Genomic DNA, 54,909 nt, shown 5'->3' with positions numbered 1-54,909 from the left:
TACGCCGCCAAACCGGGGATCTACGTACCGTCGCTGCGGAAGTCGCTGCATCGGCGGGTGGAGCGGATCGAACGCCGATACGGCCGTGAGCTGCGTATTTCGGGCTCGCGCGGGGTCGTCCTCGCGGCGGGCGGGTTCATCGCGAACCGGGAGATGGTGCGTGAGCACGCGCCCGCGTATCGCGGCGGCCTCGCGCTGGGGACCTCCGCCGACGACGGGTCCGGGATCCGGATGGGCGTCGAAGCGGGCGGGGCCACCGCGGAACTGGGGCGGATCTCCGCCTGGCGGTTCATCACCCCGCCGTCCGCGTTCCTCGGCGGCCTGCTGGTCGGCAAGGAAGGCGGCCGGATCATCGACGAATCCCGGTACGGCGCCGCCGTCGGCGAACGCATGATCACCGAGCACGGCGGGCGGGGCTGGCTGTTGGTCGACGACGCCATCGTGCGCGACGTGCGTCGTGACGCGCGGAAGCAAAGCCAGTGGTTCCAAGGACTTCAAGTGCGCTACCTGCTGCGGCAACGGGTCGTCGCCGGTTCGCTCGAAGACGTCGCGCGCAAGGCGGGCGTCGACCCCGGCGGCCTGGTCGCCAGCGTCGAGGCCTCGCGCTCGGGCGCGGATCCGACCGGCAAACCCGCCGAGTTCGCGCGCCCGCTGGATCGGGCGCCGTACTCGCTGATCGACGTCTCGATCCGGCCCAATCTCGGCTATCCGTGCCCGATGCTGACGCTGGGCGGCCTGGTCGTCGACGAGGAGACCGGCGCCGTGCGGGGCTCCTCCGGCACCCCGATTCGCGGGCTGTACGCGGCAGGCCGGACCGCGGTGGGAATCTGTTCTAGGTCCTATGTGAGCGGTCTGTCGCTGGCCGACTGCGTGTTTTCCGGGCGGCGTGCTGGAGCACACAGTGCGCTCGACCGGGGATCGGTCGACAAAAACGAGAACGTGTTCTAGTCTTGGATCCGGTTCACGGAGTACGGCGAGAGAGGGAACGCATATGAGCGAGCACGCCGCGCAGGACGTGATCGCGGGGATCCGGGAGCTGCTGCCGGTCCTGCGGGAACGGGCGCAGGAGGCGGAGGACGCCCGGCGCGTTCCCGAGGAGTCCGTCAAGTCCCTGCAGGAGACCGGGTTCTTCAAACTGCTGCAGCCGAAGACGTTCGGCGGTCTCGAAGCCGACCCGGTGAGCTTCTACACCGCCGTCAAACTCGTCGCGAGCGCGTGCGGGTCCACGGGCTGGGTCGCCTCCATCCTCGGCGTCCACCCGTGGCACCTCGGCCTGTTCGAGGCGCAGGCGCAGCAGGACGTCTGGGGCGACGACCACGACGTCCGGATCTCCTCTTCCTACGCGCCGATGGGCAAGGCGGACGTCGTCGACGGCGGCTACCGGCTCAGCGGGCGCTGGAGTTTCTCCTCCGGCTGCGACCACGCGACCTGGGTGCTGCTGGGCGGGCCGGTGTTCAAGGACGGCAAACCCGTCGACTTCTGCACCTACCTGGTGCCGATCGGCGACTACGCGATCGAAGACGTCTGGGACACCGTGGGCCTGCGCGGCACCGGGTCCAACGACATCATCGTGAACGACGTCTTCGTCCCGAAGCACCGCGCGCTCAGCTTCATCGCGACGTCGAAGTGCAAGACGCCCGGCCAGGAGCTCAACCCCGGGCCGCTGTACAAGCTCCCGTACGGTTCGGTGCATCCGAGCACGATCACCGCGCCCATCATCGGGATGGCGCAGGGTGCCTACGACGCGCACGTCGAGTACCAGGGCAAGCGGGTGCGCGCGGCGTACGCGGGTGAACAGTCCAAAGAGGACTCGTTCGCCAAGGTGCGGATCGCCGAGGCGGCGAGCGAGATCGACGCGGCCTGGCTCCAGTTGACGCACAACATCGACGAGCTCTACCAGCTGGCGTGCAAGGGGGAGAAGTTGCCGTTCCCCACGCGGTTGCGGGTCCGGCGTGACCAGGTCCGCGGCACGGAACGCGCGATCTTCGCGATCGACAGGCTTTTCGAGAACTCCGGCGGTCGCGCCTTGCAGGCCGGAACCCCGATCCAGCGGTTCTGGCGCGACGCCCACGCCGGCCGCGTGCACGCGGCGAACGACGCCGAGCGCGCCTACGTCATGTTCGGAACCGGCGCCTTCGGGCTGCCCGTCGAGAATGCGATGGTCTGATGACCGAAGGCAAGTACGCCACCGTCCAAGGTGGACTGAAGCTGCACTACCACGAAGCGGGCGTGGAGCATCCGGAGACGGTGATCCTCCTGCACGGCGGCGGCCCCGGCGCGTCGGCGTGGAGCAACTTCGGCCGCAACCTGCCGGTGTTCGCCAAGAACTACCGCACACTGGCGATCGACCAGCCCGGGTTCGGCCGGTCGGACAAGCCGACCGAGCATCCACAGTACTTCCGCCACAGCGCGGACGCCGTCGTCGGGCTGATGGACGAACTCGGCATCGAGCGGGCGCATTTCGTGGGCAACTCGCTCGGCGGAGGGGCTTCCGTCCGGCTCGCGCTGAACCATCCGCAACGCGCCGGACGGCTGGTGCTGATGGGGCCGGGCGGGCTGAGCCTCAACCTGTTCGCGCCCGATCCCACCGAGGGCATCAAGAACCTGGGCCGGTTCAGCGCCCCTCCAGGGCCCAGCCGGGAAAAGCTCGAAGCCTTCCTGCGGATCATGGTGCACGACCAGTCCTTGATCACCGACGAACTGATCGACGAGCGGTTCGCCGCCGCGAGCGCGCCGGAGTCCCTCGCGGCGATGAAGGCGATGGGCAAGTCGTTCGCCCAGCCCGACACCTACGAGGAAGGCATGCTGTGGCGTGAGGCGCACCGCCTCCGTCAGCGTGTGCTGCTCATCTGGGGCCGCGAAGACCGGGTCAATCCGCTCGACGGCGCCCTGCTCGCGCTCAAGACGATCCCGCGGGCCCAGCTGCACGTGTTCGGCGGCTGTGGTCACTGGGCGCAGCTGGAGAAGTTCGACGAGTTCAACCGGCTGGCACTCGACTTCCTGGGAGCCTCCTGATGGGTATCCGTTCGCTCGCCTACCTCCGCATCGAAGCCACCGACATGGCCGCGTGGCGTGAATACGGGCTGAAAGTCCTCGGCATGGTCGAGGGCTCCGGGACGAACCCGGAAGCGCTTTACCTGCGCATGGACGACTTCCCGGCTCGGCTGGTCATCTTCCCCGGCGAGCACGACAGGCTCGCCGTGGCGGGCTGGGAGGTCGCCACCGCCGGGGAGCTCGACGAGATCCGGGACTCGCTCGACGCGAACTCCGTGCCCTACGAGGAGGGCACCCCGGATCAGCTCACCGATCGCCGCGTCGACGGCCTGGTGTCCTTCGAGGACCCTTCCGGCAACACGCTGGAAGTCTTCCACGGCGTGGCGTTGCAGCATCGGCGCGTGGTGAGCCCGTACGGGCACAAGTTCGTGACCGGCGAGCAGGGGCTCGGGCACGTCGTACTGTCCACACACGACGACGAAGCCGCGCTGCGGTTCTACCGCGACGTCCTCGGATTCCGGTTGCGGGACTCGATGAAACTGCCGCCGCAGATGGTCGGCAGGCCGGCCGACGGCGCGCCCGCGTGGCTGCGGTTCTTCGGCTGCAACCCGCGTCACCACAGTCTCGCGTTCCTGCCGATGCCGACTCCGAGCGGCATCGTGCACCTCATGGTCGAAGTGGAGAACACCGACGACGTCGGCCTCTGCCTCGACCGGGCCATCCGTCGGAAGGTGCCGATGTCGGCCACCCTCGGGCGGCACGTCAACGATCTGATGCTCTCGTTCTACATGAAGACCCCCGGCGGATTCGACGTCGAATACGGCTGCGAGGGAAGACAAGTGGACGACGAGAGCTGGATCGCCCGAGAGAGTACGGCGGTTTCCTTGTGGGGACACGACTTTTCAGTCGGCGCCCGGCCTCCGGGTCAGTCGTGACCCGGGTGACGGACGTCGATCCCGAGATCGCCGCGGAGATCGAGCCTGCCCGGTTCCGGTCGGTGCTCGGGCATTTCTGCACCGGCGTCGCCGTGGTGACCGGGCACGACGGCCGGGCGCCGGTGGGGTTCGCGTGCCAGTCGTTCGCGGCGCTTTCCCTGGATCCGCCACTGGTCTTGTTCTGTCCCGCCAAGACTTCCCGGACCTGGGCGGTGCTGGCCGAGTCCGGGCGGTTCGCGGTCAACGTCCTCGCCGAGCACCAGCAGGACGTCAGCGCGGTGTTCGGGTCGCGGGGCGCGGACAAGTTCGCGTCGGTCGACTGGACCCCCGCACCGTCCGGATCTCCTTTGCTGACAGGGGCTTTGACGTGGATCGACTGCACGCTCGAAGCCGTGCACGAAGCGGGAGACCACTACGTCGTCGTCGGCAGGGTCACCGCGCTCGGGGAACCGTCCGATGACCGGCCACTGCTGTTCCACCGCGGCCGGTACACGGTTACGGAACCGGTGACCGACGCGCTCGCCGCGCTCATGCCGTGGCCGCGTCCCGACGATTGGTTGTAAAACGTATAACTGGATAACCGTATAAACGAAAAAATGTAAAGCTGTCCTTTCCTGTTGCTTCCGCTTAGCGTTTTCACCGGAAGCTCACCAAGGAATGGGGACAGCAACGTGAACGGGAATTCTCGCAGACTGGCCGGAATCGGCCTGGCCGCCGCCGTCGTCACGGTCTTGGCCGGGGTGACGCCGGCGCAGGCCGCCGAGGGCTCGATCGTCGGCGCCGGTGCGGAAGGCGCCATCGCCGACAGCTACATCGTCGTGCTCAAGGACGGCTCCACCGTCGACAAGCCTTCGCTGGCTGGCAAGTTCGGCGGGGCCATCGGACGGCAGTACACGCAGGGCATCAGCGGCTTCTCGGTGGCGCTGGGCGAGCGGCAGGCCAAGCGCCTCGCGGCCGACCCGGCGGTCGCCTTCGTCGAGCAGAACAAGGTGGTGCGCGCCGAGGCGACGCAGACGAATCCGCCGTCCTGGGGGCTCGACCGCATCGATCAGCGCAATCTCCCGCTGGACAACAAGTACAATTACTCGACGACCGCGTCGAATGTGAACGTCTACGTTCTCGACACAGGTATTCGCGCCAGTCACACCGATTTCGGCGGCCGGGTGAAGCAGGGCTACGATTTCGTCGACAATGACACGAACGCGGACGACGGTTACGGTCACGGCACACACGTCGCGGGCACGATCGCCGGCGCGAAATACGGTGTCGCCAAGGGTGCTTCGCTGTACCCGGTGCGGGTCCTCGGTTCCGACGGCAGCGGCACGACCGCGGGTGTGATCTCGGGCGTCAACTGGATCACCCAGAACGCCAAGAAGCCCGCCGTGGCCAACGCCAGCCTCGGCGGCGGCGCGTCGACCGCACTGGACACCGCGGTGCGGAACTCCATCAAGGCGGGGATCACCTGGGCGGTCGCCGCGGGTAATTCGAACGTCAACGCCGCCAACACCTCGCCCGCCAGGGTGACCGAAGCGCTCACGGTCGCCGCGGCGGACCGCACCGACCGCCGCGCTTCCTTCTCCAACTACGGTTCCGTGATCGACCTGTTCGCGCCGGGCGTCTCGATCACCTCGGCCTGGAAGGACAACGACACCGCGACCTACACCGGTAACGGCACCTCGTTCGCCGCTCCGCACGTGGCCGGTGCCGCGGCGCTGTACCTGTCTTCGCACACCGGGGCCACCGCGGCCCAGGTGGCCCAGGCGCTGATCAGCGCCTCGACTCCGGGGCTGGTGACCAACCCCGGTAGCGGTAGCCCGAACCGCACGCTCTACGTCGGGTAGGTTCCCTCGGTGGTGGTGGCTCGGTCCCGGCGTTGCGCCGGGACCGAGCTTTTTCGTCCCCGTGGCCGGGGCGGGCCGAGCAGCGAACGCAAAGCCAACGGCGGCAGGGCCAGAAGTTCTTCCAGTTCGGCGAGTGCCCGGAGGGATTCCGGGCGTTCCGGTCTGCGTCTGCCGGACTGCCAATGGCTCAGCGTCGGCACACTGATGGAGACGCCGCGGAGCTCCAGGCGGTGACGGATCCGGTCCAGCGGGAGCCCGCTGGCCGTGATCGCCGCGCGCAGGGCCGGCGGGAACGGTTCTGGATGCAGGGTGGCGCCGGGGAAGATCTGCGGGGGCGTCATGCACTGAAAGTAAGAAGCCGTATCTGGAGTGTCAACGGCGCCCGGCGGTCGTCTCAGCCGGTGAACCCTCCGAAAGTCGGATCGGCTCACCCGCTTCGTGCAGACTGCGCAACGCGAGCCGGTACGACTCGATCAGCCCCGTCTCGTGATACGGGACGCCGATTTCCGCGCAGTATCCTTGGACGATGGGCCGGGCGCGGCGAAGGTGCGGCGACGGCATACTCGGGAACAGATGGTGCTCGATCTGGTAGTTGAGCCCGCCGAGCGCGACGTCGACCACCCTGCCGCCGCGGACGTTGCGCGACGTGAGCACCTGCTTGCGAAGGAAGTCGAGTTCGGTGTCACCGGACAGGATCGGCATCCCCTTGTGGTTGGGCGCGAAGATCGATCCCATGTAGACACCCCACAGTGCTTTGTGGACGATGAAGAAGACGAGTGCCTTGCCGGGGGAGAGGACGACGAGCAGCGCGCTGAAGTAGAGCGCGAAATGCGCCAGCAGCAAGGCCGCTTCGATCCCGCGCCGCCGGATGCCCGGCTTCGACACCGCGCGGATACCGGAGAAGTGCAGGTTCAGGCCCTCGAGAGTGAGCAGCGGGAAGAACAGGAAAGCCTGGTAGCGGCCGATGAACCGCGGAAGTCCCTTGCTGGCCCTAGCTTGGTCCTTCGACCACACGAGGATGTCCGGATCGACGTCGGGGTCGAGGTCCTCGTGGTTCGGGTTCGCGTGGTGACGGGTGTGCTTGTCCATCCACCAGCCGTAACTCATGCCGACACCGAGATTCCCGGCGATCCGGCCGGCGATCTCACTCGGACGGCGGGTCCGGAACACCTGGCGGTGCGCGAGATCGTGCGACAGCAAGGCGATCTGGCCGAACATCACCGCCTGGAAGACGGCGATCCCCAGCTGCCACCAGGAGTCCCCGATCGCGAAGAAGGCGACCCAGCCGGCGACGAAGAGGGTGGCGACCAGGCCGATGCGGAAGACGTAGTAGCCGGGACGGCGGTCGAGGAGGCCCGCTTCGCTGACGCGGCGGGACAGGCGGGCGAAATCGCTGCCTGTGCGGAGGTTTGCGGTCACCGTTGTGAGTCTGGCCGAGAGTGGGGGCTGGGTGAATGTGGTGGGCCGGTGGGTCGGTGCGGGGGTTGGCCCTACCTTGGCGCGGTGTGGGCTCCTGTGGTTCACGGAGCTTGACCTTGACCGCGCTGGAGGTTCTACCGTCAACCGCATGACCCGCACGGAAGCACCCGGAGAGGACACGACATGACGACTCGGCAGATGTCCGACGTCGAGCTGGCCGGGCAGCCGGCCGCGTATTGGACCGGTGTCGCTTACGAAGCGCTCATCGCGTTCACCCGGGCTCGGCAGGCCGAAAAGGGCTATACCCAGCCCCAGTTCTGGCTGCTGCGCAATCTGTCGGCGAACGACATCTCATCCGACGGCCGGGGAATGACCTTGACCGAACTGCGAGAGGCGATGGTCTCCTATATTCGCCCCGAGGACGATCTGGCAGTGGAGGCCGAAGCGCTCCTGGAGCGTGGCTGGCTGACCTCGGACACCGAGAACCGGCTATGGCTCACCGAGGAGGGGGAGCAGGCCCGCGTCGATCTCGCGCGTAACGCTCCCGCTATCCGTGCCGCCCTTCATGAAGGTATCGAGGATGCGGACTATGTCACGACGGTGAAGGTGCTTCAACGGCTGATCCGCAATGCGGGTGGGGCGGGCTCGCTCCGTCTGGGTTCGTGACGGACATCGTTATGCCGCAGGCATTCTCACTCGTAGAGCCACGGGCTCAGATGGTCAGTGCACCGGCTGGGATAATGATCGTTCTGGGTAGCGAAGGGGTGTTCCGTGTCGCGTGGTGTTCCGTTGCGGTCGGTGGAGCGTGAATTGATCGCGTTCGGGTTGAGGTAGGGGAAGTCGTTTCGGGAGATCGGGGCCTGGATTGGACGGGATCATTCGGTGGTGTCCCGCGAGGTTGACCGCAACGGTGGACGGGAGGTGTATTCGCCGTTGGTTGCGCAGCGCCGGGCTGATCGACTACGGAAGCGTCCAAAGGAACGCAAGGTGCTGAAATCGCCGTTTCTGACTCGCGTGGTGCATGAGGGGTTGCGGAAAAAGTGGTCACCGATGCAGATCGCGTACAGGTTGCGGCTCGACCATCCGATGGATCATTCTCGCTGGGGGTCACATGAAGCGATTTACCAGGCGTTGTTCGTGCAGGCGAAGGGGACGTTGCGGGCAGAGGTGGCCGAGGCCGAGGACCGTGCCGTGCCGGGCTTCTGGGAAGGCGATCTGATCGTCGGCGCGAACAATCAATCGCAGATCGCGACCTTGGTCGAACGGCGCACTCGATTCGTCATGCTGGTGCGTATTCCTCAGGATCGCACGGCCGAGAACGTTGCCCCGCGGCTGGTCGCCAAGATGAACATTTTGCCTGACGTTTCAAGAACATCGTCACCTGGGATCAGGGTGGCGAGATGGGCGGCCACAGGAAGTTCGCCATGGCCACCGGCATGCCGGTGTATTTTTGTGATCCGCGCGCGCCCTGGCAACGCGGCAGCAACGAGAACACCAATGGGTTGCTGCGCCAGTACCTTCCCAAAGGAACCGACCTATCCGGATATTCACAGGACGAACTCGATGCCATCGCAGACGAACTCAACGACCGGCCGCGACAGACACTGGGTTGGCTTAAGCCGATCGAAGCGTTCAGCAAAGTGTGTTGCTAGACTAGAGGTGGCGCACTCACCAGTTGAAACCACCGCCCTCATTCGTGGCAATCGAACGCACGTTCGAGTATGATCATGGACATGACCACTACCCTTGTTTTCAACCCGAAAGCCGCTCGCCTTCTCGATTCCGCCTACGACGAAGAAGTCTCGCTTCGTCGGACGCAGGGTCGTCAGGTGCGGTTCATAGCGGAGTTCGCCGCTGCGGGTGGTTCGCGAAGATCGGTGACCGAGGAGGTCGCCCTGTGCTTCTCGGTCTCTCGCAATCAAGCCTCCCTGCTGGTCGAAACGTCCTGCTCTCTCGTGGCGCGCTTGCCGAACACGTTGGCGGCGCTGGAGAAAGGTGACATCGATCTGTACAAGGCGTCGAAGGTCAGTCAGTTGACCCGCGAAGTCTCGGACGAGATCGCCGCGCAGGTGGACGCGTTCATGGCCAACCGGCTCGCCGGGCGTGACCCCGGGGCGATCCGCAAATCGGTGAACGGCGCCGTGCAGAAGTTCGACCGGGCGGGCTATAAGGAACGGGCGGAAAAGAAACGCGCGCGACGACATGTCTCGCTGGACCACGAAGACGAGACCATGTCGACTCTCTCCGCTCTTCTGCCTTCCGAGGTGGCGAGTTCGATTTACGCGTCGATGAGCCGCGCCGCGCAGGCGCGCCGGGCGCGGGACAAGTCCCGGACCCTGGATCAGCATCGCGCGGACGTGTTCGCCGAGCGGCTTCTGGCCGAGGACGGGCACGGAAAGCCTCGCGCGCACATCCATGTCTACGTCGACTTCTTGACCCTGGCGGGCGCTCGCGAGGATCCCGCGACCCTGGCCGGTTACGGGCCCATCCCCGACTGGCTCGTGCGGGAGATCGCCTCCGATCCCGGCTCGACCTGGTCACGGCTGATCACCGACCCCGCCACCGGGCAACTCCTGGAGGCCGGTGCCGACAAGTACCGGTCACCGGCCTCGCTGGCCCGGTTGATCAAGGCGCGGGACCGGGAATGCACGCATCCCGGCTGCCACCGTCCGGCGGAGTTCTCCGAGATCGACCACATCATTCCCCGGGCGCGGAACGGCAGGACCGATCACCACAACTGCCGCGGAGCGTGCAAGATCCACAATCTCCTCAAGGAAGAACCCGGCTGGTCCGCGACGCCCACCGGCGACGGCGGCATGACCATCACCACCCCGTCCGGGCGCACCTACGACGCGACACCGGAACCACTCCACGACCCACGCCCCGAGCAGGAGGACGACACCCCGCCCTTCTGAGCGAGACGAACGTCCTCACAGCCGCCAGGAGGCGCGATGCCGGGCGGCTTGGAACCCGTGCGCCGGTGCGGGTCGTGAGCGGTGTGGACAGTTTCGCTCGCCGTGCCACCCGCCTGCCGGACCCCGCGTGATCATGGGCGGATCCCGCGAGAACCGAGTCCCGCCGCGGCCTGCACGCCTCCAGAACGCGCCAGGTCCCGATCCGCCGCCATACCCCGACGAAACCGCCCTCAACGGCCGCCCACCCATCACCCGCGTTCCCAACCTCTCAGATCACGACACCCAGTCGAGGACGCAGACTCTCCGGCCTACGCCCCGGCCACCGCCGCCCGCGCCGCATCGAAGGGCGCCCGGTCGAACACGATCCGCAGCTCCACGATCTTCCCCTCCCGCACGGTCACCAGCTCGGCCCCGGGCGCACTCGCCACCGGCAGCGTCGCGGTGTCGTACATCAGCAGCGCCGTCGTCTCGTCCCCGAACGCCGAAAGCAGGGTCGACCCGGTCAGGATCTCGGTGAACGGGCCCATGAACCCGCGAAACGCTTCCGCGCCGGTCAGTGGCCCGGCGGGCGTGTGGCAGACGATGTCGTCGGCGATGTAGGTCATCGCCTTCTCGAAGTCTTTCTCCAAGGCACTGCCGGTCCACGCCCGGTGGTAGGAGAGCGCGACGTCCAAAGCCGGACTGGTCATGATGGTTCCTCTCGTCGACCTTCACCCCGTCAGACACCACCCCCACCCGAAACGGAACGGTGCGCCGCGAAAAAGGTCGTGACAGGATCGCGCCCGTGAGGACAACGGACGACCAGGCGTTTCGCGAGCTCACCGACACCTATCGGCACGAGCTACACCTGCACTGTTACCGGATCCTCGGCTCTCTCACCGACGCCGAGGACGCGGTTCAGGAGACGCTGCTCGCCGCCTGGCGCGGCCTCGACGGGTTCGAGGGCCGTTCGTCGCTCCGCACCTGGCTGTACCGCATCGCCACCAACCGCTGTCTCAACGCCCTGCGGGACACGGGCCGCCGCCGTCTCCCTGAACCGGTGCCCCCGTTCGACCCGCCGGAGCCCAGCCGCCGCGGTGAGATGACCTGGCTGCAGCCGTACCCGGACGAACTCCTCGAGCGCGTCGCCGACAGCGAGCCCGGCCCCGAAGCGCGCTACAGCGCGAGGGAGGCGATCGAACTGGCCTTCGTCACCGGCCTCCAGCTCCTCCCGCCGAGACAGGCAGCCGCCCTCGTCCTGCGGGACGTCCTGTGTTTCCCCGCAGGCGAGGTCGCGAGCATGCTCGGCACCACCGAAACCGCGGTCAAGGGCATCCTCCAGCGCGCCCGTGCCTCAGTCGACAAGCATCGTGACGGCGCCGGGCACCGGCCGTCACCCCAGGAGCGCGAGCTGACCAGGCGGTTCGCCGACGCCTTCACCGCGGGCGATCTCGACGGCGTCCTCGGCCTGCTCACCGACGACGCGTGGCTCGCCATGCCGCCGGCGCCGCACGAGTACCACGGCCTCGACGCGATCGCCGGCTTCCTCCGCGTCACCATGGCCGTGCCGGTCCCGGAAGGCTTCACGATGACGCCGACCCGGGCGAACAACCAGCCTGCCTTCGATTGCCGACACGGAGACACACCGGCCGGGTTGATGGTCCTCACCCTCGACGGCGACCGCATTCGCGCCGTCACCCGGTTCCTGGCTCAGAAGTAGCTCGCCAAACGACCGCAGAGCGCCTCGATGTCCATGACCGGCGCACCCGTCCACGAGGGACTGTCCATCCACCCGATTTCAGTGGGCGTTCCCCGATGCCGCGCGAAAACGTGCTGATGGAAGTGAGCGACACTCCGTCCGGCGATGGCGGAGAACACGTGCTCCGGAGCCAGTTCCGCCCGCAGGCCGCGAGCCGCGCACCAGGCCGCCCGCGAGACCGCTGAGACCTCTTCCGAAGTCAGTTCGTCCAGTGCGGCCACGTGCCGCCGAGTCTCCACGAACAGATACCCGGGGAACCCACCCGGGCGATGTGAAACGACGAGTACGTCGTCCGCCCAGACGACCGGCCCCACGAGAGGCCCCTCGCCCCGGTGTTTGGCGCAGATCGCACAGTCCACCGGCTCACGATAACGGCGGCCGCACCCGCCCGAGGTGATCGCCGGGCGAACCGAAAAGGTGCGCCGCGCCGTGCGCCCGTTTGAAGTAGCGGTGCGCCGGATGCTCCCAGGTGATCGCGATCCCGCCGTGCAGCTGGATCATCTCGCCGGCCACCGTCGCCAGCGCCTCCGAGCAATGCACCTTCGCGACCGCGGCGAGCCTGCTCGACTCCGGAGCCGCGTAGGCCGCCGAACGCGCGGTCTCCACGAGGACGTGAAGGTCCGCCATCCGATGCTTCAACGCCTGGAACCCGCCGATCGGCCTGCCGAACTGGTGCCGCTGCTTGCTGTACTCCACTGTCAGCTCGAACGCCCGCGACGCGGCCCCGGCCTGTTCGGCGGCGAGCACCGCGCACGCGACGTCCCGGAGCGCGCCGACGTCGACCGGTCCGATCAGCCGGGCAGGGGTGCGGTCGAAGGTCACGCGAGCGAGCCGCCGGGACTCGTCCATCGCGGCGGTCCGCACCCGAGGGGCGTCGGTGACCTCGTACAGCGAGTCTCCTGCGAGCGCCAGCAGAATCTCGGCCTCGTCGCCATGGAGGACGTAGTGGGCCTCGCCGTCCACAGTGATTCCAGAAGCAGTGGTTCCAAAAGCAGTGCACGCCGCGGTGTCCCAACGGCCATCGGCATCCGTCCAGGCCACGGCTCCGACGACACCTTCGGCGAGGCGGGGGAGCAGGCGCTCACAAGTGTCGTCATCGCCGGTGGCGAGCAGCGCGTGCACGGCGAGCACGGCCGAACCGAGGAACGGGACGTCCGCGAGGACCCGGCCCAGTTCCTCGGCGACCACCTGCAGTTCCGCCGTCCCGGCACCGAGGCCGCCGAACCGCTCGGGAACGGCCAGCGCCGCCACACCGATCTGTTCGCACAGCTCCGGCCAGGGATCAGCCTCCCGGTCCAGCAGTTTCCGGACGCTGTCGCGCAGCGCGTCCTGTTCGGCGGTGAACGTCATGACAGCACCCGCTCCCGGTGGAACCGCGGTGTTCCCCAGGCGCCGACCAGCGCGCGGACCCTGGTCAGCCGCAGGCCGAGCGCGTGTTCGGCGGTGTAGCCGATCGCGCCGTGCACCTGCAGGCCGGTCCTGGCGGCGAGGTGCGCGGCGTCCCCGCACGCCACCTTGGCCGCGGAGACGTCTCGCCGGTCCAGGGTGACGGCTGCGCCGTAGAGCAGCGGTTCGGCCAGCGCGAGCCCGGTCGCGACGTCGGCGAGCAGGTGTTTGACCGCCTGGTACCCGCCGATCTCCCGCCCGTACTGCTTGCGTTGTGCGGCATACGCGACCGCCGTGTCGAGCAGCCACCGTCCGGCGCCGAGGAGGTGCGCGGCGGTGGCGAGGCAGCCCAGTTCGAACGCGCGGTCCGCGTCGAGCGCCGTGCCGAGGTCGTCCCCCGCCACCGGCGGGAACAGTCGCCGTGAACCGTCCACAGAGGACAAGAGTGCGCCGGGGGTGAACGCGCGCAGCCTGCCGGCCCCGACCGCGAGACGGGCGTCGGCGACGTCGGAGTCCAAGGCGTACGGCACGTGGGGCGCGAACGCCACCGACGCCAGCGTCTCGCCGGACGCGACCGAGGTCAACAGCTCGTCGTCCAGCAAGGATGGCAGTACGGCCACGGTGTCGGTCCACGGGCCCGGGACGCAGTGGTACCCGAGCCGTTCGAAGCCGACGACCAGATCGACCGGGGTGGCGCCGAGCCCGTCGTACCGTTCGGGGACCGCCAGCGCGGTCACCCCGAGGTCCGCCAGCCGTCGCCAGATCTTGAGACCGGGGCCGGGATCACCCGCCGCCCAGGACCGGTTGGCCGTGTCGGTGTCCAAACCGGAGAGAAGATCGTGCAGGCTGCGGGAGAACTGTTCTTGCTCACCGGAGAGCGCGAACCTCATCGAGCCCCCTTCGGCAGGCCGAGCAGTCGTTCGGCGACGATGGACCGCTGGATCTGGTCGGTCCCGCCGTAGATCGGGCCCGCCAGCGAGAACAGCCATCCGTCGCTCCACCGGCCGCGCAGTTCGGCGTCCGGGCCGAGGACGTCGAGCGCGGTTTCGTGCAGCGCGACGTCGAGGTGGGACCAGAACAGCTTGTTGACACTCGATTCCGGCCCGAGCTCCGCTCCGTCCGCGAGGCGGGTGACCGTGCCGAGCGTGTACAGCTGGTAGGCCCGCGCGCCGATCCACGCGTCGGCGACCCTGTCGGCGGTATGCGCGGGGCGTCCGGCGTCGTGCCAGAGCGAGACCAGCCTGTCGGCCGCGGTGAGGAACCGGCCGGGACTGCGCAGGGACAGACCGCGTTCGTTGTTCGCCGTCGTCATCGCGACCCGCCAGCCCTCGCCCGGCGTGCCGATCACGTCCTCGTCGGGGACGAAGACGTCGTCGAAGAAGATCTCCGCGAACCCCGGCTCGCCGTCCAGCTGGGGGATCGGCCGGACGGTGACCCCCTCGGCCCGAAGATCCACCATCAGATACGTGAGGCCCTTGTGCCGCGCCGAATCCGGATCGCTGCGGAACAGGCCGAAAGCCCGGTCGGCGAACGTCGCGCGGGAACTCCACGTCTTCTGCCCACTGACCCGCCATCCGCCGTCGCAGCGGGTCGCGGTGCTCCGGAGCGCGGCGATGTCACTGCCCGCTTCGGGTTCCGACCAAGCCTGCGCCCAGACCTCCTCCGAGCGCGCCATCTTCGGCAGGATGCGACTCTGTTGTTCCTCGGTGCCATGGGAGAACAGGGTGGGCGCGAGCATGAAGATGCCGTTCTGGTTGACCCTCAGCGGCGCGCCGGCCGCGTAGTACTCCTCCTCGAACAGCACCCACTCCAGGAGGCTCGCGTCCCGCCCGCCGTATTCGCGCGGCCAGGAGACGACCGACCATCGGGCGTCGGTCAGCTTCGCCTCCCACTCGCGGTGCTGGGCGAAGCCTTCGGCGGTATCGAACGACTTCAGTGGCTCGGCGGGGACGTTCGCGGCCAGCCAGGAGCGTGCTTCGTCGCGGAAGGCGAGCGTCCGCTCGTCCAGGTCGAGGTTCATCACGAACTCGCGTCCCGCATCGAGCGCGCGTCCTGCCCGCCCAAGGAATCGCCGCCGGACATTTCGGCGTTGTGCGCGTGCGCGAAATGATGCAGGCCGAACACGGAGTCCATTCCGGACCGCAGCCCCATCAGGTCCTCGGCCTGGTTGACGGCCTTCTTGGCGAGCGCGAGCCCCATTCGCGGCATCACCGCGATCTTCTCCGCCAGCGCCATCGTCTCGGTCTCGAGGTCGGCGCGGGGGACGACGCGGTTCAGCATGCCCCACTCCTTGGCCTGCTGCGCCGTGAAGCGCTCACCGGTGAACAGCACCTCCTTGGCCGCGCGCGGACCGAGGACCCAGGGATGCGCGAAGTACTCGACACCGGGAATCCCCATGCGTACCACGGGATCGGCGAAGAACGCGTCGTCGGAGGCGACGATCATGTCGCACACCCAGGCCAGCATGAGCGCGCCCGCGATGCACGCGCCCTGCACACTTGCGATGGTCGGCTTCGGGATCTCGCGCCACCGGCGGCACATACCGAGGTAGACCTCGGACTCGCGGGCGAACCGCTGATCACCGCCCTCGGCGCCGACGTGGTCCCACCACAGGACCGCCTTGCGCTCGAAGGAGACGTCCACGTCGCGTTCCGGGGTCCCGATGTCGTGCCCGGCGGAGAAATGCTTGCCCGCTCCGGCCAGCACGATCACCTTGACCCCGGGATCGTCGACGGCGCGGGTGAACGCGGCGTCGAGCGCGTAGGTCATCGCCGAGTTCTGCGCGTTCCGGTACTCCGGCCGGTTCATCGTGACGACGGCCACCGGCCCGCGTCGCTCGTACTCGACGGTCATCCGTTCTCCTCCCGCAACACGCGTTTCAGCACCTTCCCCGACAGGTTGCGCGGAAGTTCCGCCACGAAGTCGACAAATCGAGGAATCTTGTAGTTGGCCAATTCGCCCTCGCAATGCGCCAGGACGTCCTCTGTGGACAGTGCGGCGCCGGGCCGCGGGACGACGAACGCCTTGCCGACCTCGCCGAGCCGGTGGTCCGGCACGCCGACGACGGCGGACTCCGCGACACCGTCCAGCCTGCTGAGCACTTGTTCGATCTCGGCTGGATAGACGTTGAACCCGCCGCAGACGTACATGTCCTTGATCCGGTCGACGATCTTGAGATAGCCGCGTTCGTTCAGCACGCCGACGTCGCCGGTGTGCAACCAGCCGTCCGCGTCGACGGCCTTCGCGGTCGCTTCCGGGTCGTCGAGATAGCCGAGCATCACGTTCGGCCCGCGCAGCAGGACCTCGTCGTGCTCGCCGAGCTTCACTTCGAATCCCGCCGTCGCGCGGCCGGTGTAGTTCGCCACCAGCTTCGCGTCGTCGCCGGGACGGGACATCGTCGCGACCACGGCTTCGGTGAGCCCGTACGCGGTGAGCACGGTGTCGAAGCTCAGTTCCGTCTGCATCCGCTCGACGAGCGCGACCGGCACCGTGGCGGCACCGGTGACCGCGAGCCGGAGACTGGACAGGTCGTGGTTCGCGCGTTCCGGCGCGTCCAGCAGTACTTGATGGATCGTCGGCGCACCCGGCAGCACGGTGACGCGTTCGGTTTCGATGAGCCGCAGGGTTTCCCGGACGTCGAAGGTGCGCTGCGGCAGCATCGCCGCCCCTCGCAACACGGCGGCGACGATGCCCGCCTTGTACCCGAAGCTGTGGAAGAACGGGTTGATCACGAGGTACCGGTCCTGCTCGGTCAGGCCGCCGCAGTCCGCCCAGGCTTCGGCGACGCTCAACGCCTGCCGGTGGCTGCTCATCGCGCCCTTGCTGCGGCCGGTGGTCCCGGAGGTGAACAGGATGTCGCTGACGTCGTCTGGTTCGGCAGGGCTCACGAAGTCGCTGTCGTACCCGGCCAGCGCGTCCCACTCCGTGACGCCGTCGACCGGTTCTTCGGCGCCTTCGACGGGGATCCGCAGGACGGTGGCGGGGCGTTCGGCGCCGAGGGCGGCCAGGCGGTCGGTGCCGAGGAACGTGCCGGTGATCGCGAGCGCGGAAACCCGTGCGCGGCCGAGGATGTCGAGGGTCTCGCGGGCGGTGAAGCGGGTGTTGACCGGAACGAGCGTCGCGCCGGCGTGCAGCGCGCCGAGCCCGGCGACGACCCAGTGCCAGGTGTTGGGGGAGCAGATCGCGACCCGGTGGTGGCCCTCGAAGAACCGTGCCGCCTGCCGCACCCGCCGCGCGAGTTCGGCATAGGTGAGCCGGACTTCGCCGTCGACGAGGGCTTCTCGTCCGGCGAAGCGTTCCGCGGCCCTGTCGAGCGCCGCCGGGATGGTTCCTTCGACCATTGAAGTCTCCCTAGCAAGTGCTTGGTAGGGTAGCCTACGCAGCAGGCTCTGGTTTGGCTAGAGGAGGCATGCGTGGCTCAGGACGGCTTTCGTGACCGTGTGCGCACCTGGCTGGCGGACAACCTGCCGCCGGACTTGCGCGGTTTGGGCGGTCCGGGGCGCGAACACGAGGCTTTCGACGAACGCGTGGAGTGGGAGCGGCGGCTCGCCGCGGCGGGCTGGACCTGCGTCGGCTGGCCGGTCGAGCACGGCGGGCAGGGCGCGACGCTCGAACAGCAGGTCGTCTTCCACGAGGAGTACGCGCGAGCGGACGCCCCGGCGAGGGTGAGTCACCTGGCCCAGGAGCTCCTGGGCCCCACCTTGATCGCGTTCGGTACGCCGGAACAGCGAAAGCGGTTCCTGCCGCCGATCGTGGCCGTCGAGGAACTGTGGTGCCAAGGCTATTCCGAGCCCGGCGCCGGTTCCGACCTCGCCGCCGTGTCGACCACAGCGGCCCTCGAAGGCGACGAGTGGGTACTGCACGGCCAGAAGGTGTGGACGTCGCTCGCGCACGTGGCCGACTGGTGTTTCGTGCTCGCCCGCACCGAGCCCGGCTCGAAACGCCACAAAGGACTGTCCTATTTGCTCGTTCCCCTGCGTCAACCCGGCGTCGAGGTGCGCCCGATCCAGCAGCTCACCGGGACCTCCGAGTTCAACGAGGTCTTCTTCGACGGCGCTCGCACGGCGAAGGACCTGGTCGTCGGGGAACCCGGCGACGGCTGGCGGGTGGCCATGGGCACGCTCGCCTTCGAGCGTGGGGTCGCGACACTCGGCCAGCAGGTCGGCTTCCGCCGGGAACTCGAAGAACTCACCAGGATCGCGCCGGACGATCCGGTGGTCGCGGAGCGGATCGATCGGGCCTGGGTCGGCCTGGAGGTCATGCGGGCCCACGCGATCCGCACACTGGGCGACGCGTCGCCGGGTGTCGCGGAAGTGTCCAAACTGGTCTGGGCGAACTGGCACCGTGACCTCGGAGAGCTGGCGATGCTCGTCCGCGGCGCGCGGGGCATGGTCGCCGAGGACGGGCTCGACGCCTGGCAGCGGCTCTTCCTCTTCACCCGCGCCGACACGATCTACGGCGGCTCCAACGAAATCCAGCGCAACGTCATCGCCGAGCGGGTGCTCGGCCTGCCAAGGGAGGTGCGACCGTGATTCCGGTTCCGAAGTATCCCGAGGGGGCGAACCTCTTGCGGGACAAGGTGGTCGTCGTGACGGCCGCGGCCGGGACCGGGATCGGTTCCGCCGTGGCAAAACGCGCGCTGGAGGAAGGCGCCCGCGTCGTCATCAGCGACTGGCACGAGCGGCGGCTGGGAGAGAAGGCCGCCGAACTCGGCGACGTCCACGCGATTCCCTGTGACGTCACCCAAGAAGAACAGGTCCAGGCACTCATCGACGGCGCCGCCGCGCACTACGGCCGCGTCGACGTGCTCGTCAACAACGCCGGGCTCGGCGGCACCAAGTCCATAGTGGACATGGCCGACGAAGAATGGGCGCGGGTCATCGACGTGACCCTCAACGGCACCTTCCGCGCGACGAGGGCCGCGGTGAAGCGGTTCATCGCGCAGGGCGACGGCGGGGTGATCGTGAACAACGCCTCGGTGATCGGCTGGCGCGCGCAGGCCGGTCAGGCGCACTACGCGGCGGCGAAGGCGGGAGTCATGGCGCTCACCCGCTGCGCGGCCGTCGACGTCGCGGAGCACGGCATCCGGGTCAACGCCGTCGCACCGAGCCTGGCGATGCATCCGTTCCTGGCCAAGGTGACCAGCGAGGAACTGCTCACCGAACTCACCGCGCGCGAGGTCTCGGGGAGGGCGGCGGAACCCTGGGAAGTGGCGAATGTGATGGTGTTCCTCGCCAGTGAGTACTCGTCGTATCTCACCGGCGAGGTCGTGTCCGTGAGTTCCCAGCATGCGTGAGGTACCGATGAAGTCCAGTCCGGGTTCCCGCCGAGCCGAACTGCTCGCCCTGGCGGCGAAGCTGTTCGCCGAGCGCGGTTACGTGTCCACCACCGTGCGGGACATCGCGGACGCGGCAGGAATCCTTTCGGGCAGCCTGTACCACCATTTCGACTCGAAGGAGTCGATGGCCGACGAGATCCTCACCGGATTCCTCGACGAACTCTTCGGCGCCTACGCCGAAATCGTCGCGGAGGGCCGAGGCCCGCGGGAAACGCTGGAAGCCGTCGTCGTGGCGTCGTTCGAATCCATTCACCGGCGGCCCGCCGAGGTGGCGATCTACCAGTCCGAAGCGAAGCACCTGATGCAGTTGCCGCGCTTCGACTACCTCACCGACCGCAACACCGAGTTCCGCAAGCTGTGGAACGCGATCCTCACCGACGGCATCGCGGCCGGCGTCTTCCGCGCCGACCTCGACGTCGAGCTCACCTACCGGTTCATCCGCGACACCGTCTGGGTGGCGGTGCGCTGGTACAACCCCGACGGGACGCTGAGCGCGGACGACGTCGCACAGCAGTACCTCGGGATCCTCCTGGACGGCATCGCGACGAAGACAAGGAAGCGCCGTGGCTGATTCGATGAGCCCTCGGAGGGAAAACGTACCTCGGGCTGAAGCCTACGTACTGGACGCGGTCCGGACACCGGTCGGCAAACGCGGGGGAGGGCTCAGCGGCGTCCACTCCGCCGACCTCGGCGCCCATGTCATCCAGGCCGTCGTCGAACGAGCGGGTGTCGACGCCGATCTGGTCGACGACGTCATCCTCGGCTGCACCGACACACTCGGGCCGCAGTCCGGGAACATCGCGCGGACGGCGTGGCTCGCGGCGGGATTCGGGCACCACGTGCCGGGTGTGACGATCGACCGGCAGTGCGGTTCAAGTCAGCAGGCCGTGCATTTCGCCGCGCAGGCGGTGCTGTCCGGGACGATGGACCTCGTCCTCGCGGGCGGCGTGCAGAACATGAGCGCCATCCCGATCAGCGCGGCGATGCTGGCCGGGCGCGAGTACGGCTTCGAAGACCCGTTCTCCGGTTCGAAGGGCTGGCAGGAGCGGTATGGCAGCGTCGAGGTTTCGCAGTTCCGCAGTGCCGACATGATCGCCGAGCACTGGGATCTGACCCGCGAAGCGATGGAGGAGTACGCCTTCCGCAGTCATCAGCGCGCCGTCGCGGCCATCGACGAAGGCCGGTTCGCCGCCGAAACCGCGCCGTTCGCCGGTGTCGGCCTGGACGAGGGGCCCAGGCGTGACACCAGCTTGGAGCGGATGGCCGGGCTGAAGCCGTTGAGCGAGGGTTCGCGGATCACCGCGGCCGTGGCCAGCCAGATTTCCGACGGCGCCAGCGCGACACTCATCGCGTCGGAGAAGTTCGTCGAGGAACACGGCCTGACTCCGCGCGCCAGGATCCATCACCTTTCGGTGCGGGCGGCCGATCCGGTGTGGATGCTGACCGGGCCGATCCCGGCGACCGCGCACGCGCTGCGGAAAACCGGGCTGGGCATCGGCGACATCGACCTGTTCGAGGTCAACGAGGCGTTCGCGAGCGTCGTCCTGGCGTGGATCGAGGAGACGGGAGCCGATCCGGACCGCGTCAACGTCAACGGCGGCGGCATCGCGCTCGGTCACCCCATCGGCGCGACCGGGACCAAGCTGTTCGCGACCCTGCTGCACGAACTCGAACGACGCGGCGGGCGCTACGGGCTGCAGACGATGTGCGAAGGCGGCGGAACGGCGAACGTCACCATCATCGAGCGGCTCTGACACCCCACACGAGGAGTGCCAAGGCGCTGAATCCCGCGCCGAGCAGGCAAACGCCGGTCCAACCCGCGAAGGCGTAGACGGCCGTGGAGCCGATGGCGCCCAGGCCGCTGCCGACCGAGTAGAAGATCATGTAGCCACCGATCAGCCTGCTGCCGGCGTCCGGCCGGAGCGGGTAGATCAAGGTCTGGCTCGTGACGTGCACGGCCTGGACGGCGAGGTCGAGCAGGATGGCGCCCGCCGCCAGGGCCCACAGTGACGTGCGCGTGAAACCCAGCGGCACCCACGAAAGCAAGAGCAGCCCCAGCGCGAGCCCGGTCGTCCACTGTGCCCGGCCGCGGTCCGCGAGCCGTCCGGCGGGCGCCGCCGCCAGCGCGCCCGCCGCTCCGGCCAGCCCGAACGCGCCGATGGCGGTGTGCGACAGGCCGTCTTCGCTGAGCGGCAAGGCGACGGAACTCCACAGGGTGCCGAACGCGGCGAAGATCAGCAGTGCCAGCGTTCCGCGCGTCCGGAAGACGGGCTCCCTGGCGAACAGCGACACCGTGGAACGCAGTAGCCGCCCGTAACCCATCCCCGTTCCGGCGGGTGCCGAGGCGGGCAGCACGCGGTACAGCACGATCGCGATCAGCACGGTCACGGCGGCGGACGCGAAGTACACCGCCCGCCAGCCCGCGAGGTCGGCCAGCGTGCCGGAAACCGTGCGCGCCAGCAGGATCCCGAGGACGACGCCGGTTGTCACGAGGCCGACCGCGCGCCCGCGCCCGGCGGGGTCGGCCAGCGACGCGGCGAACGCGACGAGGAGCTGCGTGACCACCGCGAGAACACCGATCGCCGCCATCCCGGCGAGCAGGACCACGCCGTTCGCGGCGGTCGCGGCGCCCAGTTCGGCGATCGCCAGCAGCGCCAGCAGGCCGACGACGAGCCGCCGCCGTTCGAGCAGGTCACCGAGCGGGACCAGCAGGAACAGGCCCAGGCCGTAGCCGAGCTGCGTGAGCGTGACGATGCCGCCCACGGTCGACGCGGCGATCCCGAGATCGGCGCCCATGGTGACGAGCAACGGCTGGGCGAAGTAGATCGTGGCGACGGCCGTCCCGGCGGCCACGGCGAACAACAGGACGACTCCGCGGTGCACGAACCCTCCAATGGTTTCAACTTGCTACCACTCGGACGGTAGAACACTGCGGTTGTAAGATGCAACCATGGTGAAACGGACGACGTTCGACGAAGCCCCGTGCCCGGTGGCGCGTTCGGTCGACACGATCGGCGACTGGTGGTCACTCCTGATCGTGCGCGACGCCTTCGACGGCGTCCGCCGTTTCGGGGAGTTCCAGCGCAGCCTGGGCGTCGCGAAGAACATCTTGTCCGCCCGGCTGCGGGCGCTGGTCGGGCACGGGGTGCTCGACGTGGTCCCGGCTTCGGACGGGAGCACCTACAGCGAGTACGTCCTCACGGCGAAAGGCCGCGATCTGTTCCCGGTGATCGTCGCGCTGCGGCAATGGGGCGAGGCGCACTTCTTCGCCGCCGATGAGCCGCGGTCGGAACTGGTGGACCGCGACGGCGGGCGTCCGCTACGGGGGCTGGAGGTCCGTGCCGCGGATGGACGCGTCGTCGGCCCGGACGACACCGTGGTGGTGAAGGCGCACGCGTAGATCGGGGCCCTTCCAGGTGAGTCAAGCCCGGAAGGGCCCCGACCGGATGCGGGGAGCCCGGAGGGCGGTGACCGACGGAGCCCGAATCACCGTCGGTCGCCGGATCCTCCCGGCGTCCCCAGGGGGTGGCGGTGGGAGCGGAGGCCCAGCAACCCACCGCCACCTGAGGGACCGCGGCCGCCGCGCGCGGCCCCGGTCCGGTCGCGGACCCGGGTCACCCGGCGGGTACGCGAGCCCAGGGCATCTCCTCCTGTGCGGGTACGGCCGCGGTCGGGGTGTCGGACAGGAAGTCCCGCTCGAACGGGGCGAGGATGTCCTCCCCGATCGGCGCCGGCTCGCCTGAAGCACCCGAAGCGGCGGAAGCCGCGAACGACGGTTCCGCGGGAGCGGACGTGGGGAACACCGGCTCGGGCACCGGCAGCCGCCGGTCGAGTTCGGCGGTCCAGTGGATCATCGCCTTCGGCCGGTCCCAGCCCGCCGCGCCGATGAGCCTGCCGTCCCGGACGAAACCGGTGACCCCGTCGGACAGTTCGATCGTGTCCTTGCCCAGCGACGGCATCCCGACCGTCTGCAGCCGGGCGTCGTACAGCGACGACCAGGCACGGGGGAGCGGGGTGTACGGCCGCGCGTTGCCCCGGCCCAGCATCAGGCTTTCCGCCGCCGCGCGCCCGGATTCGACGCCGTTCATCCAGTGCTCGACCCGTCGCGGGGTCTCGTCGATCCGCAGGTTCGGCCATTTCGCGACGTCGCCGGCGACCACGACGTCCTCCGCCCCGACGGCGAACAGGGTCGATTCGCACAGGACGCCGTCGTCGATGGTCAGCTCCGAACCGCGCAGCCAGTCCACGGCGGGCACGCTGCCGATCGAGAGCACCACGCAGCTGGCCACCAGGAACTGGTTGTTCGTCAGGTGCAGCCCGACGGTCTCCTTGGTGCTGATCCAGTTCCGCACCTCGGTGTTCATCGCCAGCTTCGCGCGGTGATGCTGGTGTTCCTTGGTGAGCGCCGACGCGATCCGCTCCCCGAAGCGGTGCAGAGGCGCCTTCGCGTGGCCGATGAGCGTGACGTCACGGCCCATGTACCGCATCGACGCGGCGAACTCGTTCCCGATCAGGCCGCTGCCGATCACCACGACGGACTTGTTGCTGTTCCCCAAGGCCCGCCGGACGGCGAGAGAGTCCTCCACGGTGCGCAGCACACGGACCCGGGGGTCGTGGCGCGGCGAGCCGGGGAGATGCCGGGGGTAGACGCCGGTCGCGACGATCAGGCCGTCGTACCAAAGGGACTCCCCGCCGGGCAGGTGCACCGTGCGTTCCTTGGTGTCGAGCCAGGTCGCGCGGGTGCCGAGCCGCCAGTGGACGTCCAGGTCGAGGTACGGCTCCAGGCTCGCGGCCACCGGTTTCACGCCGCCGGTGATGAGCTCCTTCGACACCATCGGCCGGTGGTACGGCTTCCGCGGCTCGTCGCCGACCAGCACGATCTCGCCGTCGAAACCGAGTTCCCGCAGGCGTTCCGCGGAGCGGAGCCCGGCGACGCCCGCACCGACGATGACGATCCGATCTCCGTCACTCATCGTCGTACGCTCCTTCTCCCTTGACTCTGATGGCTTGTTTCGGGCAGAGCCGGGCGGCGGAAATGGCCTGGTCCAGCCCGTCCCGGTCGACCATCCGGCGGATGCGGAGCTTGCCGTCCGGTCCGATCTTGAACGTGGCGGGCGCCTCCATCTCGCAGAAGCCGAAGATCTCGCACCGCTCGTTGTCGACGCTGACGCGAGTGCCGCGCCGCACGCTTCCGAAGATCATTTTTCGTCTCTCCAAGTCGTTTCCGCTCTCGTCAGACCAGTTCCTCGACCAGGCCCAGCCGTTCCAGGTACCGGGTCGGCATGAACCGCAGGACGGTCAGCAACACGACGGGGATGAGCAGGGTGATCCCGCCGAACCACAGGAGGCCGAGGTGGCCGTTGGCCATGGCACCGAAGAACGCGTGCAGCGCCGTGATCGCGACCGCCGGATAGGCGAGCCGGTGGATCCACACGAAACGCCGGTAGGAACTGAACCGGCTGATGCCGCCGGTCAGCGCGACGGCGATCATCACCTCGAGCCCGACGACGCCGAGTTCGTGCCGCGCCAGCGTGCCCGGCAGGAGCGGGATCGAGATCTGCGCGAGGGTGAAGCCGTCGGGCAGGAACAGGAACGACATCGCGTGCACGACGCCGAACGACAGCGTCAGGATGCCGAGCACCATATGCGAGTTGCGCAGTGCCTTCCGCCCGGTCAGCGACTTGATCCAGCCGGTCGCGGTGAACACGCCCCAGCACAGGGTGAGGCACATGAAGCCGTACGAGATCCGGGCGGAGGTCTGCGCCATGCCCTTGATACCGGGGTCGGTGTCCGATTTCTGGGTCAGGACGATCACCACCTCGGACCACTGGTCATACATTGATCTCTCCTGGGGCACTGGGAACCAGTTCTGGTTCGGCGGCGGCCGCGCGTTTGCGGGTCCGGGTGTTCTTGCTGCGCAGGGTCCGGATGGCGAAGAACAGCCCGCCGCCGAGCACCACCGCGAGCAGCAGGCCGAGGGCCAAGTCGCCGAAACCGACGTCCATCGCGGCGTTGGCCGAGTTCGACTGCGGCACCGGCGCTTCCGGCATCAGTGACTGGTCGACCACGCCGGTGCTCTCCAGCAGGGTCATGTGCCGCAGCACCGCCTGGTTGGCCGTGGTGGCGTAGTCGCGGACGACGTCGTTGCGGGTACCGGCCCTGACCTGGGCGATGATGGGGAACAGCACCCCGTGGGCGTACCGGAGCCGGTTGGCGAAGATCCGGTCGAACTCGGTGTCGTCGCGGGCGGCCTTCATCTCGCCGAGCCACGCGGACTGCTGGTCCGACGGCTCGGACGGCAGGGGGATGCCGAACCGGTCGGCGATGGAATGCGTCGCGGTGTCGAGCCTGCCGTGGTCGATCATCAGGGTGCGGCCGACTTCGCGGGTCCGTTTGCTCTTCCCGCGTTCCTGCGCCCACATCCCGGCGGGCATTTCCCACAATCCGGCCAGTTTGACGTTGACGATCAGGTTCTTGTCCGCCGCGGAGAGTTCTTGGGCGTGCGCGTCGTCGGCGGGGCCGAGCAGTGTCACCGCGGCCATCGTCAGCAAAACGATCAGCAGGCGGGAAAACGCGGGGGAGGTGTCAGATGCCGAGGTCATCGGCCTGCCAGGTCTCCGCGGTGAGCAGCACCTTCGTCCCGTCCGGCTTGACCGGGAACCACGCGTCGTCGACGCCCTGCCCGCCGGTGTTGCCGGGCATCGCGTCCTTCGCGTTGCGGTAGAGCGGCCAGCCCGCGAGCGTGACCTGCTCGGTGCCGTCGTCCCTGGTCACGGTGCCGACCAGCGCGCGATCGATACCGGTCACCACGAGGTCGCCGCCTGCTTTCGCAGGAATCCAGGTCCGCGAGCAGGTTTCGGCGCAATTCGACTTGGGCGGATCGACCGTGTCCTTGTCGTAGCGGTAAAGCGTGAAGCCTCCTGTGTCGGTGACGATCGGTCCGAGGTCGAACAGGATCGCCGCGGTGACACCGGGGGCGACGTCGGCCGTGGGGTCGGGCATTCCGGGGATTTCCGCCGCGCCGGCGGCGGGGGCCGCGCCCGGAGAGCCGTTCGGTCCCGCGGTACCGGTGGTGCAGGCCGCGGTCAGCGCGACCACGGCCAAGGTGAGAGTCAGAGGTATGACCGAGCGTGACACGGGGTTCACGGAAATCCTCCTGTCGGGGCCAGAGGAGTGCGCAGTCGCCGCGGGGTGACGGTGCGCAGGCAGGTTTAAGTACACTGTGGACGGTCAAGATCCACAGTGGATTCGGCGGTGCGGGGGACAGCGCCGGGTCGGGGGTCTTCGGTAGGGGATACGGTCACGAGTCGGGAACGGTTCAAAAAACTTTCATCTGGGACAGAACCGGGCGGGAACGGTTTTGGTACTGGACTTATCGCCCCTGATCCCACAAAGATGTGCCGCGTGGGACGCCACTCTCGGATACTGCAGCCAATAGTCGATCATGAACCCGCTTCGAACGGGCATGACGACCTCATCAGGGCGTTGTACCAGGAGTTCGGATCGAGCCTGATGGCGTTCGTGCTGAAGTTGACCGGCCACGATCGCCAGTGGGCCGAGGACGTGGTCCAGGAGACGCTCATCAAGGCGTGGCGCAACGCCGGCAAACTCGACCGGCAGCCGGAAATGCTGCGCGCCTGGCTCTTCACCGTGGCCAGGCGCATCGTCATCGACGGCTGGCGGAGCCGGAGCGCCCGCCCTCAAGAGGTGGAGGAACTCGAGTCGGATTCGATCGGAGTGCCGGACGAATCGGAGAAGACGCTCGCGGCCATGATCGTTTACGAGGCCCTGCGCAATCTTTCCCCGGAACAACGTGAAGCCGTCCAGCAGACCTACCTGCGCGACCGCACCGTGAACGAGGTCGCGGCGACGCTCGGGGTTCCGCCGGGTACGGTGAAATCGCGGATCCACCACGCTGTGCGCGCGCTGCGCAGGGCGTTGCAGGAGCGGGGGTGAGCGAGGTGTCCGGAGCGCCGCACACGGATATCGCCGCCTACGTCCTGGGCGTTCTCGGCGAGGAGGATCACGCCAGGTTCGAGGCGCACCTGCTGGAGTGCCCCGAGTGCCAGGTCGAGCTGGTGGAGATGTACCACCTGCCCGACATCTTGGACATGGTCAAGAAGAGCTGGCCGGATCCGCCCGTGAAGGGCCCCGGGCCGCGGGTGCTGCGGATGCTGCTCGCGGACGCCGCCAAGGCGGGCCGCCGTCGCAAGGTCATCCGGCTCGCGACGGCCGCCGCCGTACTCGTGCTCATCGTCGGCGGCCCGCTCACCGTTCTTTCGCTCACCGACCGTGAACCGGTCATCACGCAGGCCGCGCCCACCGTCGTCACGTCGGTGGTGCCGTTGTCGCCGACCAGGGAGCCCGGCCCGGACGGCGGCGCCGCCCCGTTCGGCTGGTCCGAGGCGGGCAACGCGGTCGCCGCCGAGGTCACGGTCCAGGAGAAGGAGTGGGGCAGCGCGGTCGAGCTAGAACTGCGCGGCCTCATCGGCCCGATGACCTGTCAGCTCTTCGCCTACTCCCACGGTGGAGAGGCCTACGTCGTCAACAACTGGAGTGTGCCGTCCAAGGGCTACGGCGTCCCCGGTTCCCCGGACCCCCTCGTCATCACCGGTTCGACGGCGCTGCAGAAGGCCGACATCGAACGCTTCGAGGTCCACAAGCAGGACGGCACCGTACTGGCCATCGTGCGCCGGTAAAGTTTATAACGGAAAGATAACGGCGGGGTCGCGTTTTGAACCGGCTCCCGGCTGGAACCGTATCTCTCAGTAGCCGGATCTCCCTCGGCGGGCGAACAGAAGGTTCGCCGCGAATTCGGTAATCGGCGTATTCGACAAATGCGTGACTCATGACTGGGTGCGAGTGGTTTTCCGCGCGCCCGGAAACGAATGAGGTGAGCAAGTCAATGGCACGAAATCAAGGGCGTCATCGTATCGCCCGCAGGACCAAGATCGCGACCGCGTTGCTGGGCCTGTCGATCGCGGTCGGTGGACTGGTGGTGTCCACCACGACCGGCGACTCCGACAAGGCCTCCGCGGACGAGGTGGACAAGTCGCAGTTCGTGGACATCGCCAAGGTGCAGCCGAACGTCGACAAACCGCAACAGGGCCGGAACGCGTCCACGGGCTCGTTCACCGTCGACTGCGGCAAGAACGAGAACGGGCATTTCAATCCCGACAACTTCATCGCGCAGCCAGGTATCCGCAACGGCGCGCAGCACCTGCACGACTACGTCGGAAACCTTTCCACCAACGCGGATTCGAACAACAACAGCCTGCTGGGCGCCGGTACCACCTGCCGCAACGGTGACGAATCGGCGTACTTCTGGCCGGTGGTGCGGATCGACACCGAAGAGGAAGGCGAGCAGCAGCAGAACGGCCAGAACCAGCAGGGTGACAAGCAGAACCAGGGCGGCCGGGGCCAGCAGCGTCAGGGCGACCGCAACTCCGGTGGTGGCGGCCAGCCGCAAGGCGACCGCGATCAGAACGGTGACCGGAACCGTCAACAGAACCAGGGCGACGACCGGCAAGGCCGCGACCAGAACAAGCAGAACCAGAACAAGCAGAACCAGAACAACCAGAATCAGAACCAGAACAACGACAACCAGGGCAACCAGAACAACAATCAGGACCAGGCCGAACTGGACGCGCCGAACGCGGACAACGAACTCGCGGGCAACGACGGTGAGATCCAGCGTCCCGCGGTCGTCGACATCACCTTCAAGGGCAACGCCCAGGAGAAGGTGAAGGAGATGCCGAAGTTCCTCCGTATCCTTTACGGTGACGCGAAGGTCACCACGAACGGGCCCGCCAACGCGCGGGAAAGCTGGACCTGCACCGGCTTCGAGGATCGCGTCATCAAGCAGTACCCGATCTGTCCCGAGGGCAGTGACGTCAAGCGGGTGCACACGTTCCCGAGCTGTCTCGACGGCAACAACATCGACAGCGAGAACCACCGGGACCACATCAAGTATCCCGACGAGAACGGCGAGTGCGCGAACGGCTTGACCGCCGTCCCGGAGCTCACCATCTCGCTGACCTACAAGATCCCCCGGGAGATCCAGGTCAACGGGCAGTACAAAGTGGACTCGTTCCCGGAGGAGGACCACAACCCCTTCTCCGACCATGACGATTTCGCGAACGTGATGTCGAACCAGATCATGGATCGCCTCGTCGACTGCGTCAACGAGGGCCGCAAGTGTCGCGAATGACTCGCTGAGTCCACAATGTACTCAATACTTGTAGGACTTTGTTGTGCCCCAACGGTTTCCACTTAAATAGTGATCCAGGTCACCATGGCAATCGTCGCCGTTCGGGGTTATCGTTCACCTCACAACTCCACCAGAGATTTCCGAGAATCGGCGAACAGGAGGAAAAAACTCCGGCCCGGCGGGTCCCCCCTACACCTCACCCACCCGCCGGGCCGGCCCTACTCGGAAACCGATCGACACAACTGAAGAACGCTCCGCAAGCATTCACCCGCCCTGCCGGCGGCTTCCCGAGGGAAGCTCGCCGGCAGGGTTTTTTCGGTAGGTTGGCGGCATGGGTGAGCAGAAGGACCGCATGCTGCGCGGTGAGCTGTACCGGGACAACGACCCCGAACTGGTCGCGGACCGCAGGCGCGCGCAGGCGCTCGTCGACCGTTTCAACGGGACGGGTGCCGAGGAGACCGGTGAGCGGGACACGATTCTGCGGGAACTGCTGGGAAAACTCGGTGAGAGTTCCTGGATCATGCCGCGGTTCCAGTGCGACTACGGCTATCTGATCGAGATCGGCGCCAACAGTTTCCTCAACTACGACGCCATCCTGCTCGACTGCGCCCCGATCAAGATCGGCTCGGACTGCTCGATCGGGCCGCGCTGCCAGCTGCTGACGGCGCTGCATCCGATGGAGGACCACGAGCTGCGGCGGCAGCGCTGGGAGTCGGCCGCGCCGATCACCATCGGGAACAACGTCTGGTTCGGCGGTGGCGTCATCGTGTGCGCCGGGGTCACCGTCGGGGACGACACCGTGGTGGGCGCGGGCAGCGTCGTCACGCGGGACCTGCCGTCGAAGGTGTTCGCGGCGGGGAACCCGGCGCGGGTCATCCGGGAGCTCTGAGGCTCACTTGCCGGACGGCGTGATCCGGGTGCGCCGGATGTGCTCGAAGACCATGGAAGTGCGCACGTCGGCCACCTCGGGGCGTTCGGTCAGCTTGTCGATCACGAAGGCGTAGAGGCTGTCGTTGTCGGGGACGGCCACGTGCAGGATGAAGTCCTCGGTCCCGGTGGTCACGTAGAGGCCGACGATATCGGGCAGCGCGTTGACGAAGTTCCGGAAGTTCTCGATGTTCCGTCGCGAGGGCGGGCGCACCCGCACCGCGATGAGCGCCTGCACCCCGCGGCCGATCGACGGCAGATCCACGTCCAGCAGCGCGCCGCGGATCACTCCGCGCTCGCGCAGGCCGCGGGTGCGGTCCAGTGCGGTGGTCGGCGAAACGCCCACCGCAGCGGCCACCTCGCGGTTGGTCTTCCGTGCGTCCGACTGCAGTTGCGCCAGGATCGCCTGATCAAGTTCGTCCAGTCGCGCCATCTCGGCCCTCTCGCCGTATTAAGTACGAACCCGGTGGACTGTACTCGTATGTCCTCTTAGCTTGGCGTTGTTCATCCGTTGATGTGAGCAGGAGACCAGCTGAATGTCCGAGTACGGTACGGCCATCGGGTTCGCCCCCGACGAGATCGATCCCACCGCGTCCACCCGCTCCGCCAGGTTGAAGTGGGTCATCGTGGTCAACAGCGAGCTGCCGCCAGGGCGCGCGGTCAACGCGGCGGTCTGCACCGCCGTCGCCACCACGAAGGCCGTGTCCGGCCTCCTGGGTGATGAAGCGGTCGACGCCGGCGGCGAGCACTACACCGGCCTGCCGTGGGTTGGCTGCTCGGTCCTGTCGGCCGACGCCGAGAAGCTGCGAGCCATCCGCGCCAAGGCCGCGGCCTCGCCGGGGTGCCACGTCGCGGACATGCCGGCGGTCGCCCAGCAGATCCGGGTCTACGCCGACTTCCTCGCGACGATGAAGGAGATCCCGACCGAGGAGATGGACTTCTGCGCGATCGGCATCGTCGGGCCGCGCAACCGGATCGACAAACTGGTCGGCAAGCTGCCCCTGATGGCGTGACCTTCAGCCCTCGAGAAGGTCCCGCAGCGCTTCGGTGAACTGGGCCGGATTCCGTTGTGGCGCGAGATGTGCCCCGGGCATCTCCGTGAACGGCAGCCCCAGTTCCAGCGCGAGGATCTTCGCGGGGTGGTAGTGGTAGTGCCCCCGGCTGCCGACGCCCGCGACCGGGAAGATCTCGGTCCTGGCCCGCCGCAGCGCCCGCAGATCGGGAAGGTAGTCGAGGATTTCGGACAGTTCGCGGCCGAACAGCCGCTTCCAGTCCTCCTCGTTCGGCAGCCGGATCGCGCGCAGTTCGGGCAGCGCGGCGCCGGCGATCCCGTCGGTGAACCGTTTGAACGCGCCCATCAGATCGCCCGCCTGCGCGAGCCGGACCTGCGCGTTGGCTTCGTCGAGCCAGCCGAGCGCGTCCGGGAGCAGCTGGATGGCGGGAGGCTCGTGGGCGACCAGCGTGGTCGCCGCCTCCGGGTGACGGGCGACGAGGTCGAGGCCGATCAGGGCGCCCGCGCTGGTCCCGAACACGCTCGCGGGCCCGCCGCCGACGTGCTGAAGGACGGCGTAGGCGTCTTCGGCCTGCTTCGGCACGCTGACCGGGCCGGTGCTGGTGTCGGTACTGCGGAAGTGACCGCGCCGGTCGTAGGTGACGACGGTGTAGTCGTCGGCGAGCAGCTTCGTCATCGCCCGGAAGGTGTCCGCCGAACCCAGCCCACCGGCGATCAGGAGCAGCAGCGGCCCTTCGCCGGTGCTGCGGACGTACAGCTCACCGTCCTCGACCGGACAACGACTCTCCGAGATCATGGCCGAAGTCAAGCACAGCGCGTTCGCCCTCTCATCCGGAGGCCAGCCGCCGCAGGACGCCGTCGGCCTCGGCCACGATCGTCTCGATCAGCTCGCCGACCGCGGGCAGGTCGTCCAGCAGGCCGACGACCTGCCCGGACGCCAGTACCCCGGCGCTCCGGTCGCCCTCGACCAGCCCGGCGCGCAGCAACATCGGCGTGTTGGCGGCCATCAAGACCTGCGACCACGTCCGGTCGCCGCCGCGTTTCATCCGCAGCCCTTCGGTGGCCAGCGAGCGCCACGACAGCCCGCTCAGCTTCCGGAACTTCGCGGCGTTGCGGGCGGCGCGGGCGAGCCCGCTCACCGGACCGGCGGACTCGAGCGCGTCGACCAGTTCCGTCCGGAGGACGCGGTGCGGCATCCCGTCCACCTTGCGGGTGACGACGGTGCCGTTGAGGTCACGGGCGAGGTACGCCTGCTTGATCTCGTCGGGGACGGTGCTCTCCCGGGTGAGGAGGAACCGGGTGCCCATGGCGACGCCTGCCGCCCCGTACGCGAGCGCGGCGGCCAGCCCCCGGCCGTCGAAGAAGCCGCCCGCCGCGACCACCGGGATGTCGACGGCGTCCAGAACCGAGGGCAGCAGCAGGGTCGTCGCGACGCCACCGGTGTGCCCGCCACCCTCACCGCCCTGCACGATGACGGCGTCGGCGCCCCAGCCCGCGACCTTCTCCGCGTGCCTGGCCGCGCCGACCGACGGGACGACGAGGACGCCGTTGTCCTTGAGCCGCGCGATCATGTCCTTCTTCGGCGCGAGCGCGAAGGAGGCCACCCGGACCTCCTCGCCGATGAGCAGTTCGACCCGGCGCTGGGCGTCTTCGGCGTCCGCGCGGAGGTTGACGCCGAACGGCCGCGACGTGCGGCTCTTGACCTCCTTGATCGCCGCCGCCAGTTCGTCGTAGGTCATCGTCGCGGACGCGAGGATGCCGAGGCCGCCCGCTTCCGCCGTCGCGGACACCAGCCGCGGTCCGGCGACCCAGCCCATCCCGGTCTGCACGACCGGATGCCGGATTCCGGCCAGTTCGGTCAGCGCGGTCTTCACGACGGGACTTCCTTGTCCCGCTGGGACTTCGGGTCGAGGCTGGTCCGGATCAGGAGCAGCTCGGACTCGGTCGGCAGCCGGGATTCCGTGACGTCGCCGGTGATCAGCGGGAACGACGTCGCCTCGACGACCTCGTCCACGGAAACCCCCGGATGCACGGAGAGCAACCTCGGGGCGTGGTCTTCGCCGCCGAAGTCCAGGACGCCGAGGTTGGTGACGACGCGATGGACGTCGTGATAGCGCAGACCCGCCTCGCGTGCCCTGGCGTAGCCGACGCCGGACACGATGTCGACCTGATCGACGAAGACCCGCTTGCTGTGCCGCGGAACCCAGTAACTCGTGCGGTGGTTCGCCGTGTTGCCCGGCCCGCCGCGCACACCGAGGAGTTGTTTCTTCGGCTGGGAATGGTCGCCGATCGCCGAGATGTTCTGGTTGCCCTCGCCGTCGATCTGGTTGGCGCCCATCACCACATGGCGTTTTCCGCGCGGCACCACGGTGTCGAGGACCTTGCGGAACGGTTGCCAGCCTTCGACGACGGCTTCGGGGGTCATCAGGTACGCCTCGCCGTCGGAGAGCAGGATGTCCGGTTCGAAGGTCAGCCTGGCGAGCCTCGCGCCCAGCGACGGGATGAAACCCATGGGGCTCACCACGATCTCGCCGTCGCCGCGGAACAATTCGGCGCAGGCCACGACGGCGATCTCGGCGCGCGTTGCGTCACTCATGCGGACTCCCCGAATTCGGCGACGGCCTTTTGGTAGTGGGCTTCGTCCCCCGACAGGAACCGGTCCACGAACCCGGGCCACGCGTCGAGATCCTTGGCCGCTTCGGCGTAGTGGCGCTGGAAGTTTTCGTCGCGTCCGTAGTCCGGGACGGCGGTGGTGAAGTGCGCGCCGTTCGGTGTTTCGGCGACCCCGGTGACGAGCATCCGGCTCAGCAGCAGGCTTTGCACCGGCCCCGCTTCGGTGAGTTCGGCCGTCTCCACGATTTTTTCCGTGGACACGTAACACTTGTCGGCGGCGAGCGCGAACAGTTCGTCGAAGTACGGATCCGGTCCGAGGTACTGCGCGTTGCCCCGGGCGTCGGCGCGGTTGAGGTGGACGAGGGCCGCGTCGAGCTCGATCGCGGGCACGGCCAGCAGTTCTTCGGCGTCGTCGTACGGGGACCGGACGGTGCGCAGCGACGGGTTCAGGTCCATCACGCCGGAACCGAGGCCCGCGCGCGTCGGCAGGAACGGAAGTCGTTGCGCGGCCGCGGAAAGGCCGGTCCCGAAGACGCCTTCGTCGTACTCGGTGACGGTGATCGTCCCGGACTCCCGTGCCCGGGAGAACCACGGGTCGTAGGGGATCGTGTCCAGGGTGACGAAGCCGAAGACGAGGTGTTTGAGCTTGCCCGCCGAGGCCAGCAACCCGACGTCCGGGCCGCCGTAAGAGACCACGGTGAGATCCTTGAGCGGTGAGCGCAGGATCGCGCGCACCAGCGCCATGGGCTTGCGTCGGGAGCCCCAGCCGCCGATCCCGATGGTCATGCCGTCCTCGAGTTCGCCGACGATCTCGTCCGGCGTCATCCGCTTGTCGGCCATCACTTCCCCTTACCGTCCAAGAACTCCTGGCGCGCGCCGTCGGACACGCCCGCCAGGTTGAGTTCGAAGGTGAATCCCTGCTCGAAGCGATAGCTGCGATGCACGGGCTGGACGTCGATGCCGTTGATGGCCTGTTTCGCCGCGCGGATCACGCGGGTGTCCTTCGCCGCGATCTGCCTCGCCAGGCCGAGCGCGGTCTCGTCGAGTTCGTCCCGCGAGACCACGGCATAGACCGAACCGTGGTGGTGCAACTGGTCCGCGGTGATCGTCGAAGCCGTGTAGTACAACGCCCGCATCAGATGCTGGGGGACCAGCCGCGCGAGATGCGTCGCCGCGCCGAGTGCGCCGCGATCGACCTCGGGGAGCCCGAAGGTCGCGTCGTCGCTGGCGACCACGACGTCCGCGTTGCCGACCAGGCCGACCCCGCCGCCGAGGCAGAAGCCCTGCACCGCGGCGATCACCGGGACCGCGCAGTCGTACACGGCGGAGAACGCCGCCGCGCAGCCCTCGTTCGCGCCGATCAGCGCGCTGTATCCCGGATCGCGCTGGATCTCCTTGATGTCGACTCCGGCGTTGAACCCGCGGCCTTCCGCGCGCAGCACCACGACATGCGTCGAGGGATCTCGCCCGGCCTCGGTGACGGCGGAGGCGAGGGCGAACCACCCCTTCACGCTCAGCGCGTTCACCGGGGGCGCGTCGACCGTGACCACGGCGATGCCGGGCTCCGGTGAGTGGGTGGAAACGCTCATCGTGCACCCTTCCGCTACCAAACCTAGCACTTGCTTGGTACGTTAGCAGGACACCCGGCCCGGGTACAGCGACCGTGAAGGAGGCCCGGTATGGCACTCGAACTCCGGCTCGACGGCGCCGTGGTGCTGGTGACCGGCGGCGTACGCGGCGTCGGCGCCGGTGTCACCAGGACTTTCCTGCGCGCGGGCGCCGAAGTCGTCACCTGCGCCCGCACCGAACCCGAACACCCGGTCCGCGCCGGAGACCGGGCGTCGACGTTCATTTCGTGCGACGTCCGCGACGCGGGAGAGGTCGACGCGCTCTTCGAGGAGATCTTCCGGCGTCACGGCAGGCTCGACGTCGTGGTCAACAACGCGGGCGGCGCGCCGTTCGCCGAGGTGGCGAACGCGTCACCGCGGTTCCACGAGAAGATCGTCGCGCTGAACCTGCTGGCGCCGTTGACCGTCGCCCGCGCGGCGAACGCGATCATGCAGCGCCAGGAAAGCGGCGGCGTCATCGTGAACATCAGCAGTGTCAGCGCGACGAGACCGTCGCCGGGGACGGCGTCCTACGGCGCGGCGAAAGCGGGCCTCGACAACCTGACAGCGACGCTCGCCGTCGAGTGGGCGCCGAAGGTGCGGGTCAACGCGCTCGACGTCGGCATGGTGCGGACGGAGCACTCGCATCTGCATTACGGCGACGAAGCCGGGATCGAGGCCGTGGGCGCGACAGTCCCGTTAGGACGGTTGGCCGAACCCGACGAGATCGGTTCCTGCGCGGTGTTCCTGGCGTCCCCGCTGGCCTCCTATGTCAGCGGTGCCTGCCTGACCGTGCACGGCGGGGGAGAGGTTCCTGCCTTCCTCGCCGCCTCCAATTCGATGGTCAAAGAACGAAAGGAGCCGGTGTGAGCGGGATCGCCGACGGCCGGATCGTGGTGGTGACCGGTGCCGGTCGCGGCATCGGACGGGCGCACGCGCTCGCGTTCGCCGCCGAGGGCGCGCGGGTGGTGGTGAACGACCTCGGCGCCGGGATCGACGGCAGCGGCGGGTCGGCGGGGCCGGCGCAGGACGTCGTCGACGAGATCGAGGCGCTCGGCGGCAAGGCGATCGCGAACACCGACGACATCGCTTCCTGGGACGGCGCCGCCGCGTTGGTGCGGACCGCCGTCGAAACCTTCGGCGGGCTGGACGTCCTGGTCAACAACGCGGGATTTCTGCGCGACCGGATGCTGGTCAACCTCGGCGAGGACGAATGGGACGCGGTCATCCGGGTCCACCTGAAGGGGCATTTCGCGCCGACGCGGCACGCCGCCGAGTACTGGCGGGCGGAGTCCAAGGCGGGCCGGACGCGGACCGCGCGGGTGATCAACACCAGTTCCGGTGCGGGTCTGCTCGGCAGTGTCGGGCAGGGGAACTACGCGGCCGCGAAGGCCGGGATCCTGGGCCTCACCCTGGTCGCGGCCACCGAATTCGGGCGTTACGGCGTCACCGTGAACGCGATCGCCCCGGCCGCCCGCACCCGGATGACCGAAGAGGCGTTCGCCGACGACATGGCCGCGCCGGAGGCCGGTTTCGACGCCATGGCCCCGGAAAACGTGTCACCGCTGGTGGTGTGGCTCGGCAGCGAGGAGTCGTCCGGGGTGACCGGGCGGGTGTTCGAGGTCGACGGTGGACGCGTCTCGATCGCGCAGGGCTGGCGGCACGGGACGGTGCGGGACAAGGGATCCCGGTGGGCGCCCGCCGAACTCGGCCCGGTCGTGACCGAGTTGCTGGCGGAGGCGCCCGTTCCCGAACCTGTTTACGGGGCTTAGAGCCGCCGCTCAAGCGTCCCTGGTGAGGTCCCGGACCTCGGGCCGCGCGTGGAACCCGGCCGACTTGTAGGTCGCGACGGCGGCGACGTTCGAACTCGGTGTGCCCAGGGCCGCGCTCGACGAGCCGAGCTCCTGGAGCGCGGCCGCCGCGGCGACGGTGATCGCCTTGCCGTATCCGTGGCCGCGATGGTCCCGGTGCACCCCCATCGGCTCGAGTATCCCGGGCTTCCCCGCGCCCGCGGACCACACGGCGACCGCCGCGACGGCGTCGCCCCGCTCGTCGTACCCGGCCAGGTACCGGGAGTCGGCGTACGGCGCACCGGTCGCCATCGCGCGCCACTTCTCGGGAGTGAACGTCGAGCCGTCGAACGCTCCTCGCATCACGTCGGCCCATACGTGGCAGTTGTCCGGTCCGATCGGCTCGATCCGCAGGTCCGGGGCCTTCACCGGGTCGGCGAGATCGCGGCTCAGCGGCGTCCACGGTTCGCCGGTGCGCCAGCCGTGCCCGGGCAGCAGATCCTGGAGCAGAGCGTCCATCGGCGCCTCGACGGCCACCTCTCCCGGCGGCAGCACACCGCGTTCCGGCGCGATCACGTCTTCGGCCATCCGCCGCGCCAGTTCCTCGTCCCGGCGGACATCGGGCGCGGTCGTCAGGCGCAGGAGGTCGGCTCCGTCCAGGAGCCCGACGGCGAGAATCCGCCCGTTCCGGCGCCAGATCCGGACCGCCGCGGCCGTGGCCTCCGCCCCGGAGCGCCAGAACCAGCCGAGGTCACCGGGATGCAGTTGCCATGCCACCCCTTCGGACTGCCAGTCCCGCAGCGCGGCCACGGCCTCGTCCAGTCCGTCGATGTCCGGCTTTTCCACGGTGATCGCCATGCCCGTGATCACACACCACGCCGCGAAGAGTCGCATCCGGTTTTCGGCGAGGCCAAGATGGGGACGTGACGTCACTTCAGCGCCGTCTCTGGGAAGCGGTCGAGCCACTGCACGCCGTCGTCTACTTCGCCCCGGAGACGGCGGCCGCGGCCAAGGCGGTGGGCCTGCCGGGTTGGTGGATGGGCTATTTCGCCGGGCGCGTGGCGCCACTCGGGCCACTGCCGGAACCACCCGTGACGGCGATGCTCTTCGGCTTCGCGCCGCGTATGGTCGCGCGATCCATGCCCGACGCCTGGAAGTACGCCGAGCCTGCGGCGGTGCTCCAGAGCCGGATGGACGCCGTCGAGGTCGCGCTGGGCCGGATCCTGCCCGCCGACGCGCCTTGGGGGGGGAACTCGCCGATCTGCTCGAACAAGCCGTCACCGGATGCGACTACCCGGCAAGGCCGCTCGCCGCCGCTTGGTCCGCGGTCGCCCGGCCCGTGAGTGCGGTGGGGCGCGTGTGGCTGGCGGCGACGGTGTTGCGCGAGCATCGCGGGGACGGTCACGTGCTTTCCGCCGTCGCAGCCGGGCTGCGCGGGCTCGACACCACACTGACCCACATCGGAAGCGGGGCGGTGACGCGCGAGGTCATCCAGAGCAACCGCGGCTGGTCCGACGAAGACTGGGACGAGAGTGTCGCGCGGCTTCGCGAGCGGGGTGTCCTCGACGGCGATCTGCGGCTCACCGGCTCGGGAATCGCGCTGCGCCAACGGATCGAGGACGAGACCGACCGCCTCGCCACCGGTCCTCTCGACGCGTTGGGTGAGGACGGTGCCGCCGGGGTCCTGCGGATCGCCGTGCCGCTCAGCCGCCGCGTCTTCGACGCCGGTGCGATCCCGCTGCCGAATCCGATGGGGGCACCTCGGCCCTGACCGCTCGAAACTGTCGGCCCCCGGTGGGACGCTGTTCCCCATGGCGACGTGGCAGCGATTCAGTGAAGAGGCACCCGCGCTGGCGGAGAAGATCAAAGAGCGGTTCACCGCGACGAAATCGCATGTGCTGGCGACGGTCCGGAAGGACGGCTCGCCCCGGGTCAGCGGCAGTGAGGTCGATTTCCGCGAACGGGATCTGCTGATCGGTTCGATGATCGACGCGATGAAGGCGAAGGATCTGCGGCGTGACGGCAGGTTCGCGATCCACGCCGCCTCGGCGATCGACGAGGGCGGCGCGGACGCGAAGGTGTCGGGCAAGGCCGTCGAGATCACCGATCCGGCGGAGGTCGCCCGCCTGCAGGGTGACGACGGGGAGGCCCACGTCTTCCGGCTCGACCTCACCGAGGTGGTGCTGACCTGGGTCGAGGGCAACACCATCTATTTCGACTTCTGGAAGGAGGGCCAGGGGAGCAAAAGGCTCGCGAGGCCGGACAACGGTCCGGTGGTCGAGGTCGCGCTGGACTAGGCCACGGCGCTAGATCCGCTCGATGATGGTGCCGGTGGAAAGCGCGCCGCCGGCGCACATCGTCACCAGGGCGGTGCTCGCGTCGCGGCGTTCCAGTTCGTGCAGCGCCGTGGTCAGCAGGCGGGCACCGGTGCTGCCGACGGGATGCCCGAGCGCGATCGCGCCACCGTTCACGTTGACCTTGTCCTCGTCGGGCCGGTGCACCCGTTGCCACGACAACACGACCGAAGCGAAGGCCTCGTTGACTTCGAAGAGGTCGAGGTCGCCGATCGTCATCCCCGCCTTGGCCAGGACGCGTTCGGTCGCCTGCACGGGACCGTCGAGGTGGTAGTACGGCTCCGCGCCGACCAAAGCCTGCGAGACGATCCGAGCTCGCGGCTTGAGGCCCAGTGCCCGGGCCCGGTCCGAGTCCATCAGGAGGAGCGCGGCCGCGCCGTCGGAGATCTGCGAAGACGTCCCTGCCGTGTGCACGCCGCCTTCGAGGACGGGCTTGAGCTTGGCGAGGCCCTCGACGGTCGTGTCGCGCAGGCCTTGATCGCGGGTCACCAGCCGGGTCTCGCCGGTGGGGGAGCCGTCCTCGCCGAGCACGGGTGCCTTCACCGCGACGACCTCGCGGTCGAAGTGCCCGGCGGCCCACGCGGCGGCGGCCTTGGCCTGCGACGCCGTCCCGAACCGGTCGACGTCGTGGCGGGTGATGCCGCGGCGTTCCGCGATCCGCTCGGCGGCGCCGTACTGGTTCGGCATGTCTATCGACCAGGACTCCGGCCGCGGGGTGCCGATGCCCTCGCCGCGGTTCGCGCCCAGCGGTACCCGGCTCATCGCCTCGACGCCGCAGGAAACACCTGCGTCGATCGCCCCGGCCGCGATGAGCCCGGCGATCAGATGGGTCGCCTGCTGCGCCGAGCCGCATTGGGCGTCGATGGTGGTCGCGCCGGTGGTCTCGGGGAGGCCGGCGTGCAGCCACGCCGTCCGCGTGACGTTGCCCGCCTGCTCGCCCGCCTGGGTCACCGCGCCGCCGATCGCCTGCTCGACCAGCGCGGGGTCCAGCCCCGCGCGCTCGAGCAGGGCGCGCTGCGCCGCGCCGAGGATCTCGGCGGCATGCAGCCCCGCCAGGTGACCCCTGCGCTTGCCGACAGGGGTGCGGACCGCCTCGACGATCACCGGACTACCCACGTTCGCCTCCTGGGAAAACACTGTTCACTACCGAAAAAGTAGAACACGTTCTCGATTTGAGCAAGTCATCCCAGGGCCGACTGCTTTTTGATCATTGGTCGCAGTTCCCGCTTCTCGTCGCGCTTCCCCGGGTCGACTCGGTCGAGTTAACAGGTTTCACTAAAAGGTCTTCACTTGGTAAACGCCGTATGCTTCAATCGGGCTAGAACGTGTTTCATTGGCGAACCGCGTAGGAGGTAGCCCGTGGCCGCTCCGCTGATCCCCGCCGGTTTCGATTTCACCGATCCGGATCTGTACGCCACCAGACTGCCTCTGGAGGAGTTCGCCGAACTCCGCCGGACGGCGCCGGTCTGGTGGAACCCGCAGCCGCACAACACCGCGGGCTTCCGCGATGACGGCTACTGGGTCGTCAGCCGGCTCGAGGACGTCAAAGCGGTGTCGAGGGACAGCGAGCTGTTCTCCTCGCGGGAGAAGACCGCGATCATCCGCTTCGACGAGAACATGACCGACGACAGCCTCGAAGCGAACCGTCTGGTCCTGCTCAACATGGACGCCCCGCAGCACACCAAGCTGCGGCGCATCGTGTCGAAGGGCTTCACGCCGAGGTCGATCGCGAAACTCGAGGACACTTTGCGCGATCGCGCGGAGAAGATCGTCAGCGAAGCCAAGAAGAAGGGCTCCGGTGACTTCGTCGTCGACGTCGCCTGCGAACTTCCCCTGCAGGCCATCGCCGAACTGATCGGCATCCCGCAGGAAGACCGGATGAAGGTCTTCGACTGGTCCAACCAGATGGTCTCCTACGACGACCCCGAGTACGAGGTCGAGCCGCTCGCCGCGTCGGCGGAGATCGTCGGCTACGCCTGGAACATGGCCGAAGAACGCCGCAAGTGCCCGATGGACGACATCGTCACGAAGCTGATCCAGGCCGACGTCGACGGTGAATCGCTGGCCTCCGACGAGTTCGGCTTCTTCGTCATTCTGCTCGCCGTCGCGGGCAACGAGACGACGCGCAACGCGATCACCCACGGCATGAAGGCGTTCCTGGACCACCCCGATCAGTGGGAGCTGTACAAGAAGGAGCGGCCGAAGACCGCGCCGGACGAGATCGTCCGCTGGGCCACCCCGGTGGTCGCCTTCCAGCGCACCGCGACCCGGGACACCGAACTCGGCGGGCAGCACATCCGCAGGGGCGACCGGGTCGGGATGTTCTACAGCTCCGCGAACTTCGACCCGGACCACTTCGACGAGCCGGAGAAGTTCGACATCCTCCGCGAGGACAACCCGCACGTCGGCTTCGGCGGCACGGGCTCGCACTACTGCATCGGCGCCAACCTCGCGCGCCTGGAAATCGACCTGATCTTCAACGCCATCGCCGACGTCATGCCGAATATCAGCGAGGTCTCCGAGCCGGACCGGTTGCGGTCGAGCTGGCTCAACGGGATCAAGCACTACCAGGTGCGCTATGCCTGATCAAACGGTCTGATCGGCCCGGACCGGCGCCGTGCGGCACCATGGGGCCATGGGTCCCCACGTGCAGGTCGACGTCGAAATGTCCTTCCGGGTCACGAAACCCGGCCCCGCCGCGTTCGTGGTCGCGCTCGCCGGCGGGGCCGAGCAGGAGGAGTTCGCCTATCCCGCGCCGCCGCGCCAGGTCGCGTTCGAACACGGGACCCGGGCGCAGATCCTCGACCTGCCGCTCGGCGAACACGTCGTGCGATACCGGGCCGAACGTGCGCTGCGCCCCGCCGAGGCCGAGCCCGTCACCATGGACGACCTCGTCCGCTACACCCGGCCGAGCCGGTACTGCCCCTCGGACCGGATGGGCGGGCTCGCGCTGTCGAGGTTCGGCCACCTGCCCGACGCGCGCACCCAGGTCGAGGCGATCGTCCGGCACGTGGGCGAGCACCTGTCCTATGTGGTCGGTTCCGGTTCGCCGACCGACGACGCCGTCGACACCTACCTCGCCGGGGAAGGCGTGTGCCGCGACTTCGCGCACGTCTGCATCTCGCTGTGCCGGGTGATCGACATCCCCGCCCGGTTCACCGCGGTCTACGCGCCCGGACTGTCCCCAATGGACTTCCACGCCGTGTTCGAGGCCGCGATCGACGGCCGCTGGTACGTGTTCGACGCCACCGGTCTCGCGCCGAGGCAGAGCCTGAGCCGGATCGCGACCGGCCGGGACGCCACCGACACCGCGTTCCTCTCCACCCTCGGCTGTGAGCTGGACTTTCTCGGCAACGCCGTGCTGGCCACCGCGGGCCCTTCGCTGCCCGAGGACGACGGCTCGGAGCTGATCGCGCTCGCTTGATCGCGTTTTGTCCACGAGCCGTGACCTCGCTGAGGTAGACATTGGCGTGTGAGGGAGAAGCAAGCACCGACGAAATGGAAGCGGCTGCGTGCCCGCTACCGCTGGCTGGACCACGTGGCGCGGGCGGTGAACCGCTATGTCGAGTACGGCGGTTACCACTACGTCGCGTCGATCACCTACTTCAGCCTGTTCTCGCTGGTGCCCATCCTCATGGTCGCGGTGTCGGTGGCGGGCTTCGTGCTGGCGAGCCAGCCGCAGCTGATCGAGTCGATGCTGAACGCGATCACCGGCACGCTGCCGGGCGGCCTCGGTGAACAGGCGGGGGATCTGCTCACCCGTTTCGTGGACCAGCGCACCAGCGTCGGGCTCATCGGTCTGATCATCGGCCTGTACTCCGGCTGGAACTGGATGAACTCGCTGCGGGACGCGCTCACCGCGCTGTGGGGCCAGAACCGGTCGGATCTCCCGCTGCTGCGCACGATCGCCGCGGACCTGCTCGCGCTGCTCGGTCTCGCGAGCGCGCTGCTGGTCTCCTTCGCCATCACCATTTCCGGGTCCGCGCTCGGCCGCTACCTGCTGGGCCTCGCGGGGGTGGACGACACCGCCTGGGGGCACAACGTGCTGTCGGCGATCTCGATTCCCTTGGCACTGCTGGCCAACTGGCTCGTGTTCCTGTGGGTGCTCACCCGGCTGCCGCGGAAACCGGTCGGGGTCCGCAGCGCGATGCGCGGCGCGGTCGCGCTGGCACTGGGCTTCGAACTGCTGAAGCAGGCCGGTGGGATCTACCTGCGGTTGATCGGGAACTCGCCGACCGGGGTCGCGTTCGGCTCCATCATCGGTCTCATCTTCTTCATCTCGCTCGTGGCCAGGATGCTGGTGTTCGTCACGGCCTGGACGGCGACCGCGCGGGACGCGCCCGCCGACCCGGTCCGCCCGCCGCCGCCCGTGGTGGTCCGGCCGGTGGTGGCGCCCGCCGACCGGCACGGCCTCAAACCGGTGCTGGTGGGCGCGGTGACCGGGGTGGTCGCCACCCTCGCCGCGCAACGCCTCCGCCCGCGCCGCCGCGGCTAGCTCGGCTTGGCCGACCCCACCACCCACATCGAGAAGAACTGGGAACCGCCGCCGTACGCGTGCCCGAGCGCGACGCGCGCGCCGTCGACCTGGTAATCCCCGGCGCGGCCCATCACCTGCTTGGCCGCTTCGGAGAACCGGAGCATCCCGGACGCGCCGATCGGGTTCGACGACAGCACGCCGCCCGAAGGGTTGATCGGCAGCCGCCCGCCGAGCGCGGTTTCGCCCGCCTCGGTGAGCTTCCAGCCCTGACCCTCGTCGGTGAACCCCAGGTTCTCCAGCCACATCGGCTCGAACCACGAGAACGGCACGTAGATCTCGGCGGTGTCCACTTCGGACAGCGGATCGGTGATCCCCGCGTCGCGCCACAACGCGGCGGCCGCGTCGCGACCCGCCTGCGGGTTGACCTGGTCGCGGCCGGCGAACGTGGTCGGTTCGGTGCGCATCGCGGTCGCGTGGATCCACGCCGCGCCACCGGGAACGGCGTCGCCCGCGGCCTCGTCACCGATCACCATGGCGCAGGCGCCGTCCGAAGACGGGCACGTTTCGTCGTAGCGGATCGGGTCCCACAGCATCTGGGATGCCTGCACGGATTCCACCGTGATGTCCGGCTGCCGCAAATGCGCGTACGGATTCAGGGCGCCGTTGCGCCGGTCCTTGGCCGCCACGATCGCGCCGATGTGATCGGGCGCGCCGGACCGCCGGATGTAGGAGCGCACGTGCGGCGCGAAGTAGCCGCCCGCGCCGGCGCCCACCGGCATCTGGAACGGCGGCAGGATCGACAGGCCCCACATCGCGTTCGACTCGGATTGCTTCTCGAAAGCCACCGTGAGGACCCGCTTGTGCACTCCCGCCTGCACCAGCGACGCCGCCACGAGCGCGGTCGAGCCACCGACCGAACCCGCGGTGTGCACGCGCAGCAACGGTTTCCCGTTCGCGCCGAGCGAGTCGGCGAGGAACAGTTCGGGCATCATCACGCCCTCGAACAGGTCCGGCGCCTTGCCGAGGACGACGGCGTCGATGTCGTCCCAGCCGGTCTGCGCGTCGAGCATCGCCCGGTCGATGGCCTCCCGGAGCAGGCCCGGCATGGAGACGTCGGTGCGCTTGGCCTTGTGGTGGGTCTGGCCGGTGCCCAGCACGGCCGCGAGGTGCTTCACGAGAGGACCTCCAAGGTCGCGACCAGGTTCTGCTGGAGGACGGGGCCGCTGGTCGCGTGGGCGAGGGTTTTGCGCGCGCTGCCGTCGAGGATGCGGCTCGCCGCCTCACCGATCCGCGCCAGCCCCGCGGAGAACATCGGGTTGCCGGTCAGCACGCCGCCGGAAGGGTTGATCCGCACCTGCTCGCCGAGGCCGAGCGCGTCGCGCAGGATCAATTCCTGATGGGTGAACGGCGCGTGCAGTTCGGCGAGTTCGACGCCGTCGAGGTCGAGCGCCCGGCCGGCGGCCGCCGTGGACGGTGACCGGGTGAGGTCCCGCACGCCGAGCGAGGGGGAGTCGACCCGGTGCTCGATCCCGGTGATCATCGCGGGGCTGTCGACGAGGTCCGCCGCCCGCTCCGCCGAGGCGAGCACGAGAACGGCGGCCCCGTCGGTGACCGGGGCGATGTCATGGGCGCGCAAGGGATCCGCGAAGTACGGGGCGTCGAGGAGGTCGGCGACTTCGACCGTTCCGGAGAACTGGGCGGCGGGATTCCCGGCGGCGTCGGCGCGGCTGCGCGCGGCGACTTCGGCGAGGTCCTTTTCCGACCACAGTCCTGCTTCGAGTCCGAGCCGGGCCTGGATCCCGGCGACGCTCACCGAGTCCGGCCACAGCGGCGCGACGACGTACGGGTCCATCTGCAGCGCCAGCACGCGCCGCAACTGCCCGGCCGACGACTTGCCGAATCCGTAGACGAGCGCCGTTTCGACCTCGCCCATCCGGATCTTGAGCCACGCCTCGTACAACGCCCAGGCGGCGTCCATCTCGACGTGTGATTCGTGGATCGGCGGGAAGGCGCCGATGGCGTCGACGGCCGCGATGAACGAGAACGCGCGGCCCGCGAGGTAGTCCGAGGAGCCCGAGCACCAGAACCCGATGTCCTCTTTGGACAGACCGGTTCGCTCGAAGACCTCGGCGAAGATCGGCACCAGCATTTCCACGCCATTGGTGGTGCCCGGGGTGCTGCGGACGTTGGGGGCCTGCGCGAAGCCCACGACAGCTACATCTGGCACGGTGGTCCTCACAGATGGTGGGCGAAGGATTCGTACGGCGCGTCGGGTTCGCCGGTCGGTGCGAAATGGCCGATGTTCTCCAGCGACGTCCACCATTCGTCCCGGGGTTTCCAGGCGGCGCGCACGCGCATGCCCATCCGGACGTCGGCGGCGTCGCAGCCGAGGACGAGGTGCAGGAACGCGATGTCCGCGCCGTCGAGCAGGATGTACGCCGCCACGTACGGCGGTTTGATCTTCTGGCCGAGGAAGGGCACGTTCACGATGCAGAACGTGGTGACGATGCCGGTGTCGGGCAGCTCGACCTCGTCGGTGGTCGGGACACCGTCGGTCGGGCAGGCGCCGCGTGGCGGGATGTAGACCTTCTCGCACGACGGGCAGCGCTGGCCGATCAGCTTTCCTTCGGCGAGCCCGCGCAGGTACCGGCTTTCCTCCGGCGACGCGGAATGCTCGTACTTCAGGTGGATCGGCGTGATCACCACGCTGACGGGCGCGCCTTCTTCGCGTTTCGCGACCGGTGGTGGCGCCTCGGTGGGCTCGGTGTCGGGGCCGTCGGCGGGGACGAAGTAGGCGATGTCCCTGATGTGGCCGACAGTCTCCTCGGCCCACCGGATGCGCACTCGCTGTCCGGTGTGGACGTTTTCAGGGCTGCCCGCGTCGACGGCGTGCAGGATCGAGGTGTCGGCGCCGTCGAGTTTGACCAGCGCCCACGCGAACGGCCGCGACAACGGCTGGCCGTCGAGCGGTTCGGCGATCCAGGACCAGGACACGATCTCGCCCTCGGAGGCGACCGGTACGAATTCGGACAGCGCTTCGGCGGTCACGGGGTCGTATTCCAGCGGCGGCACGTGGACGCGGCCGTCGCTGCCCCGGACGCCTTCGACACGGCGCTCGCGCAGGGCGTTGACGAACCGGCCGAGCACCGGGCCGACCGAACGCGTGTAGTCGAAGCCCACGTTGAGCGGGGCCGACAGCGGGAGTTCAGGTGCGCTCACAGTCTGAGTGAAACACGTTCTCGAAATTCCAGCAAGATCGGCCTTCTGGGCCTTGCTGGCGGTTGCTCTTGAGTGGAACGCGTTCTAGATTTGCGCGTATGTCGACTGCTACGGGGACACTTGGGATCTGGAACATCGCCGCGCAGGAGCCGGAGCGGGTCGCGCTCGTCGACCCTGACGGCCGCTCGATCGGCTACGGAGACCTGGCCGCGAAAGCGAACGCGTACGCCCGGGGCCTGCAGGCCCTCGGGCTCGAAGCCGGCGACGTGGTCGTCGTCCTGCAGCCCAACGGCGACGAACTCGTGGCGGCCTACTTCGCCGCCATCCAGTCCGGTCTGTACATCGTGGTGGTCAACTGGCACCTGGTCGGACCCGAGGTCGCCTACATCCTTTCCGACAGTGGCGCCAAGGCGTTCCTCGCGCACGAACGGTTCGCCGACGTCGCGATCGCCGCCGCCGACGAGGCGGGGATCGCCGAACGCGGCCGGTTCGCCGTCGGTGACGTCCCGGGATTCCGGCGGATCGAGGAACTGGGTTCCGGTGAGGGCGACGGACGTCCGGAGCGGCGTACGGCGGGCTCGCCGATGCTCTACACGTCGGGGACCACGGGGCGGCCCAAAGGCGTCCGGCGGCCGCTGTCCGGCGCGGACCCCGACTCCGTTCCCGGCGCGTCGACGTGGTTCTTCGGGATCTTCGGGCTGGCGCCGCACGACGACCACGTCCATCTGTGCGGGTCGCCGCTCTATCACACCGCGGTGCTCAACTTCGTCGCGATTTCCCTGCAGCTGGGCCATACGGCGGTGCTGATGGACCGCTGGGACGCCGAGGACATGCTGCGGCTGATCGAGCGGCACCGCGTCACGCACAGCCACATGGTCCCGACCCAGTTCCGCCGCCTGCTCGGGCTGCCGGACGACGTCCGCGCGGCCCACGACCTGAGTTCGCTGCGCGTGATGATCCACGGCGCCGCGCCCTGTCCGCTCGAGGTCAAACGCCGGATGCTCGACTGGTGGGGCCCGGTCGTCACCGAGTACTACGCGGCCACCGAAGGCGGCGGAACGGCGATCTCGGGTGAGGAATGGCTGAAGAAACCGGGTTCGGTGGGGCTGCCGTGGCCGGGGTCGACGATCAAGATCCTCGACGACGAGGGCACGGAACTGCCCCCCGGCGAGACCGGCACGGTGTACATGAAGATGGGCGACTCGAAGTTCGAGTACCACAAGGACCGGGCCAAGACGGACAAGGCGCGGGTCGGGGACCTTTTCACCCTCGGCGACGTCGGGCATCTCGACGACGACGGCTATCTCTTCCTGCACGACCGCAAGGCGGATCTGATCATCTCGGGCGGGGTCAACGTCTACCCGGCGGAGATCGAGGGCGAACTGGTGATGCACCCGAAGATCGCCGACGTCGCGGTGTTCGGCGTTCCGCACGAGGACTGGGGCGAGGCGATCAAGGCCGTCGTGCAGCCCGCGGACGGTGTCGAACCCTCCGAGGAGCTGACCGCGGAGATCCTCGAGTACGCGGCCGCCCGGCTGGCGAAGTTCAAGCTCCCGCGTTCGGTCGGCTACTTGCCCGAACTCCCGCGGGACCCGAACGGGAAGCTCTACAAGCGCAAGCTCCGCGACCCCTACTGGGAGGGTCACCGCGCCCCCTGACCCCGGGGGTCAGCGGCCCCGGAAGACGGGCTTGCGCTTCTCGGCGAAGGCGCGGGGGCCTTCCTTCGCGTCTTCGCTCGCGAAGACCTCGATGCCGTACTGGGCGTCGAGCTTGAAGGCCTCTTCCTCGTGCATGCCCTCGGTGTCGCGCAGGGTCTTGAGGATCGCGCGGACGGCGAGCGGCCCGTTCGCGGCGATCAGGCCCGCCAGCTCCATGGCCTTGTCCAGTGCCTTCCCGTCCGGGACGACGTGCCCGATCAGGCCGATCTCCAGCGCCTCACTCGCCTTGATATGGCGTCCGGTCAGCAGCAGGTCGGCGGCGACGGTGTACGGGATCTGGCGGGGGAGCCGGACGGCCGAACCGCCCATCGGGAACAGGCTCCACCGCGCCTCGGACACGCCGAACTTCGCGCTCTCGCCCGCGACGCGCAGGTCCGTACCCTGCAGGATCTCCGTCCCGCCCGCGATCGCCGGGCCTTCGACGGCCGCGATCAACGGTTTTGTCAGCCGCCGTCCCTTGAGCAGGCCCTCGATCCGGCTGGGGTCGAACGTGCCCTTCTCGAACGAGTCGCTCGGCGAGTTCTTCGACATCGACTTGAGGTCCGCGCCCGCGCAGAACGCGCCGCCCGCGCCGGTGAGCACACAGCAGCGGACGTCGTCGTCCTCGTCGACCCGGTTCCACGCCTCGACCATGATCCCGAGCATTTCGCCGCTGAGCGCGTTGCGGGCCTCCGGCCGGTTCATGGTGACCACGAGGGTGTGGTCGATCTTTTCCACCAGTGCGTGCGGTTCGCCCACCGGGACCTCCGTCAAAAGAGCGGCCATTGCCCAGAACGATAACATGTTCTACTTTGAGCGAGTGGCACTCAACATCGCGGATCTACTCGAGCACGCCGTCGACGCCGTGCCGGAGCGCATCGCGGTCGTCTGCGGCGATCGGCGGGTCACCTTCGCCGAACTGGAAGAGCGCGCCAACCGGCTGGCGCATCACCTCGCGGCACACGGCGTGGGACCTGGATCCCACATCGGTGTCTATTCCCGGAACTCGATCGAAGCCCTGGAATCGATGATCGCCGCGTACAAGCTGCGCGCGATCGCGGTCAACGTCAACTACCGCTACGTCCACGGCGAACTGCGGTACCTGTTCGACAACGCCGACCTCGTGGCGCTGGTCCACGAGCGGCAGTACTCGGACAAGGTCGCCGCCGTCCTGCCGGAAACCCCCAAACTGAAACACGTTGTCGTTGTCGACGACGGAAGCGACGGCGACTGCTCGTCCTACGGTGGTGTGGACTACGAAGCCGCGCTCGCCGAAGGCTCACCCGAGCGCGACTTCGCCGAGCGCAGCGCCGACGACATCTACATCCTTTACACCGGCGGGACCACCGGGTACCCGAAGGGCGTCCTGTGGCGCCACGAGGACATCTGGCGCGCGCTCGGCGGCGGCATCAACTTCGTCACCGGCGAGTACGTCCCCGACGAATGGACGCTCGCGGAACAGGGCAAGTCGGGCAGCCTGGTCCGGCTCCCGGCGGCGCCGCTGATCCACGGCGCCGCGCAGTGGGCCGCGTTCGGCGCGCTGTTCACCGGCAGCCCGGTCGTGTTCGTCCCGCGGTTCGACGCGCACGAAGTCTGGAAAGCCGTGCAGGACAACAAGGTCCAGGTGCTCACGATCGTCGGCGACGCGATGGCGCGGCCGCTGATCGACGCCTACCGCGAGGGCGACTACGACGCGTCGTCGATCGTCGCGGTGTCGAGTCACGCCGCCCTGTTCTCCCAGTCGGTGAAGCAGGAATTCCTGGCGATGCTCCCGCACGTGGTGATCACCGACGCGATCGGCTCCTCCGAAAGCGGGTTCACCGGCATCGGCATGGTCAGCAAGGACAGCGACCATTCCGCCGGCCCCCGCGTCAACTTCGGCAAGGACGCCATCCTGGTGGACGACGACGGCGCGCTCGTCGATCCGGAACCGGGGGCGATCGGGCTGATCGCCCGGCGCGGGCACGTTCCCCTCGGGTACTACAAGGACCCCGCGAAGACCGAGAAGATCTTCGTCGAGATCGACGGCAAGCGGTACGTCGTCCCGGGTGACTACGCGCGCTACGAGGAAGACCTCACGGTGACCCTGCTCGGCAGGGGCTCACAGTGCGTGAACACCGGCGGCGAGAAGGTGTATCCGGAAGAAGTCGAGGGTGCGCTCAAGTCGCATCCGGACGTCTTCGACGCGCTCGTCATCGGTATCCCCGACGACCGGCTCGGTCAGCGGGTGGCCGCGGTGATCCAGCCGCGGACCGGCAAGGAGCTGGACTTCGCCGCGCTCGAAGCACACGTGCGGGGCGAGATCGCCGGGTACAAGGTGCCGCGCAGCCTGTGGCTCGCCGAGGAGATCGGGCGGTCGCCCAGCGGGAAACCGGACTATCCCTGGGCTCAGCGCTACGCGACCGAGCACGAGCCCGTCACCATCCAACCGGCGTAAGGAGTTCCATGCGCACGTCTCTGTGCGACCGGCTCGGGATCGACCTGCCGATCGTCGGGTTCACCCCGTCCGAACACGTCGCCGCGGCGATCAGCCGGGCGGGTGGGCTGGGCGTGCTGGGCTGCGTGCGGTTCAACGACGCCGCCGAACTCGACGCCGTCCTGTCCTGGATGGACGAGAACACCGGCGGCAAACCGTACGGCGTCGACATCGTGATGCCCGCCAAGATCCCGGCCGAAGGGACGTCGATCGATCTCGCGAAGCACATCCCGCAGGGGCATCGCGACTTCGTGGAGCGGACGCTGCGCGATCTCGCGGTGCCGCCGCTACCGGACGACACCGACGAACGCGCGGGAGTGCTGGGCTGGCTGCATTCGGTCGCCCGGTCGCATGTCGAGGTCGCGCTGAAACACCCCATCCGGTTGATCGCCAACGCCTTGGGCTCGCCGCCGGTGGACGTCATCGAGCAGTGTCACGCGAAGGGTGTGCCGGTCGCGGCGTTGGCGGGCAAGGCCGAGCACGCCGTCCGGCACGTCGAGAACGGCGTCGACATCGTTGTGGCGCAAGGTTATGAGGCGGGCGGGCACACCGGCGAGATCGCGTCGATGGTGCTGTTGCCCGAAGTGGCCGACGCCGTCGGTGACCGCGTGCCGGTGCTCGCCGCCGGCGGGATCGGCTCGGGCAGGCAGGTCGCGGCGGCGCTCGCGCTGGGCGCGTCCGGGGTGTGGATGGGCTCCTTCTGGCTCGCCACCGAGGAGTACCTCCAGACGATGGGGGAGTCCGAGGCGATGCAGCGCGCGCTGGTCGCGGCGGGCTCGTCCGACACCGTCCGGACGCGGATCTACACCGGCAAACCGGCACGGCTGCTCAAAACGCGGTGGACCGAGGCGTGGGCCTCGCCCGACGCGCCCGAACCGCTGCCGATGCCCTTGCAGAACCTGCTGGTCTCCCACGCGCACAACCGGATCCACCACGCGGCGGATCCGAGCGTGGTCTCGATGCCGGTCGGCCAGATCGTCGGGCGGATGGACCGGGTGCGCCCGGTCGCCGACGTGATCTCGGAACTGGTCTCGGGATACGAGGAAGCACTGTCGCGTTTGGACAAAACCCGCTGAAGCGAAAGAGAAGGTCCCCTCCACCACGTCGTTGTGGTGAAGGGGACCTTCAGTGCATGCCGTGCGTCGAAGCTACAACCCGGCGGCCGCGTTCTTGATCGCGGTCGCGAAGGTGCTCACCTCGGCGTAGACGCCGGGAGCGCGCGGCCGCGCGCAGCCTTCGCCCCAGCTGACGATGCCGACCTGGATCCAGGCGTTGGCGCTGTCGCGGCGGAACATCGGGCCGCCCGAGTCACCCTGGCAGGTGTCGACGCCGCCGGAGTTGACGTTGCCCGCGCAGATCTCGGCGCTGTCGATCAGGTCGGCGTAGCTGCCGCCCTGCGCCTTGCAGGTCGCGTCGGAGACGAACGGGACGGTGGCCTTGAGCAGGTAACGCTGCTGCGCCCCGCCCTCGGACGCGGCACCCCAGCCCGCGACGGTGAACGTACCGCTGTTGTAGGCCGTCGTGGTGGCGATCGGCAGCGTCGCGATCCCGGTGACCGGGCTCGCGAGCTTGATCAGGGCCCAGTCACCACCGGTGGAGGTGGGGTAGGTCGGTGACCGGTGCACGTAGGTCGACTTGACCTTCTTGGCCGAGCCGCTCTGCAGGTCCACCACGCCGAGGGTGGCGGTGATGCTCGTGTTGGCCCCGGTCCGCGACACACAGTGCGCGGCCGTCAGCACGATCTGCGAGGTGTAGAGCGCACCGCCGCAGCCCATGGAAAGCCTTACCATCCAGGGGAATTCGCCCTGAGCGGCTCGGGTGCCACCGACCACGTCGGTGGACGGCGGCTGAGCGGCCGCGGCTTGCGGAGCCGTGGCGAGACCCGCCAGGGTTCCGGCCGCCGCGACGGCGATCAGGGTCTTTTTGAGCAGGCTGAACCGACGCTTGATGTCCAAGGGTTCATTCCTTCCGGCTGTCCACAGTGGAGGCAGGGAGACTGACTGCGGCCAACTGACTACAGCAGGTCGCCCGATGCCGGGACAACCGACTTTCTTCGGATCTTTGGGCCGATGATGGTGATTAACGGACGTTCGTCGCGTACTGCCGACGAATGGCCTAGGCCGGAGTGCCTAGTGCCCCTACTCCGGAGCCGGCGAGCGCCGGAACCGCCGGAAGGCTGAACGTGGGCACGGACGGTCACCTCGACCGGGGCCCGGTCCGCGTGGCGGGCGATCCGCCGAACGAGGTGCCCGTTTCGTCCACGAGTGTGAGCGTGGCATGAACACTTCGTTCGGGTCAGTACAGGTCAGGTGAATTCGGCCTAAGATCTGGACAGTGAGAACACGGTCACCGAAAGCCCATCCAACTGCCGACGGCCCGGTACGGGACGGAATTCCCGAACACGGCCGCATTCCCCGCTATTACGCGGTCAAAGTCGAGCTGCTCGACGTGATCTCCGAATTGGGGCAAGGAGCGGCACTTCCCACCGAAAGGGAACTATCCGAACGTTTCGAGGTTTCCCGCGCGACGGTCCGCCAGGCCGTCGGTGAGCTCGTGCTCGAAGGCCGTCTCAGCAGGCGGCAGGGGAGCGGCACCTATGTCGCGGGCCCCAAGCTCGTCCAGCCGCTCGCTTTGGTGAGTTACACCGAAGGACTCAGGAGGCAGGGCATTCAGCCGGGCCGGAATCTGATCTCACTGGAACGCCGGGAGGCGGGTCCTTCGCTGGCTTCGGAACTGGAAATCGATCCCGACGACGACGTCATCCACATCGAACGGGTGCTGCTCGCCGACGACGAGCGGGTCGGGCTGGAATCGACCTATCTCACCGCCGCGCGATTCCCGACCCTGATGGATGTGTTCGATCCCACACAGTCGCTCTACGCGTGTTTGCGGGAAAGGCTCGGCGTGGTGTTCGACGGCGCCGAGGAGCGGGTCGAGACCGTGCTCGCCACCCCGCGGGAGG

58 protein-coding genes and 1 pseudogene (2 of these 59 running past the window's edge) are annotated in these 54,909 nt (G+C 68.5%); 31 read left to right on the top strand and 28 right to left on the bottom strand.

The window, feature by feature from the left end; genetic code table 11:
* The 6 genes from ACLJPX_RS24570 to ACLJPX_RS24545 form a co-directional block, all read left to right on the top strand.
* Positions 1-948, top strand: the 3' portion of a protein-coding gene (locus tag ACLJPX_RS24570) for an FAD-binding protein (protein ID WP_410602142.1). The gene continues 651 nt to the left of window position 1, outside the view; only the last 948 of its 1,599 coding nucleotides appear in the window; its start codon lies beyond the left edge, outside the window; it ends in the stop codon at positions 946-948.
* A 43-nt stretch (positions 949-991) separates the two neighbouring features.
* Positions 992-2,167: a 3-hydroxy-9,10-secoandrosta-1,3,5(10)-triene-9,17-dione monooxygenase oxygenase subunit gene (gene hsaA, locus ACLJPX_RS24565; protein ID WP_410602141.1), complete on the top strand. Its 1,176-nt coding sequence runs from the start codon at positions 992-994 to the stop codon at positions 2,165-2,167.
* Positions 2,167-3,015 (top strand): 4,5:9,10-diseco-3-hydroxy-5,9,17-trioxoandrosta-1(10),2-diene-4-oate hydrolase, encoded by an 849-nt coding sequence (hsaD, locus tag ACLJPX_RS24560; protein WP_410602140.1) that lies wholly within the window; start codon positions 2,167-2,169, stop codon positions 3,013-3,015. The genes hsaA and hsaD overlap by 1 nt, the downstream gene beginning before the upstream one ends.
* Positions 3,015-3,929, top strand: coding sequence for an iron-dependent extradiol dioxygenase HsaC (gene hsaC / locus ACLJPX_RS24555; protein WP_410602139.1), 915 nt, complete (start codon positions 3,015-3,017; stop codon positions 3,927-3,929). Before hsaD ends, hsaC begins: the two co-directional genes overlap by 1 nt.
* Positions 3,926-4,492 carry a 3-hydroxy-9,10-secoandrosta-1,3,5(10)-triene-9,17-dione monooxygenase reductase subunit gene (hsaB, locus tag ACLJPX_RS24550; protein ID WP_410602138.1) on the top strand — a complete coding sequence of 189 codons (567 nt, stop codon included), beginning with the start codon at positions 3,926-3,928 and terminating at the stop codon, positions 4,490-4,492. The genes hsaC and hsaB overlap by 4 nt, the downstream gene beginning before the upstream one ends.
* A gap of 144 nt (positions 4,493-4,636) precedes the next feature.
* Positions 4,637-5,770, top strand: a complete 1,134-nt coding sequence (locus ACLJPX_RS24545) for a S8 family peptidase (RefSeq protein ID WP_410602576.1) — start codon at positions 4,637-4,639, stop codon at positions 5,768-5,770.
* Here ACLJPX_RS24545 and ACLJPX_RS24540 read toward each other — a convergent pair.
* Both ACLJPX_RS24540 and ACLJPX_RS24535 read right to left on the bottom strand, forming a co-directional pair.
* Entirely contained in the window at positions 5,758-6,111 is a 354-nt protein-coding gene (locus ACLJPX_RS24540) for a transcriptional regulator (RefSeq protein WP_410602137.1), read from the bottom strand. The genes ACLJPX_RS24545 and ACLJPX_RS24540 overlap by 13 nt on opposite strands.
* Before the next feature lie 31 nt (positions 6,112-6,142).
* Positions 6,143-7,189, bottom strand: a complete 1,047-nt coding sequence (locus tag ACLJPX_RS24535) for a fatty acid desaturase family protein (protein WP_410602136.1) — start codon at positions 7,187-7,189, stop codon at positions 6,143-6,145.
* A gap of 183 nt (positions 7,190-7,372) precedes the next feature.
* Here ACLJPX_RS24535 and ACLJPX_RS24530 point away from each other — a divergent pair, with 183 nt between their 5' ends.
* From ACLJPX_RS24530 to ACLJPX_RS24520, 3 genes are all read left to right on the top strand, one after another.
* Positions 7,373-7,855 carry a MarR family transcriptional regulator gene (locus ACLJPX_RS24530; protein WP_410602135.1) on the top strand — a complete coding sequence of 161 codons (483 nt, stop codon included), beginning with the start codon at positions 7,373-7,375 and terminating at the stop codon, positions 7,853-7,855.
* A gap of 734 nt (positions 7,856-8,589) precedes the next feature.
* A complete protein-coding gene (locus ACLJPX_RS24525; RefSeq protein ID WP_410602134.1) occupies positions 8,590-8,841 on the top strand; it encodes an IS30 family transposase in 252 nt (83 codons plus the stop codon).
* Positions 8,842-8,922: 81 nt separating this feature from the next.
* Positions 8,923-10,104: a DUF222 domain-containing protein gene (locus tag ACLJPX_RS24520; protein WP_410602133.1), complete on the top strand. Its 1,182-nt coding sequence runs from the start codon at positions 8,923-8,925 to the stop codon at positions 10,102-10,104.
* A 308-nt stretch (positions 10,105-10,412) separates the two neighbouring features.
* On the opposite strand, the gene ACLJPX_RS24515 is transcribed toward ACLJPX_RS24520, so the two are convergent.
* On the bottom strand, positions 10,413-10,793 hold the full coding sequence (locus ACLJPX_RS24515) for a nuclear transport factor 2 family protein (protein ID WP_410602131.1): 381 nt from the start codon (positions 10,791-10,793) through the stop codon (positions 10,413-10,415).
* A gap of 59 nt (positions 10,794-10,852) precedes the next feature.
* On the opposite strand from ACLJPX_RS24515, the gene ACLJPX_RS24510 reads away from it, so the two are divergent.
* Positions 10,853-11,803, top strand: a complete 951-nt coding sequence (locus ACLJPX_RS24510; RefSeq protein WP_410602130.1) for an RNA polymerase subunit sigma-70 — start codon at positions 10,853-10,855, stop codon at positions 11,801-11,803.
* Here the strand turns inward: ACLJPX_RS24510 and ACLJPX_RS24505 are convergent.
* From ACLJPX_RS24505 to ACLJPX_RS24480, 6 genes are read right to left on the bottom strand one after another with little or no spacing between them, the layout of a single operon-like run.
* Positions 11,794-12,201, bottom strand: coding sequence for an HIT family protein (locus ACLJPX_RS24505; protein WP_410602129.1), 408 nt, complete (start codon positions 12,199-12,201; stop codon positions 11,794-11,796). The two genes, ACLJPX_RS24510 and ACLJPX_RS24505, sit on opposite strands and share 10 nt — an antisense overlap.
* 4 nt (positions 12,202-12,205) lie before the next feature.
* Complete coding sequence (locus ACLJPX_RS24500) at positions 12,206-13,192, bottom strand: acyl-CoA dehydrogenase family protein (protein WP_410602128.1); 987 nt, start codon at positions 13,190-13,192, stop codon at positions 12,206-12,208.
* Positions 13,189-14,118, bottom strand: a complete 930-nt coding sequence (locus ACLJPX_RS24495) for an acyl-CoA dehydrogenase family protein (protein ID WP_410602127.1) — start codon at positions 14,116-14,118, stop codon at positions 13,189-13,191. Before ACLJPX_RS24495 ends, ACLJPX_RS24500 begins: the two co-directional genes overlap by 4 nt.
* Positions 14,115-15,248, bottom strand: coding sequence for an acyl-CoA dehydrogenase family protein (locus ACLJPX_RS24490; protein WP_410602126.1), 1,134 nt, complete (start codon positions 15,246-15,248; stop codon positions 14,115-14,117). The genes ACLJPX_RS24495 and ACLJPX_RS24490 overlap by 4 nt, the downstream gene beginning before the upstream one ends.
* Entirely contained in the window at positions 15,248-16,081 is an 834-nt protein-coding gene (locus tag ACLJPX_RS24485; RefSeq protein WP_410602125.1) for an enoyl-CoA hydratase, read from the bottom strand. The genes ACLJPX_RS24490 and ACLJPX_RS24485 overlap by 1 nt, the downstream gene beginning before the upstream one ends.
* Positions 16,078-17,568 (bottom strand): FadD3 family acyl-CoA ligase, encoded by a 1,491-nt coding sequence (locus tag ACLJPX_RS24480; protein ID WP_410602124.1) that lies wholly within the window; start codon positions 17,566-17,568, stop codon positions 16,078-16,080. The genes ACLJPX_RS24485 and ACLJPX_RS24480 overlap by 4 nt, the downstream gene beginning before the upstream one ends.
* A 72-nt stretch (positions 17,569-17,640) precedes the next feature.
* Here ACLJPX_RS24480 and ACLJPX_RS24475 point away from each other — a divergent pair, with 72 nt between their 5' ends.
* From ACLJPX_RS24475 to ACLJPX_RS24460, 4 genes are read left to right on the top strand one after another with little or no spacing between them, the layout of a single operon-like run.
* Positions 17,641-18,759: an acyl-CoA dehydrogenase family protein gene (locus ACLJPX_RS24475; RefSeq protein WP_410602123.1), complete on the top strand. Its 1,119-nt coding sequence runs from the start codon at positions 17,641-17,643 to the stop codon at positions 18,757-18,759.
* Complete coding sequence (locus tag ACLJPX_RS24470; protein ID WP_410602121.1) at positions 18,756-19,523, top strand: SDR family oxidoreductase; 768 nt, start codon at positions 18,756-18,758, stop codon at positions 19,521-19,523. Before ACLJPX_RS24475 ends, ACLJPX_RS24470 begins: the two co-directional genes overlap by 4 nt.
* A 7-nt stretch (positions 19,524-19,530) precedes the next feature.
* The gene (locus ACLJPX_RS24465) at positions 19,531-20,136 is read left to right on the top strand and encodes a TetR/AcrR family transcriptional regulator (RefSeq protein WP_410602574.1); all 606 of its coding nucleotides are present in this window, start codon (positions 19,531-19,533) and stop codon (positions 20,134-20,136) included.
* Positions 20,137-20,140: 4 nt separating this feature from the next.
* Positions 20,141-21,319 (top strand): acetyl-CoA C-acetyltransferase, encoded by a 1,179-nt coding sequence (locus ACLJPX_RS24460; protein ID WP_410602572.1) that lies wholly within the window; start codon positions 20,141-20,143, stop codon positions 21,317-21,319.
* Here the strand turns inward: ACLJPX_RS24460 and ACLJPX_RS24455 are convergent.
* Positions 21,303-22,448, bottom strand: coding sequence for an MFS transporter (locus ACLJPX_RS24455; RefSeq protein WP_410602120.1), 1,146 nt, complete (start codon positions 22,446-22,448; stop codon positions 21,303-21,305). The two genes, ACLJPX_RS24460 and ACLJPX_RS24455, sit on opposite strands and share 17 nt — an antisense overlap.
* 67 nt (positions 22,449-22,515) lie before the next feature.
* Here ACLJPX_RS24455 and ACLJPX_RS24450 point away from each other — a divergent pair, with 67 nt between their 5' ends.
* Complete coding sequence (locus ACLJPX_RS24450) at positions 22,516-22,965, top strand: winged helix-turn-helix transcriptional regulator (RefSeq protein WP_101606535.1); 450 nt, start codon at positions 22,516-22,518, stop codon at positions 22,963-22,965.
* A gap of 214 nt (positions 22,966-23,179) precedes the next feature.
* On the opposite strand, the gene ACLJPX_RS24445 is transcribed toward ACLJPX_RS24450, so the two are convergent.
* The 5 genes from ACLJPX_RS24445 to ACLJPX_RS24425 are packed head-to-tail and all read right to left on the bottom strand — an operon-like array spanning position 23,180 to position 26,711.
* On the bottom strand, positions 23,180-24,538 hold the full coding sequence (locus tag ACLJPX_RS24445; protein WP_410602119.1) for an NAD(P)/FAD-dependent oxidoreductase: 1,359 nt from the start codon (positions 24,536-24,538) through the stop codon (positions 23,180-23,182).
* The gene (locus ACLJPX_RS24440) at positions 24,531-24,767 is read right to left on the bottom strand and encodes a ferredoxin (RefSeq protein WP_005164337.1); all 237 of its coding nucleotides are present in this window, start codon (positions 24,765-24,767) and stop codon (positions 24,531-24,533) included. Before ACLJPX_RS24440 ends, ACLJPX_RS24445 begins: the two co-directional genes overlap by 8 nt.
* A 31-nt stretch (positions 24,768-24,798) precedes the next feature.
* Positions 24,799-25,404, bottom strand: a complete 606-nt coding sequence (locus tag ACLJPX_RS24435; protein ID WP_101606537.1) for a ferric reductase-like transmembrane domain-containing protein — start codon at positions 25,402-25,404, stop codon at positions 24,799-24,801.
* Positions 25,397-26,167, bottom strand: a complete 771-nt coding sequence (locus ACLJPX_RS24430; RefSeq protein ID WP_410602117.1) for a DUF4142 domain-containing protein — start codon at positions 26,165-26,167, stop codon at positions 25,397-25,399. The genes ACLJPX_RS24435 and ACLJPX_RS24430 overlap by 8 nt, the downstream gene beginning before the upstream one ends.
* The gene (locus ACLJPX_RS24425) at positions 26,151-26,711 is read right to left on the bottom strand and encodes a hypothetical protein (RefSeq protein WP_410602116.1); all 561 of its coding nucleotides are present in this window, start codon (positions 26,709-26,711) and stop codon (positions 26,151-26,153) included. Before ACLJPX_RS24425 ends, ACLJPX_RS24430 begins: the two co-directional genes overlap by 17 nt.
* Before the next feature lie 258 nt (positions 26,712-26,969).
* Here ACLJPX_RS24425 and ACLJPX_RS24420 point away from each other — a divergent pair, with 258 nt between their 5' ends.
* From ACLJPX_RS24420 to ACLJPX_RS24405, 4 genes are all read left to right on the top strand, one after another.
* Entirely contained in the window at positions 26,970-27,521 is a 552-nt protein-coding gene (locus tag ACLJPX_RS24420; protein ID WP_034317190.1) for a sigma-70 family RNA polymerase sigma factor, read from the top strand.
* On the top strand, positions 27,518-28,264 hold the full coding sequence (locus ACLJPX_RS24415) for an anti-sigma factor family protein (RefSeq protein WP_410602114.1): 747 nt from the start codon (positions 27,518-27,520) through the stop codon (positions 28,262-28,264). The genes ACLJPX_RS24420 and ACLJPX_RS24415 overlap by 4 nt, the downstream gene beginning before the upstream one ends.
* Positions 28,265-28,470: 206 nt before the next feature.
* Positions 28,471-29,775, top strand: a complete 1,305-nt coding sequence (locus ACLJPX_RS24410) for a DUF1996 domain-containing protein (RefSeq protein ID WP_410602113.1) — start codon at positions 28,471-28,473, stop codon at positions 29,773-29,775.
* Positions 29,776-30,106: 331 nt separating this feature from the next.
* Entirely contained in the window at positions 30,107-30,664 is a 558-nt protein-coding gene (locus ACLJPX_RS24405) for a sugar O-acetyltransferase (protein ID WP_410602112.1), read from the top strand.
* Positions 30,665-30,667: 3 nt separating this feature from the next.
* On the opposite strand, the gene ACLJPX_RS24400 is transcribed toward ACLJPX_RS24405, so the two are convergent.
* Positions 30,668-31,135, bottom strand: coding sequence for an Lrp/AsnC family transcriptional regulator (locus ACLJPX_RS24400; protein ID WP_101606544.1), 468 nt, complete (start codon positions 31,133-31,135; stop codon positions 30,668-30,670).
* Positions 31,136-31,238: 103 nt separating this feature from the next.
* Between ACLJPX_RS24400 and ACLJPX_RS24395 the strand changes: the two genes are divergently transcribed.
* Positions 31,239-31,715: a DUF2000 domain-containing protein gene (locus ACLJPX_RS24395; RefSeq protein WP_410602111.1), complete on the top strand. Its 477-nt coding sequence runs from the start codon at positions 31,239-31,241 to the stop codon at positions 31,713-31,715.
* Between the two features lie 3 nt (positions 31,716-31,718).
* Here ACLJPX_RS24395 and ACLJPX_RS24390 read toward each other — a convergent pair whose 3' ends face one another.
* From ACLJPX_RS24390 to ACLJPX_RS24370, 5 genes are read right to left on the bottom strand one after another with little or no spacing between them, the layout of a single operon-like run.
* Positions 31,719-32,510: an alpha/beta fold hydrolase gene (locus ACLJPX_RS24390; RefSeq protein ID WP_410602110.1), complete on the bottom strand. Its 792-nt coding sequence runs from the start codon at positions 32,508-32,510 to the stop codon at positions 31,719-31,721.
* Positions 32,511-32,541: 31 nt separating this feature from the next.
* A complete protein-coding gene (locus ACLJPX_RS24385; RefSeq protein WP_410602109.1) occupies positions 32,542-33,588 on the bottom strand; it encodes an NAD(P)H-dependent flavin oxidoreductase in 1,047 nt (348 codons plus the stop codon).
* Positions 33,585-34,310: a CoA-transferase subunit beta gene (locus ACLJPX_RS24380; RefSeq protein WP_410602108.1), complete on the bottom strand. Its 726-nt coding sequence runs from the start codon at positions 34,308-34,310 to the stop codon at positions 33,585-33,587. Before ACLJPX_RS24380 ends, ACLJPX_RS24385 begins: the two co-directional genes overlap by 4 nt.
* Positions 34,307-35,167, bottom strand: a complete 861-nt coding sequence (locus tag ACLJPX_RS24375; RefSeq protein ID WP_410602107.1) for a CoA transferase subunit A — start codon at positions 35,165-35,167, stop codon at positions 34,307-34,309. Before ACLJPX_RS24375 ends, ACLJPX_RS24380 begins: the two co-directional genes overlap by 4 nt.
* Positions 35,167-35,916, bottom strand: a complete 750-nt coding sequence (locus ACLJPX_RS24370) for an enoyl-CoA hydratase family protein (RefSeq protein ID WP_101606550.1) — start codon at positions 35,914-35,916, stop codon at positions 35,167-35,169. The genes ACLJPX_RS24375 and ACLJPX_RS24370 overlap by 1 nt, the downstream gene beginning before the upstream one ends.
* A 90-nt stretch (positions 35,917-36,006) precedes the next feature.
* Here ACLJPX_RS24370 and ACLJPX_RS24365 point away from each other — a divergent pair, with 90 nt between their 5' ends.
* Positions 36,007-36,804: an SDR family oxidoreductase gene (locus tag ACLJPX_RS24365; protein WP_410602106.1), complete on the top strand. Its 798-nt coding sequence runs from the start codon at positions 36,007-36,009 to the stop codon at positions 36,802-36,804.
* Positions 36,801-37,706: an SDR family oxidoreductase gene (locus ACLJPX_RS24360; RefSeq protein WP_410602105.1), complete on the top strand. Its 906-nt coding sequence runs from the start codon at positions 36,801-36,803 to the stop codon at positions 37,704-37,706. The genes ACLJPX_RS24365 and ACLJPX_RS24360 overlap by 4 nt, the downstream gene beginning before the upstream one ends.
* A gap of 9 nt (positions 37,707-37,715) precedes the next feature.
* Here ACLJPX_RS24360 and ACLJPX_RS24355 read toward each other — a convergent pair whose 3' ends face one another.
* Positions 37,716-38,582, bottom strand: coding sequence for a GNAT family N-acetyltransferase (locus tag ACLJPX_RS24355; RefSeq protein ID WP_410602104.1), 867 nt, complete (start codon positions 38,580-38,582; stop codon positions 37,716-37,718).
* A gap of 65 nt (positions 38,583-38,647) precedes the next feature.
* Between ACLJPX_RS24355 and ACLJPX_RS24350 the strand changes: the two are divergent.
* Positions 38,648-39,495 (top strand): annotated as a pseudogene (locus ACLJPX_RS24350) (SCO6745 family protein).
* Positions 39,496-39,535: 40 nt separating this feature from the next.
* Complete coding sequence (locus ACLJPX_RS24345; RefSeq protein WP_410602103.1) at positions 39,536-40,021, top strand: pyridoxamine 5'-phosphate oxidase family protein; 486 nt, start codon at positions 39,536-39,538, stop codon at positions 40,019-40,021.
* A gap of 9 nt (positions 40,022-40,030) precedes the next feature.
* On the opposite strand, the gene ACLJPX_RS24340 is transcribed toward ACLJPX_RS24345, so the two are convergent.
* On the bottom strand, positions 40,031-41,194 hold the full coding sequence (locus tag ACLJPX_RS24340) for a steroid 3-ketoacyl-CoA thiolase (RefSeq protein ID WP_410602102.1): 1,164 nt from the start codon (positions 41,192-41,194) through the stop codon (positions 40,031-40,033).
* Positions 41,195-41,437: 243 nt separating this feature from the next.
* On the opposite strand from ACLJPX_RS24340, the gene ACLJPX_RS24335 reads away from it, so the two are divergent.
* The 3 genes from ACLJPX_RS24335 to ACLJPX_RS24325 are packed head-to-tail and all read left to right on the top strand — an operon-like array spanning position 41,438 to position 44,573.
* On the top strand, positions 41,438-42,664 hold the full coding sequence (locus ACLJPX_RS24335; RefSeq protein WP_410602101.1) for a cytochrome P450: 1,227 nt from the start codon (positions 41,438-41,440) through the stop codon (positions 42,662-42,664).
* Between the two features lie 49 nt (positions 42,665-42,713).
* Positions 42,714-43,502: a transglutaminase-like domain-containing protein gene (locus ACLJPX_RS24330; RefSeq protein WP_101606557.1), complete on the top strand. Its 789-nt coding sequence runs from the start codon at positions 42,714-42,716 to the stop codon at positions 43,500-43,502.
* A gap of 48 nt (positions 43,503-43,550) precedes the next feature.
* Positions 43,551-44,573 carry a YhjD/YihY/BrkB family envelope integrity protein gene (locus tag ACLJPX_RS24325; protein WP_101606558.1) on the top strand — a complete coding sequence of 341 codons (1,023 nt, stop codon included), beginning with the start codon at positions 43,551-43,553 and terminating at the stop codon, positions 44,571-44,573.
* Here ACLJPX_RS24325 and ACLJPX_RS24320 read toward each other — a convergent pair.
* The 3 genes from ACLJPX_RS24320 to ACLJPX_RS24310 are packed head-to-tail and all read right to left on the bottom strand — an operon-like array spanning position 44,570 to position 47,774.
* Positions 44,570-45,730, bottom strand: a complete 1,161-nt coding sequence (locus ACLJPX_RS24320) for a thiolase domain-containing protein (protein ID WP_101606559.1) — start codon at positions 45,728-45,730, stop codon at positions 44,570-44,572. The genes ACLJPX_RS24325 and ACLJPX_RS24320 overlap by 4 nt on opposite strands.
* Positions 45,727-46,782 (bottom strand): thiolase domain-containing protein, encoded by a 1,056-nt coding sequence (locus ACLJPX_RS24315; protein ID WP_410602100.1) that lies wholly within the window; start codon positions 46,780-46,782, stop codon positions 45,727-45,729. Before ACLJPX_RS24315 ends, ACLJPX_RS24320 begins: the two co-directional genes overlap by 4 nt.
* 8 nt (positions 46,783-46,790) lie before the next feature.
* A complete protein-coding gene (locus ACLJPX_RS24310; protein WP_410602099.1) occupies positions 46,791-47,774 on the bottom strand; it encodes a Zn-ribbon domain-containing OB-fold protein in 984 nt (327 codons plus the stop codon).
* Between the two features lie 98 nt (positions 47,775-47,872).
* On the opposite strand from ACLJPX_RS24310, the gene ACLJPX_RS24305 reads away from it, so the two are divergent.
* Positions 47,873-49,432, top strand: coding sequence for an acyl-CoA synthetase (locus ACLJPX_RS24305; protein ID WP_410602098.1), 1,560 nt, complete (start codon positions 47,873-47,875; stop codon positions 49,430-49,432).
* Positions 49,433-49,441: 9 nt separating this feature from the next.
* On the opposite strand, the gene ACLJPX_RS24300 is transcribed toward ACLJPX_RS24305, so the two are convergent.
* Positions 49,442-50,230, bottom strand: coding sequence for a crotonase/enoyl-CoA hydratase family protein (locus ACLJPX_RS24300; RefSeq protein ID WP_101613057.1), 789 nt, complete (start codon positions 50,228-50,230; stop codon positions 49,442-49,444).
* 61 nt (positions 50,231-50,291) lie between these two features.
* Here ACLJPX_RS24300 and ACLJPX_RS24295 point away from each other — a divergent pair, with 61 nt between their 5' ends.
* Both ACLJPX_RS24295 and ACLJPX_RS24290 read left to right on the top strand, forming a co-directional pair.
* Positions 50,292-51,908, top strand: a complete 1,617-nt coding sequence (locus ACLJPX_RS24295; protein ID WP_199193128.1) for an acyl-CoA synthetase — start codon at positions 50,292-50,294, stop codon at positions 51,906-51,908.
* An 8-nt stretch (positions 51,909-51,916) separates the two neighbouring features.
* Positions 51,917-53,023 (top strand): NAD(P)H-dependent flavin oxidoreductase, encoded by a 1,107-nt coding sequence (locus ACLJPX_RS24290; RefSeq protein WP_410602097.1) that lies wholly within the window; start codon positions 51,917-51,919, stop codon positions 53,021-53,023.
* A gap of 72 nt (positions 53,024-53,095) precedes the next feature.
* On the opposite strand, the gene ACLJPX_RS24285 is transcribed toward ACLJPX_RS24290, so the two are convergent.
* Complete coding sequence (locus ACLJPX_RS24285) at positions 53,096-53,902, bottom strand: S1 family peptidase (RefSeq protein ID WP_101606564.1); 807 nt, start codon at positions 53,900-53,902, stop codon at positions 53,096-53,098.
* 379 nt (positions 53,903-54,281) lie between these two features.
* Here ACLJPX_RS24285 and ACLJPX_RS24280 point away from each other — a divergent pair, with 379 nt between their 5' ends.
* Positions 54,282-54,909: the 5' portion of a GntR family transcriptional regulator gene (locus tag ACLJPX_RS24280; RefSeq protein WP_410602095.1), read on the top strand. Its footprint extends 149 nt past the window's final position; 628 of the gene's 777 nt are visible here — the first part of the coding sequence; its start codon is at positions 54,282-54,284; the stop codon falls past the right edge of the window.

The organism is Amycolatopsis sp. lyj-90, assembly GCF_046549035.1.
Taxonomy (GTDB): domain Bacteria; phylum Actinomycetota; class Actinomycetes; order Mycobacteriales; family Pseudonocardiaceae; genus Amycolatopsis.
The sequence above is the reverse complement of the archived record's forward strand: the minus strand, read 5'-3'. Positions and strand labels throughout refer to the sequence as shown.

What these genes read in the sequence shown, in the direction of transcription:
- hsaA (WP_410602141.1), top strand. Translation starts at nt 992, where the DNA reads ATGAGCGAGCACGCCGCGCAGGACGTGATCGCGGGGATCCGGGAGCTG.
- hsaD (WP_410602140.1), top strand. Translation starts at nt 2,167, where the DNA reads ATGACCGAAGGCAAGTACGCCACCGTCCAAGGTGGACTGAAGCTGCAC.
- hsaC (WP_410602139.1), top strand. Translation starts at nt 3,015, where the DNA reads ATGGGTATCCGTTCGCTCGCCTACCTCCGCATCGAAGCCACCGACATG.
- ACLJPX_RS24540 (WP_410602137.1), bottom strand. Translation starts at nt 6,111, where the DNA reads ATGACGCCCCCGCAGATCTTCCCCGGCGCCACCCTGCATCCAGAACCG.
- ACLJPX_RS24530 (WP_410602135.1), top strand. Translation starts at nt 7,373, where the DNA reads ATGACGACTCGGCAGATGTCCGACGTCGAGCTGGCCGGGCAGCCGGCC.
- ACLJPX_RS24525 (WP_410602134.1), top strand. Translation starts at nt 8,590, where the DNA reads ATGGGCGGCCACAGGAAGTTCGCCATGGCCACCGGCATGCCGGTGTAT.
- ACLJPX_RS24520 (WP_410602133.1), top strand. Translation starts at nt 8,923, where the DNA reads ATGACCACTACCCTTGTTTTCAACCCGAAAGCCGCTCGCCTTCTCGAT.
- ACLJPX_RS24515 (WP_410602131.1), bottom strand. Translation starts at nt 10,793, where the DNA reads ATGACCAGTCCGGCTTTGGACGTCGCGCTCTCCTACCACCGGGCGTGG.
- ACLJPX_RS24500 (WP_410602128.1), bottom strand. Translation starts at nt 13,192, where the DNA reads ATGACGTTCACCGCCGAACAGGACGCGCTGCGCGACAGCGTCCGGAAA.
- ACLJPX_RS24495 (WP_410602127.1), bottom strand. Translation starts at nt 14,118, where the DNA reads ATGAGGTTCGCGCTCTCCGGTGAGCAAGAACAGTTCTCCCGCAGCCTG.
- ACLJPX_RS24490 (WP_410602126.1), bottom strand. Translation starts at nt 15,248, where the DNA reads ATGAACCTCGACCTGGACGAGCGGACGCTCGCCTTCCGCGACGAAGCA.
- ACLJPX_RS24485 (WP_410602125.1), bottom strand. Translation starts at nt 16,081, where the DNA reads ATGACCGTCGAGTACGAGCGACGCGGGCCGGTGGCCGTCGTCACGATG.
- ACLJPX_RS24480 (WP_410602124.1), bottom strand. Translation starts at nt 17,568, where the DNA reads ATGGTCGAAGGAACCATCCCGGCGGCGCTCGACAGGGCCGCGGAACGC.
- ACLJPX_RS24465 (WP_410602574.1), top strand. Translation starts at nt 19,531, where the DNA reads ATGAAGTCCAGTCCGGGTTCCCGCCGAGCCGAACTGCTCGCCCTGGCG.
- ACLJPX_RS24460 (WP_410602572.1), top strand. Translation starts at nt 20,141, where the DNA reads ATGAGCCCTCGGAGGGAAAACGTACCTCGGGCTGAAGCCTACGTACTG.
- ACLJPX_RS24450 (WP_101606535.1), top strand. Translation starts at nt 22,516, where the DNA reads ATGGTGAAACGGACGACGTTCGACGAAGCCCCGTGCCCGGTGGCGCGT.
- ACLJPX_RS24445 (WP_410602119.1), bottom strand. Translation starts at nt 24,538, where the DNA reads ATGAGTGACGGAGATCGGATCGTCATCGTCGGTGCGGGCGTCGCCGGG.
- ACLJPX_RS24440 (WP_005164337.1), bottom strand. Translation starts at nt 24,767, where the DNA reads ATGATCTTCGGAAGCGTGCGGCGCGGCACTCGCGTCAGCGTCGACAAC.
- ACLJPX_RS24435 (WP_101606537.1), bottom strand. Translation starts at nt 25,404, where the DNA reads ATGTATGACCAGTGGTCCGAGGTGGTGATCGTCCTGACCCAGAAATCG.
- ACLJPX_RS24430 (WP_410602117.1), bottom strand. Translation starts at nt 26,167, where the DNA reads ATGACCTCGGCATCTGACACCTCCCCCGCGTTTTCCCGCCTGCTGATC.
- ACLJPX_RS24410 (WP_410602113.1), top strand. Translation starts at nt 28,471, where the DNA reads ATGGCACGAAATCAAGGGCGTCATCGTATCGCCCGCAGGACCAAGATC.
- ACLJPX_RS24405 (WP_410602112.1), top strand. Translation starts at nt 30,107, where the DNA reads ATGGGTGAGCAGAAGGACCGCATGCTGCGCGGTGAGCTGTACCGGGAC.
- ACLJPX_RS24400 (WP_101606544.1), bottom strand. Translation starts at nt 31,135, where the DNA reads ATGGCGCGACTGGACGAACTTGATCAGGCGATCCTGGCGCAACTGCAG.
- ACLJPX_RS24395 (WP_410602111.1), top strand. Translation starts at nt 31,239, where the DNA reads ATGTCCGAGTACGGTACGGCCATCGGGTTCGCCCCCGACGAGATCGAT.
- ACLJPX_RS24390 (WP_410602110.1), bottom strand. Translation starts at nt 32,510, where the DNA reads ATGATCTCGGAGAGTCGTTGTCCGGTCGAGGACGGTGAGCTGTACGTC.
- ACLJPX_RS24380 (WP_410602108.1), bottom strand. Translation starts at nt 34,310, where the DNA reads ATGAGTGACGCAACGCGCGCCGAGATCGCCGTCGTGGCCTGCGCCGAA.
- ACLJPX_RS24375 (WP_410602107.1), bottom strand. Translation starts at nt 35,167, where the DNA reads ATGGCCGACAAGCGGATGACGCCGGACGAGATCGTCGGCGAACTCGAG.
- ACLJPX_RS24370 (WP_101606550.1), bottom strand. Translation starts at nt 35,916, where the DNA reads ATGAGCGTTTCCACCCACTCACCGGAGCCCGGCATCGCCGTGGTCACG.
- ACLJPX_RS24365 (WP_410602106.1), top strand. Translation starts at nt 36,007, where the DNA reads ATGGCACTCGAACTCCGGCTCGACGGCGCCGTGGTGCTGGTGACCGGC.
- ACLJPX_RS24355 (WP_410602104.1), bottom strand. Translation starts at nt 38,582, where the DNA reads ATGGCGATCACCGTGGAAAAGCCGGACATCGACGGACTGGACGAGGCC.
- ACLJPX_RS24345 (WP_410602103.1), top strand. Translation starts at nt 39,536, where the DNA reads ATGGCGACGTGGCAGCGATTCAGTGAAGAGGCACCCGCGCTGGCGGAG.
- ACLJPX_RS24330 (WP_101606557.1), top strand. Translation starts at nt 42,714, where the DNA reads ATGGGTCCCCACGTGCAGGTCGACGTCGAAATGTCCTTCCGGGTCACG.
- ACLJPX_RS24305 (WP_410602098.1), top strand. Translation starts at nt 47,873, where the DNA reads ATGTCGACTGCTACGGGGACACTTGGGATCTGGAACATCGCCGCGCAG.
- ACLJPX_RS24290 (WP_410602097.1), top strand. Translation starts at nt 51,917, where the DNA reads ATGCGCACGTCTCTGTGCGACCGGCTCGGGATCGACCTGCCGATCGTC.